This is a genomic window from Pantoea sp. Taur, assembly GCF_009830025.1.
GTDB classification, from domain to species: Bacteria; Pseudomonadota; Gammaproteobacteria; order Enterobacterales; family Enterobacteriaceae; genus Pantoea; species Pantoea communis.
Window position 1 is genome coordinate 1 of the sequence record NZ_SZZZ01000028.1, and the last position, 40,626, is coordinate 40,626.

Below are 40,626 nucleotides of genomic sequence, written 5' to 3' on the forward strand. Positions count from 1 at the left end.
ACCAGATCCAGCATGCGCCGTGCTTCGGCCTGCGCTTGTTGGTGGCTTTTGCCCTGATGTAAACGGATGGATTCGGCGATCTGCTCGCCCACGGTAAACACCGGGTTAAGCGAGGTCATCGGCTCCTGGAAAATCATCGCCATATCGGCACCGCGCACTTTGCGCATTTGACTGGCGGAGGCACGCATCACATCCAGCACCTCGCCGTTACGTCGACGCAGTTGGATCTCGCCACTGACATCGCCGCCCGCCTGCTGAATCAAACGCATCAGTGCCAGCGAGGTGACCGATTTGCCCGAACCAGATTCGCCCACCAGCGCCAGCGTTTCCCCACGATGCAAATCCAGTGACAGGTTACGCACCGCTTCGGTGATTCGCCCTTCATGCTCAAACCGTACGTTGAGGTCACGCACCGCCAAAACCTGCTCGGGTGCAAACTGCTGATGCTGCTGCGTCATGCCTGCTCCTTAGCTATCGCGGTAAATCGCTACCTCGACTTCGCCACCCACATAGGCGAATCCCCGATACATCCCTTCGCTGTTGAAGGGCAGCGCCACATTGCCATGGCTGTCGACAGCGATCAGCCCGCCGCTGCCTTCCAGCTCCTGCACTTTGTCATGAATCACGTTGGCAGTGGCTTGCTGCAGGCTTCGGCCGCCGTACTCCATCTGTGCAGAAACGTCATACGCTGCCAGAGTGCGAATAAACACTTCACCGGTGCCGGTGCAGGAAACCGCCACGGTCTCATTATTAGCGTAGCAGCCCGCGCCGACGAGCGGGGAATCGCCCACGCGGCCGACCTGCTTGTTGGTCATACCGCCGGTTGAGGTCGCAGCGGCCAGATTACCCTGAAGATCGAGCGCCACCGCACCCACGGTACCGAATTTGCGATCCGGGTCGAGCGGATCGTCGCTGTGACTTTGCGCGGCGCCGTCATGATCGAGCACCATCTGCTGGCTGCTCAACGCACGCTGTAACTGCTCCCAGCGTTCAGGCGTGGAGAAGAAATCCGGCGCAACCTGTTCCAGCCCCTGTTCAGCGGCAAAGGCTTCTGCCCCCGCACCGATAAACAGCACGTGAGGGCTATTTTCCATCACTTTACGTGCCGCCAGAATCGGGTTACGAATGTGATTCACGCCCGCCACCGCACCGACATCCAGAGTGCGGCCATCCATAATGCTGGCATCCAGTTCGTGAGTGCCTTGATGGGTGAAGACCGCGCCTTTGCCTGCGTTAAACAGTGGGCACTCTTCCAGCAGCCGCACCGCCTCGGTCACCGCATCCAGCGCACTGCCGCCTGTGGCGAGAATCTGCTGGCCTGCGGTAACGATTGCGTGCAATTGCTGACGATAGTGCTGCTCTTTTTCGGCGCTCATAGCGGCACGCGTGATTGCGCCCGCACCGCCGTGAATTGCGATAACTGCTTTAGCCATAACCGGTACCCTGTCAGGAAATCAGAACCAAAAACACTGATTTAGAATGGTTTTCATCTTTTTTAGGCAATTTTCGACTATAGAAAGGCACTCCCGGCTTGTAAAGCAGAAAGTGTATCTCCGGTCATAACCTTTTATTGTGGATTATGCTTTTTTAGTCACATGTGACTCGGCAGACAAATGTCACCATAATAGGCAGCAACTGAAATTCATCACGCAGAGACTGACATGGAACCTTTCACCGCAGGATTAATCTCCCTCGAAGACGCGCAGCAAAAAATGCTGCAACAGCTCACGCCCATTAGCGATTGCCTCAGCGTCTCGCTGTATGAGGCTGCAGGTCGCATCACCGCCAAACCGGTGACGTCTCCACTGGATGTGCCGCCGTTTGATAACTCCGCGATGGATGGTTATGCCTTACGTCTCAGCGATATCGTGCCGAACCGCGAATTCCCGGTCGCCGGCAAAGCTTTTGCCGGCGCGCCGTTCAACGGCGATTGGCCCGCTGGCAGCGTGATTCGTATTATGACCGGTGCGCCGATTCCGGCAGGCTGCGATGCCGTGGTGATGCAGGAGCAAACCGAACAGCGCGAGGGCGGTATCGTCATCACTGCCGCCGTGACACCCGGGCAAAATATCCGCCGTATTGGTGAAGACATTGAAGCTGGCAAACAGGTGCTGGAGGCGGGTGTTCGCCTCGGAGCCGCCGAGTTGCCGCTGCTGGCTTCACTGGGGATTGCCGAAGTGAGCGTGCTGCGCAAACTGCGCGTGGCGATTTTCTCTACCGGCGATGAATTGCAGGCGGTGGGCCAGCCCTTGGCTGACGGTCAAATCTACGACACGAACCGCTTCACCGTATCGCTGATGCTTAACAAACTGGGCTGCGAAGTGATCGATTTGGGCGTGATTGCGGACGATCCCGAGGCGCTGCGCAAGGCATTCAGCGAAGCCGATCGTCAGGCGGATGTCGTGATCAGCACCGGCGGCGTCTCCGTCGGCGAAGCGGATTTCACTAAAGCGATGCTGGAAGAGTTAGGCGTGATTACCTTCTGGAAGCTGGCGATGAAGCCGGGCAAACCGTTCGCCTTTGGCCGCTTAGCCAACAGCTGGTTCTGCGGGCTGCCCGGCAATCCGGTGTCTGCCGCCGTGACCTTCTATCAGCTGGTGCAGCCGTTGCTGGCCACCCTCACCGGGCAGACCACGCGCATTATGCCGCTGCGCCAACGCGCGCGCGCGACTCAGCGTTTGAAGAAATCGCCAGGACGCCTCGACTTCCAGCGCGGCATTCTCAATCGTGGTGAAGACGGCGTACTGGAAGTGCGCAGCACCGGCGCCCAGGGTTCGCACGTGTTTAGCTCTTTCGCCCTGGCCGACTGCTTTATCGTGCTGGATCGCGATCGTGCGGATGTGGAACCAGGCGAATGGGTTGAGGTTGAAGTTTTCAATAGCCTGCTGGAGGGCTAATGAGCGTCGAACTGAGCCATGAGGAGATGCTGCGTTACAACCGTCAGATTGTGTTGCGGGATTTTGATTTTGACGGTCAGGAGAAGCTCAAAGCCTCTCGCGTGTTAATCGTCGGTCTCGGCGGGCTTGGCTGTGCCGCTGCGCCCTATCTGGCTTCGGCTGGCGTGGGCCATCTTGCTCTGCTGGATTTCGACAGCGTCAGCTTAAGCAATCTGCAGCGCCAGATTCTTCACAGCGATGCCACCCTCGGCCAGCCCAAAGTGGAATCTGCGCGTCAACGGCTGGCGGCGATTAACCCGCATTGCCAGCTCGAACCGATTGATGCACAGCTGGATGATGCTCAACTCAGTGCCCTGATCGCGCGCCATGATGCGGTGCTGGACTGTACGGATAATGTCAGTGCACGTGAGCAGATCAATCGTTTGTGTTACCAGCACAAGGTGCCGCTGATTTCCGGGGCGGCTATTCGTATGGAAGGTCAACTCAGCGTGTTTACCTGGCAACAGGACGAACCCTGTTATCGCTGCATTAGCCGCTTGTTTGGCGATCAGACATTAAGCTGCGTGGAAGCCGGCGTGCTGGCGCCACTAGTGGGCGTGATTGGCGCGATGCAAGCTTTAGAGGCCATAAAAGTGCTGACCGCGTTGGGGCAACCTGCCCGTGCACGCTTGTTGATCTACGATGCGATGAGTGCGGAGTTCCGCAACATGAAAGTGATGCAGGATCGGCATTGTGAGGTGTGCGGCGAGAAATAAGTAAGGTGCGCATGGCTGCGCACCTTGTGGTTTTACTCCTGCGGGAAGATGGTGCCCTTATTCATAATCCCGTTCGGGTCAAATGCAGTTTTCAGCGCCTGCAAAATCGGCCATGCGCTGCCGTGTTCTTGCTTCGCCCACTGCACGCGATGCTTACCGATACCGTGGTGATGCACCATCGAGCCGCCCAACTTCAATGTCTCTTCCACGATCATGCCATTCAGCGGCACGTGATACTTCGCCATCTCCTCTTCAGGACGGCAATCCACCACGTTGTAGTCGTAAACAAAGTACATGTTGGTGCCGTTGATGTAGCTGTGTGATGAGTGACCGCCCAGCATGGTGATGTCTTTAGCATGTGGGAATTCAGTGCGAATACGCTTTAGCACATTTTCATAGATGGCATTGATGGTTGACCAGTCACCCGACACCTCGGTCGTAAAGCCCATATTGCCGGTGCGCTGGATAAAGTCACGCTCCGCCTGCACTTTCTCCGGGCCCCAGTTCAGGTTCTCAAACCACGTCTGGATCAGCTGGCTATCAACCTGCTGGCACTCAGAATGTTTCGCCACAATGCCTTCGATGCCTTTACCAGTGGCTTCGCTAATGCCCGCCGTGCCTTCCGCCATAAAGATCAGCACACACTTGTCTTTCGAGAATTGACTGAAGTGCTGATTGGCATCCTCTGGATCGTAAAGGCGTGCAATCGAAGGACGATAGCCGTCCACCATTACTTCACGCAGGATGGCGAACCCGGTCTTCATCGAGTCCAGCAGATAGCCGTAGAAGCGATTATTTTCCGGCTGATATTTGAAGATTTTTACCGTGACTTCCGTGATGTAACACAGTGCGCCTTCGTTGCCGATAATCACATGGCGAATATCTGGCCCCGCCGCACGGCGCGGCACGTTTTTGATGCGGGTGATGTCGCCGTTGGGGAACACCGCTTCCAGCCCCACCACCATATCTTCAATCGCACCATACAGCGTCGAAAATTGACCAATACTGCGCGTCGCCACCAGGCCGCCCATCTGCGCCAGCGGCTTCGACTGCGGTGAGTGACCGGTGGTGTAACCCTGTGCCCGCAGCTGGTTTTCCAGCACTTCCAGCGTGACACCACACTGCGCAGTGACCTGCATATTTTCGATATCGATCTTTATGACCTGATTCATGCCGGATCCATCCAGCACCACCGAGTTTGGTGCGGCGGTTTCCAGCCCACCTTCCGTTGCTGATGCACCGGTGCGCGGTACGCCATTAATATGATGGCGATTCATAAAGGCTAAGACATCCGAAACCTGTTGGGTATTTTGCAGTTTCACCACCGCAGCCGGGATCGGCAGGGTGTAAACACCGTGAATATCAGCATATTTACGAAAACGATCATGGCTGCTGCGTTTTAATTCAGCTTCGTCGGTCACTACCTGTTGTGGGCCGACGATCTCTTTTAATTGTTCAACAATGGCTTCACGTGAAAGCGTCATAATATTCTTCCTCTCAACAAATATAATTAATTAACGAACCCGATATCCACCATCGACAACCAATAAATGGCCATTGACGTAATTTGATGCGCGGCTGGCTAAATACACCATCGCACCCATTAAATCTTGTGTATCTCCCCAGCGATTCGCCGGAATATGATCCAACACGCGTTGATTGGTTTCAGGATTACTGCGCGTGGCAGTGGTGATGGCCGTCGCGTAATAGCCTGGCGCGATACCGTTAACCTGAATATTGTATTGCCCCAACTCATCACAATAGGATTTGGTTAAACCGGCCAACGCATGTTTGGTAGCGGAATAAGCCGGTGACCATTGGCCACCAAGCCAGGAAAAGAGCGAACAGATATTAATAATTTTACCGCTCTGCTGCGGCACCATGATTTTCGCTGCCTGATGACTCATCTCAAAAGCAGCGGTGAGATTCACTGAGATCATCGGATCCCAATCTTCACGACCAAAATCCAGCACCTTATTGAGCTTACAGATACCGGCATTGTTGACCAGAATATCCAGCCGGCCAAAGCGCTCCAGACACTCCGCGACAATGCGCGCCGGTTCACCGGCCTGCGTGATATCCGCTTGCATAAATTCTGCACGAACACCCTGTTTTTCAATCAGTTGCTTTGTCTCTGGATTGGCAGGCGCCAGATCAGGAATAAAGACATTGGCACCTGCTTTTGCCAGCGCGACTGCAAAGGCCTGGCCCAAACCGGTGTTGCCTCCGGTGACAATGGCGCACTGCCCTCGCAGCGAAAAGAAATCGAGTGAAAATGTATCCAGCGATTCCGTCATGATTCCATCTCCTGGTCTGAATAACGGGCAAAAAAAAGGAGAAAAGCAAGCTCCTTCGCAGTAAAGCGAAGAAGTTACTTTTCTCCAGATCTCGAGTAACTGGTTATTACGCTAGCATGGGCATTTTGAAATAAAAAGCGATCTCAATCACAAAAAAACCTGAAGACATCAAGGTGATTAATTAAGCATCAGAATAAATACGCCAGCGAAAAATATATAAGAATAAGCCGAGTCATTTTAATAACGTCATTCTGTGACTTCCTTCACAACGCCATAGCAAGTTGTCATGCTAAAAATGTTCCCCGTTACTGTCTGAGACCAAGAGAAAAGTAACTTTCTGCGATTGCGGAAAGGACGCTTTTCTCTTTTTTTTGTTTCTAATTTGGGGGCGAAGATGCAAACCAAAAACTCAATCCGCTGGTTAACATTAGCGGTTATTAGCATCAGCGGTGGCATTAGTTTTGATTTGGCGTATTTACGTTATATCTACCAAATCCCGATGGCGAAATTCATGGGATTTTCGAATACCGAAATCGGTATCATCATGAGCACCTTTGGAATTACCGCTATTTTACTTTATGCGCCCGGCGGCTTAATTTCCGACAAATTTTCCCATCGTAAAGTGATGTCCGGTGCCATGATCGCCACTGGCATTTTGGGTGCCATTATGGCCACCTACCCACCGCTGTGGGCAATGCTGCTGATTCAGGTCGCCTTTGCCATCACCACCATTCTGCTACTGTGGGCGGTGTCGATCAAAGCGGCTTCGCTGTTGGGCACGCGTGAGGAGCAAGGCAAAATCATGGGCTGGATGGAAGGTCTGCGCGGCGTCGGCGTGATGGGCCTGGCCCTGTTTACCGTCTGGGTGTTTGCCCAATTTCACCCTGACGATCCGAACAGCCTGAAAGCAGTGATCCTGATTTACAGCGGCACCTATATAGCACTCGGCATCGCCTGCTGGTTTTTGGTCAGCGATGGTTTTGCCCAACAGGACGAGGAGCAATCATCAGCCTTTAGTCTGCAACATGCGTTACGCGTGCTAAAAATGCCCACCACCTGGTACTGCAGCATGATTATCTTCGGCGTCTACACCATCTACGCCATCCTCAGTTATTCCACCAATTATTTGTCCGAAATCTATGGCATGTCACTGGTGGCCGCCAGCTACATGGGCATCATCATTAACAAAGTGTTCCGCGCCATCTGCGGTCCGCTGGGCGGCATGGTCACCAGTTACAGCCGCTGGCGCTCGCCGACGCGCGTGATCCAGTTCCTGTCAGGACTCTGCCTGTGTGTGATCGCCTTGCTGTATGTCGTCACACAATCGCCTATTAGTCTGGCACTGGCAATCGGCCTGATCTTATTGATGGGATTCACCTGTTATGCCTCACGCGGCCTCTATTTTGCCTGCATCGGTGAAGTGAATACACCTAAGCAGATCCTCGGCACCACCATTGGTATTTGCTCAGTGATTGGCTTCTTACCCGATGTCTTTGTCTATCCACTGGTGGGCTACTGGCAGGATACGCTGCCGCCTGCCCTTGCCTACCGCAACATGTGGATCATGGGCGGCTGCGCCAGCTTGCTGGTGCTGTTGTTTACCGCCTTACTGATTAGCCAGATCAAGCGGGTCTCACCTGCTGGTCACGCCGCGCCATTAAAAGGAGTCTGATATGTCTGCGCGTTATTTGATGGGAATTGATGTCGGCACACAGAGTGCCAAAGTGGTGATTTTCCGCACCGACGGCGAGGTGATGTGCAGCGCACAGCAGCCGCTGCGTGCACTTGAGATCCCTCAGCCCAATCGTGCCGAACATCCTGATGATGATCTTTGGCATTCGGTGCAGCAGGCCTGCCGTGCGGCAATGACGCGCTTTCACCAGTTGGGTGGTCAGGACCATCAGCTACTGGCCGCCGGGCTGTGCGTGATCCGCTGCTGCCGAGTGCTGATGCGCCAGGACGGCGAGCTGGCGTGGCCGGTGATCAACTGGATGGATGCACGGCTCAACCAGCCTTATCAACCCGCGCCGGAATACGGTGACGTACGCTGGATCACCACCACCTCCGGCTACATCACCCATCGCCTTACCGGTCAGACACGCGATACCAGTGCTAACTACATCGGCTGCTGGCCAATGGATGATGCCCGCCAGACGTGGGACGACAGCAAAATGGCGAGCTGTCATCTGCGTCGGGATCAGCTGTTTGATGTGGTGCGCCCTGGTGAAATGCTGGGCGAAGTCACGTCCACCGCCGCGCGGGCGAGCGGGTTACCGCTGGGTTTGCCAATTATCGCCACCGCCCATGATAAAGCCGTGGAAGCCTTAGGCGCTGGCGCACTGGCTCATGGCGAAGCGTTGATTTCACTGGGCACTTATATCGGTGCGATGGTACATGGCGACACGCAACCGCACGCCAGCGAGCACTTCTGGCCTTTCCAGGCGGCGCTGCCGGGCCATTTTCTCTATGAGTGCATGGGCGTTCGCCGGGGGATGTGGACGGTGAGTTGGTTCCGCGATCAATTTGGCGCAGCGGCACTGCAGGATGCACAAGATACCGGTGTGGATATCGAAACCCTGCTCGGCGCTGAAGCCAGTGTGGTAGCGGCCGGCAGCGACGGGCTGATCACGCTGCACGACTGGGCCGCACCGGCCGAAGCACCGTGGCGCAAAGGGGCGATCATCGGCTTTGATGGTCGTCATACCCGCGCGCACCTGTTCCGCTCTCTGCTGGAAGGCATCGTGTTCACCATGAAAAACCATCTGGATCCGATGATGCAGGCGCTGGATCGCCCGCTGACACAGTTAGTGATTTCCGGTGGCGGCGCCAACAGCGATCTGTTTATGCAACTGTTCGCGGATATCTTTGGGGTGCCTGCACGCCGCAATGTGATGCGCAGCTCCGCCGCTATCGGCTGTGCTCTCAATGCGGGGATGGCATTAGGCGTGTGGCAAAGCTATCAGGAAGGCGTGACGGCACTGGTGAAAACCGGCGAGACATTCCTGCCGAATGCTCGCCATCATGCGCTGTATCAGCAACTCAATCAGCAGGTTTACCAGCAACTTCACAGCGCGCTCGATCCTCTGCTTAAGCGCCTTAGCCCACTCGCGGAGGCTTAGCGTCGCTGCGCCAATGGCCAGACGCCAGCGTTGGTGGTCGAGACTGCCAGCGCGCCCGCCGCTAACGCCAGCTGTGCATCCTCTTCGTCGCACACCAGCCCGCCAGCAATGATCGGCTGGCTGATGCGCTCGGTGATCCAGCCCAGCACTTTCGGCATGCAGCCAGGCAGGATCTCCACAATGTCGGGCTGCGACTGCGCCACCTGTTTATCAATGTTGTTGAAGGAGATGGAGTCCAGTACGAACAGGCGATGGATTGCCCAGAAACCGTGCTGACGCGCGGCTTTCAGCATCGCCGGTTTAGTGCTGATGATGCCATCGGCCTGCGTCACGATTTTCAGGAACTGGATCACCACTTCCTGACGCGAACTGCCTTCCAACAGATCAACGTGCACAAAGGCGATTTTCCCAGCCTGTTTTATCTGCCCGACGATACGCCCGATGTTGCATATGTTGCCATACAGCACCGACACCACCTGGCAAGGTGAGTCAATCGCCTGTTGCAGGCTTTGCGCATCTTTGACGGCGGCGACCACCGGCGAGCTCTTTAACAATTCAACTAAATCCACTGCACACCCACCTATTCACTAAAGGATAACGCTGGCTGCGGGCGTGGCAGCGTTGAAACGTTGCATCTCCGCCAGCAGCCAATCCCGAAATACCGCCACGCGCGGCAACATCTGTTTGCCGTAAGGCACCTCCAGCCAGTAGCCGTTAGCGCTGGAAAGCAACTGCGGCGAGATCTGAACCAATACGCCGTTGCTGAGTTCATTACGCACCATGGCACGATCCAGCACGGCAAAACCCGCGCCGGTGACACAGGCGTTGATCACCTGATCCTGCGTGCTAAACGCCAGTCCGTTATCTTCCGGCGGCGCAGTTTCGCCGCAGGCCTGATACCAGCGCGACCAGTTATCCAGCCGGCTGTCGCCATTCAGCACATGCAACTGTGGCATCAGGCTGATATCTGGCCAGATGCCATCCAGCATCAGCAGCGGACTGCCCACCAGCACCAAAGTTTCATGGCACAGCCATTCGCCTTCCGCGCCCGCCTCTTGCGCATCCTGCTGCGAGCCAAAACGAATGGCGCAGTCGAAGTCGCTGTATTTCTGCCGCGCTTCACTGATCAGCATGATTTGCAGCTGACGATGCTGTTGACGCAATGACACCAGACGCGGCGCTAACCAGCGCGTGGCAAAGGTAGGAGCGACCTGTAAACGCAGGTGCTGGCGGGGGTTATGCTGCTGCACGCTGCGTACGCCTTCTTCCAGCAGATCCAGCGACTGGCGTACCACGGGTAGCAGCTGGATGGCTTCAGGCGTCAGCATCAATCCACTGTGGCTACGCACGAACAGGTCTTTGCCAAGGAAGGTTTCCAGCTGGCGCATTTGGCGGCTGGCGGCGCTTTGCGTCATGAACAAGGCATCGGCGGCTTTACTGAAGCTCAGCGTACGACAGGTCTCTTCGAACAGCCGTAACATACTGAGTGAAGGCAACTTTCTCATTCTGACTCCAGCAGCCAGGCGGTAAAACATCGCGCCAATCTAATCACAACCCAGACGGTAACGGAGAACGTAAACCTAAATTTTTGAGTGCAATCACAGGAAATTGCGGAATAGGGGTATGACTTTTTCGCACTGGCCTGCACCCGGCTCCAATGTCACAGTAATTTCTCATCCAGATAACAATAAAATAACAACCATCTCTCCCCGAAGGAGGAAGGAACATGACGCAAACGACTCTGATGGATGATGTACCCTTAAATCGCTTTCACCTCAAAATCACCGGGCTCACCTTCGGTGCGCACCTCACCGATGGCTACATTCTCGGTTCCGTTGGCTTCGCGCTGACACAGATGACACCGCAAATGTCACTCACGCCGTTCTGGCAAGGCATGATTGGCAGCTCGGCGTTGATTGGATTGTTCCTCGGCAGCCTGATTCTCGGCTGGATCGCCGACAGCGTCGGCCGCCAGAAGATTTTCTGCTTCAGCTTTATCCTGATTACCCTGGCATCCGGCATGCAGTTTTTTGCCCAGTCGGCGGAGCAACTGTTCCTGCTGCGCGTGCTGATTGGCTTCGGCTTAGGCGGTGACTTCTCGGTCGGCCATACCATTCTGGCGGAGTTCGCCCCGCGCAAACATCGCGGCGTGCTGTTGGGGGCCTTCAGCGTGCTCTGGACTGTCGGCTACGTCGCCGCCAGCTTTGCCGGACATCTGGCACTGCAGGCACACGTTGATGGCTGGCGCTGGCTACTCGCATCCTCTGCTCTACCAGCTTTAGCGATCTTGCTGCTGCGCATTGGTACGCCGGAATCCCCGCGCTGGTTACTGCGTCGCGGTCGACGCGAGGAAGCCATGGCTATCGTTCATCGTTTATTTGGCTCGCACGTCACCTTGCAGGAAGAGAAACAGCAGGAGCAGGATGGCAGCCTGAGCGCACTGTTCCGCCCGCGCTATCGTCGTCGCACCGCCTTTAACTGTCTGTTCTTTGTCTGCCTGGTGATCCCCTATTTCGCTATTTATACCTTCCTGCCCGCCATCCTGCGCGAGATGGGACTGGATCAAGGCTTTGCCACTGATCTGCTGTTAAGCGGTCTGCTGCTGGTGGGTGCCGTGCTCGGTATCGTGCTAACGGCGATGTGCTCACGTCGAGGCTTCCTGATCGGTTCCTTTATTTTCCTTGCGACCTGTTTGCTGCTGCTGAGCCTGCTGCACACCAGCCCCGGCATCTGGCTGATTCTGCTGTTTGCCGCCTTTACGCTGATTATGTCGGCCGTGAGCAACCTGGTGGGCGTGTTCCCGGCTGAGAGCTTCCCGACCGATGTGCGCTCTCGCGGCGTGGGTTTCGCCACCTCAATGAGCCGACTGGGCTCGGCGGTCGGCACGTTGCTACTGCCACTCGCCATCGTCAATTACGGCATCGCCGGCACTATGGGTTTGCTGGCGGCGATTCTGGTGCTCGGCGCGCTGGTGTCCATCGCCTGGGCACCCGAGACCAAAGGTCTGACGCTCACTGACGCCTCTCAGGAGACCCCGGCAGTGGATAAAGCGCCCAGCCCTAACGCTTCAACTTCAACACAACATCTGTAACTGGAGGCAATGATGGAAATGTATATCGGTGAAGGCTTTGCAGGCGACGGCGTTAACGCTTCGCATATCAATATCATGATTGGACCACGCAACGGCGTGGTGGGTCAGGCGTTCTCCACCAGCCTGGCGACGCCTTCACAAGGCCACTGCCCGTTTATGGTGGTGATTAAACCCAATGTGCCAGCCAAGCCGATGACGCTTTATGTCAACAAAGCCGCTATCAGTAGCGATTTGCACGGCAATGCCACCTGGGGCGCATCACAGGCTGCGATTGCTAAAGCTGTAACCGAGGCGCAGTTGCAAGGCACGTTGCCGCCGGAAGCCGAAGATGAGTGGTGCATTGTCACCGCTAACTGGGTGAATCCTGGCTGTACCGATCTCGATGAAGTGTTCGCTAATAACTATCGCGCCTGCAAAGTGGCGATAGAAGCGGCCATGGAGAAGTTGCCGGGCCGCCAGCAGTTAATCAATGCTCTGCCCGAGTTGGGCAATCCCTTTTATTCCCCGAAGTAGCAGGAGTTGCAGCATGGAATACATCAAACTGGGCCACAGCGGTTTGCAGGTGTCGCGTCTTTGCCTCGGCACCATGAATATGGGCAGCAAGAGCTGGAAACCATGGATTTTTGATGAGGCGCAAAGCGAGCCGATTATTCGTCACGCGCTGGAAAACGGTATCAACTTTATCGATCTGGCTGACTTCTACTCCAGCGGTGCCGGTGAAGAAGTAGTAGGCCGTGTGCTCAAACGCATCGCCCAGCGTGATGAGTTGGTGCTGACCACCAAAGTGGGCTATCCACTCGGCGGGGGACAGAACAATCAGGGCCACTCGCGTAAACACATTCTCGACAGTATCGATGGCAGCCTGCGCCGCCTCGGCACCGACTATGTTGATGTTTACATGCTGCACTATTTCGACGTGAACACGCCGATCGAAGAGACATGGGAAGCGATGAACAGCATCGTGCGCAGCGGCAAAGCACGCTATGTCGGGGTTTCCACCATGTATTGCTGGCAGCTGGCGAAGATTTTGTGGTGCTGCGAGCGCAACGGGTTTGTGAAACCGATCAATATGCAGCTGCAGCTGAACTGCGCCTACCGCGAGGAGGAACGCGAAATGATGCCGTTCTGTCGCGATCAGGGCCTGGGCGTTTCCGTGTTTAGCCCACTGGCGCGCGGGCTGTTAAGCGGTGATGCGCAATCTATCCGCAATCAAACTGATTTCTTCACCCGTGAAATGTATGCCGATGAAGCTTCGATTCAGATTGCCGAATCCGTCGGCCGTGTCGCCGCTGCACGTGGATTAACCAGTGCGCAGATTGCTCAGGCCTGGGTGCTGTCCCATCCAGGCGTGGATTCGATGCTGGTAGGTGCTGACAGCGTCGCCCAGTTGGATAGCGCCATTGCGGCACTGCATACCCCACTGGATAGCGAAGAGCGCTTCGAGCTGGAACGCAACTACACGCCGTGCGATGTGATCAACGATTACACCGCGGGAAAACGTATCGCCCGTCATAGCCGCGCTGCGCGCACGGTGTTTACGGATAACGCACTTCAATCTGCAAGGAATATCGCATGACATCTTCACTGCTGCGTACCAGCTGGTATTGCAATGGACAATGGCTGGAGAGCGATCGCACTTATGATGTGACCAATCCAGCCGACAACAGCGTGGTGGCGCAGGTCGCTAACGTTGGCGCGGCGGAAACCCACCGCGCGATTGATGCCGCCGCCGCCGCCCTGCCCGCCTGGCGTGCCTTAACCGCCAAAGCGCGCGCTGCGATCCTGCAGCGCTGGTATCAATTGATTATCGAAAATCAGGAACCGCTGGCGCAGTTGGTGGTGCAGGAACAAGGAAAAGTGCTGGCTGAAGCGCGTGGCGAAGTGCTTTACGCCGCCAGTTTTATTGAGTGGTTTGCCGAAGAAGGCAAGCGTGCTAACGGCAAAACGATCCCTTCAACTAAGGCCGGAAATCTGATCCTGACGCTGAAACAGCCGGTGGGCGTGGTCGCCGCGATAACGCCATGGAATTTCCCACTGGCGATGTTGACGCGCAAGCTGGGCCCGGCGCTGGCCGCCGGTTGTACCGCAATTGTGAAGCCGGCGAACGAGACACCGTTGTCAGCCTTTGCCCTGCTGGTGCTGGCTGAACAGGCTGGCGTTCCGGCTGGCGTACTGAATGCGGTGAGCGGGGAAACGGTGGAGATTGGCCACACGTTGACGCACCACGATACGGTGCGGAAAATTTCCTTCACCGGCTCTACGGGTGTTGGCCAGTTGCTGATGCGTGATGCCGCCAGCTCAGTGAAGAAGCTGTCACTGGAGCTGGGCGGCAATGCCCCGTTTATCGTGTTCGATGATGCCGATATTGATGCCGCAATCGAAAGCGCCATGGCGGCGAAATTCCGTAACAGCGGGCAGACCTGTATCTGCGTGAACCGCTTTTACGTGCAGGATGGCGTGTATGATCAATTCGTCACCAAACTGGCTGCAGCGGCTAACGCGTTGAAAGTCGCACCGGGCCTGACACCGGGCGCACAGCAGGGGCCACTGATTCATCAGCGAGCCATGGAGAAGGTCGAAGCACATGTGCAGGATGCCTTGCAGCACGGTGCACGTTTGGTTTGCGGCGGTGAGCGTCATGCGTTGGGTGGCAGCTTTTACCAGCCGACGGTGCTGGCCGATGCCAATGAGCAGATGCGTCTGGCACACGAAGAGACATTTGGACCGGTTGCGGCCTGCTTCCGTTTCCGTACGGAACAGGAAGTGATCGAGCGCGCCAACAACACACCGTATGGGCTGGCCGCTTATCTGTTTACGCGTGATCTGGCGCGGGCACTGCGCGTGACTCCGCAACTGGAGAGCGGCATGGTTGGCGTTAATGAAGGGATCATTTCCACGGAAGTAGCGCCGTTTGGGGGTGTGAAAGCGTCAGGATTAGGTCGCGAAGGCGCAGATGTTGGGTTGGAAGAGTATCTGGAAACCCAGTATGTGAATATTGGGCAGATTGGTTAGGTTGCGTGGTTTGGCTTTTTCGCTGAAGGTTAGGTGCTGGGTCAGATAAGGTCCGCCCGATCGCAAAGGAAACCGGCATCCATGCCGATCGGCTGGGCCATCCGTGGCCCAGACGCTTTGCTCTTCGGGCGAACCTTATCTTCCCTTTAACCTATGGTGTTGCTGTATAGACCGCATAGGCCGTGCAGACTGAATTAACCAACAGAGAGCACAAATATTGATAAAGGCAGGAATGGTGGGTCCGGAGTAAAGCGTTTGCCGCAGGGATGCGGCGGTCGAGGCTACAGGGATGTATTCACGCCGTCTTTACGGAGCGGCCCGCCATTTATGCCTGAAGGTGCAGAACTCTCAGGCGAAATGGCAAACCAGAACAAAGCGCCCGCCGCAGGAATACGGCAGTCGATGCTACAGGGATGTATTCACGCCGTCTTTACGGAGCGGCCCACCATTTATGCCTGTAGGTGCAGAACTCTCAGGCGAACTGGCTAACTGGCGAACCAAAGTAAAGCGCCCACCGCAGGAATGCGGCGGGCGAAGCTATGGGTATGTAACGATTTAAACAATACCCTGACTGCGCAGATAATCTTCGTAGTTGCCGGTGAAGTCGATAATGCGATCGCCCTTCATCTCCATCACGCGGGTTGCCAGTGAACTGACAAACTCACGGTCATGCGAAACGAAAATCAGCGTGCCTTCGTAACCTTCAAGTGCCAGGTTAAGCGACTCAATCGATTCCATATCGAGGTGGTTGGTCGGTTCATCCATGATCAAGATGTTCGGCTTCTGCATCATCAGCTTGCCAAACAGCATGCGGCCTTTCTCACCACCAGACAGCACTTTAGCAGGCTTCTTGATTTCATCATGACCAAACAGCAGACGGCCCAGAATACTGCGCACCGCTTGCTCGTCGTCACCTTCCTGCTTCCACTGACTCATCCAGTCGAAAACACTCAGGTCATCGGCGAAATCTTCTGCGTGATCCTGCGCATAATAACCAATCAGCGCATTCTCGGACCATTTCACCGTGCCGCTGTCAGGCGTTAATTCGCCGACCAATGTTTTCAGCAACGTGGTTTTACCGATACCGTTGGCACCGAGAATGGCCACTTTCTCACCAACTTCAACCATCAGATTAAGCTTGCTGAACAGCGGTCCGTTATCGAATCCTTTCGTCAGTGCCTCAACTTCCAGCGCATTACGGAACAGCTTCTTATCCTGATCAAAACGGATATAAGGGTTCTGACGACTGGAGGCTTTCACTTCATCCAGCTTAATTTTATCAATCTGCTTGGCACGCGAAGTCGCCTGACGCGATTTAGAGGCGTTGGCACTAAAACGGCTAACGAATGATTGCAGGTCTGCAATTTGCGCTTTCTTCTTCGCGTTATCAGAAATTAAACGTTCACGCGCTTGCGTCGCCGCGGTCATATATTCGTCATAATTTCCTGGATACACGCGCAGTTCGCCGTAATCCAGATCCGCCATGTGCGTACACACCATATTCAGGAAGTGACGGTCATGCGAAATGATAATCATGGTACTGTTACGTTCGTTTAGCACCTGCTCCAGCCAACGAATGGTATCAATATCCAGGTTGTTCGTCGGTTCATCGAGTAGCAAAATATCCGGGTTTGAGAATAATGCCTGCGCCAACAGCACACGCAATTTCCAACCTGGTGCGATTTCGCTCATCGGACCGTAATGCTGTTCCACCGGAATACCCACGCCCAGTAATAATTCCCCGGCACGAGATTCTGCGCTGTAACCATCCATTTCGCCGTATTCAACTTCCAGGTCGGCAACTTTATAGCCTTCCTCTTCGCTCATTTCTGGCAAAGCATAAATACGGTCGCGCTCTTCCTTCACCGCCCATAATTCGGCGTGACCCATAATCACCGTATCCAGCACGCTGAATTGCTCAAAGGCAAACTGGTCCTGACGTAACTTACCGATACGCTCGTTAGGGTCGAGTGAAACATTACCGTTGGTCGGTACCAGGTCGCCGCCCAGTATTTTCATGAAGGTCGATTTACCGCTGCCGTTCGCACCGATTAAACCGTAACGATTACCGCCGCCAAACTTAACGGAGATATTCTCAAACAGCGGCTTACTGCCGAACTGCATAGTAATATTGCTGGAAACTAACACGGCATTGACCTTTGTTACGCAGTGGAGGAAAAAACAGCGGGCATTATGCCAGAAAGCAGCACCGGGACGCCACCTCTGCGCCTACGGGCAGCGAGCGAAGGCGCTAAACGCGTTGTTGCAAATAGAGAAATAAAAAAGCCGAAGACAACGTGGTCTTCGGCTCCCGCTTACAAGGATTGTGTCGATTATTTGATCAGGAAGCTGTCCAGGCTTTTACCAGAGTCCAGCGCTTTCTTAATCGCTGCTGGGGTACGGCCCTGGCCGGTCCATGATTTCTCTTCACCGTTCTCATCGGTGTAAGAATATTTAGCCGGACGCGGTGCACGCTTCGCGCGTTTTTTACCGGTTTCCAGCGCACCCAGCAATTCGTTCGGGTCAATACCGTCAGCCAGCAGCATTTCGCGGTATTTAGACAGCTTTTCTTCTTTCTCGCGATTCTGCGCTTCTTCTGCATGAACTTCGTCGCGGCGCTCAGTCACCACCACGGTTAATTTCTCCAGAATCTCTTCCAGATCGGTCAATGGCAGTTCACGAGCCTGCGCACGTAATGTGCGAATGTTGTTCAAAACTTTAAATGCGTCACTCATCACAAGGTCCTTGCTTAAGGGGGGTTTAAATAAACTGTAGTGGCAAGATTACCCAATTCAAATAAAAAAATAAATTAATTTATGCGGACGGATAATTCCTAACTGATTAACGTATTCACAATTTGAGCGATATCCCCAGCGAGAAGCTTTAATTAACGGTGAATTAACGACAGCACTTTAGTACCACCGACTGGAACTGGTACCGATTTCAGAGGTTATTCCCGGCTGATAAACAAGCATTTAGCGGCTAATGCCTTGCCTGACTGATGTGTGTTAGCAGATTAATGAAGATTAATGTTATGGCCGAAAATCTATTTTCACAGGTGATTATTCTATTTTCACAGTTGAGACCACAATCGCATTTTTAACCTGCCTTATCGATAAAAAGCCAGTGCATGCACCGGCTTTTACCCTCATAAAAAACGTCACCTCAGGTTACAAGATTTTCTTCACAGCGTGCGTCAACTGCGTTTGCGGTTCTTCATTTGACAGCCAGTCGTGCAAATAATGCTCGATCTGTTCCAGTGAACGATTTCGTGTTTCCGGTACAAAGCGAACCACAAAAATGGCTCCCCCTATTCCGATTAGCGCAAAAATAAAGAATGCTCCCGATAAACCCACCGATGCCAACAGGATCGGGAACATCAGCGAGATAAGGAAATTAGCGATCCACATAGCAAACACGGCGCCACCCATAAATATCCCACGCAGACGCGTAGGGAAAATTTCAGACAATAGTAACCAGGTCACGGGTGAGAGTGCACCTTGCTGGAAGCTCAAAACATCAGCATTCCCAGCAACACCATATAACTGCGCAGAACATCAGGTTGACCATTTACCGTCTCCGGCATGAAATAACTGACGGCACCAATAAATACCAGACAGGCGGTACAGCCAAACTGTCCTAACATCGTCATGGTACGGCGCCCAATGCGCCCCAGCAGCCAGATACCGACGAAAGTCATTAATACTGAAATAACACCATTGGCGATGGTGGCAATTAATGCTGCGTTATCGCTCATGCCCACGGCTTTTAACATGGTCGGAGCGTAATACATGATGGTATTCACCCCGGTTAACTGCTGTATGACCGCAATACCCACGCCAATCAAAAATAATTTAAACAGCCAGGGTTGACGAAGTTCACGCAGGCGTGGGCGCGTTTCATGTTGCTCTTCAGCTAAGGTTTCTTCTATTTCCGTGAGTTCCCACTCAACATCTTGTTTAGCTCGCGTGCGTTCCAGCACCTGACGCGCTTCTGCTAACCGCCCTTTCATCGCATACCAACGCGGTGAGTCGGGCATAAACAGCATGCCAAACCACAGCAGCACGGCAGGCACCGTCGCTACCGCCAGCATCCAACGCCAGGTGGTATCACCGCCCCATACCGCGTTAAAACCGGCGTTGGAGATGTAAGCCAACATCTGCCCGGAGACGATCATCAGTTCTTGCATGGTCACTAACTGGCCACGTTTGTTGGCGGGCGCCATCTCCGCGATGTACACCGGGACTGTCGCTGACACGCCCCCCACCGCCACACCCAATACCAGGCGGAAGAAAATCATCCATTCAACGTCAGGTGCTAACGCGGTGCCGATTGCGCCAATGGCGAAAATCACCGCCAGCACCAGAATGATTTTTCTCCGCCCGGCCGCGGCGGCAAAGTGGCCTGATGCCAGGGCACCAAAAGCCGCGCCAAACAGCAGGCTGCTGGTGACCAACCCCGTGGTAAAGGGTGTCAGATGGAGATCGTTGCCCATAAATAACAGTGCGCCAGAAATCACACCGGTGTCATAGCCGAACAGCAACCCCCCTAAGGTGGCAATCATTGCTATCACCTTCACAAAGGGTTCAGTGCGCGTGCTGCTGTTCGGCCCTGATGCTTTGTTGGGGGTAAGGTAGTTTTCCCGCGGCATAATCCACTCCTTAACAGTAAGAGAAGATTTAAAAATAGTTTATTTCAACCAACAGGAATAATTATGAAATTTAAATTTTGCGCTACAGATCATAAACCCCGCATTTACATGCGGAGCAGATCACAAAAAGGGGCTTTACTGCGTGTAAATCGGTGAAGAGTGATCAGAGGGGAATTTGCATTTAGTCCAAAATGAAAACTTTCGTTTCAAAATGGGCGAATTGTGATGCCTGATGCTGGGGCAACCCGCAGACTGCCCCCTTTTACGACTAAGGCACCGTGGTGGCAGGGCCAAACACAGAATATTCCGGCAGATTAACGTTTTGATAAGGTTCCCAGCCGCCGCCCAGCGCTTTGTACAACGCGACTAAATCCAGTGCACTCTGCATTCGTGCCTGTGTCGATTGTGCTTCTGCCTGCGCTAACTGACGCTGTGCGTCCAACACATCCAGGAAGCTGGAAATCCCCTGCTTGTAGCTATCACTGGCGAGATCAAATGCTCTCTGCAATGCGCCAGTGGTTTCATCCAGAGCTGTCACCTGCTGCTGATCGGCGCGATAACTGACCAGGGCATTCTCGACATCCTGCAAGGCGGTCAGCACCGTCTGACGATATTCCAGCGCTGCATTGGCCTGCTGCGCGCGTGCCAGTTTCACGCTGGAGACCAAACGCCCGCCCTGAAAAATCGGAATGGAGAGCGAGGGCCCGATACTGTAGAAATGGCTGCTCCAGTCATCCAGATAGCTGGCATCGGTGTTGCGCACCCCGAGTTGACCCGTCAGTGACAGGCTGGGGAACAGATCCGCCACCGACACGCCAATGTTGGCAGTCTGCGCATGCAGATTGGCTTCCGCCTGGCGAATATCCGGACGTCGTCGCGCCAGCGTGGATGGAATCCCCACCGCCACCATTTTCGGCAACGCCGGTAACGCTTTACTGCTCATCAGCTCGTTATCCAGTGCGCCCGGCGTTTTGCCCAGCAATACCGCTAAACCATTCATGGCCTGACGTTCCTGCGACTGATAGCCCGGCAATTGCGCGTTCAGCGAGGCAAGTTGTGCGCGCGCATTTTCCACATCGGTGAGCGGCGCCATGCCGTTACGCTGCTGGCTTTGCGTCAGTTCCCAGGTTTGCTGCGCCACATCGATTTGCTGCTGCAGCGTATTGAGTACCGCTTGCGCGCCGCGCAATTGCAGATAGGCACGTGCCACTTCTGCTTCGAGTGACACCAGCGCATCATTGCGCTGTTCGATGGCAGCCTGCTGCTGCGCATCTGCGGCTTCCATCTGACGGCGCACTTTGCCCCACAGATCCAGCTCCCAGCTGGCGTCAAAGCTGCCTTGATAAAGGGTGACAGAATGATCGAGGCCGTTCAGTTGATTGGCGACGTCACTGTCCACCTGATCGTAAACTCCGTTGGATTTCAGTATGCCTTTTAGGCCCAACTGCTGACGTGTGACTTTAGCCGAGCCATTGAGTGACGGAAAAAGCCCGCCGCGCGCCTGCGCCAGTTGCTCACGCGCGCCAGCAATGCGCAACACCGACTGCTGCAGGGATAAGTTACCGGCAATGGCGCGTTCAATCAGGCTATCCAGTTGTGGATCATTAAAGCTTTTCCACCACAGAGGGTTGGTGGCCGCCGATTGCGGTTTTGAGACTTCCTGCGACGGCAAATCGCGATAGCTGCCCGGCGTCTGCGCATGGGGTGGCTGATAATCAGGGCCCACAGCGCAACCCGCCAGAAGCAGAGACAGCGCCAGCAAACTCAAGCGCGTAGAGGTGATCATCTTAGTGTGCTCCTGCACTGCCTTCGCTCTTGATCGGCGAAAGCAACCAACAAAATGGAATCAACAGCAAGGCCACAATACTCAGGCCCATAAATACGTCGATGTACGCCAGGATTCGCGCCTGTGCAATCATCTCTTTGTACAGCTGACCGGTCGCCAGCGTTAGGGGATCGCCCACCGCAGACGTAAAGTCGCGAATCGACTGCGCCCAATGCTGCAAAGTGAGATTGAACGGCTCGTTGAGCGGCGTCATGTTATGCACCATACTCGCCGACCGCGCCTGCATACGCTCAGTGATCCCCGCCGTTGCCAGTGAAATACCGATCGATCCCGCCACATTACGGAACATGGTAAACAATGCCGATGCATCCGCATTGAGCCGTTGCGGCACCGTAATAAAAGCAATGGTCGTCAGCGGCACAAACAGGAAACCCAGCCCTATCGATTGCGCACTGCGCATTAATACCAGGGTGGTAAAATCAACATTCGGCGTCAAGGTCGTGGAATAGAAGAAGGCGCTGGCGAGACAGGTAAAACCGAAAGCAATGATGTAGCGTGTTTGCACAATCGGCATCAGCTTCAGCACCAGCGGAATGGTCAGGACGATCAATATCGCACCGGGCGAGAGCACCAGCCCCGACCAGGTCGCGGTATAGCCCAGATCCTGCTGCGCCAGTTGTGGAAGTACCACCGAACTGCCGTACAGAATCATCGCCATGCCTGCCATCAGCAAACCGGCCACCCAGAAGTTACGATCTTTCATGACCGTGATATCTACCACGGGTTTACGCGCATACAGCAGCCAGTAGACGGCGCCGACAATGCCGATCACCGCCAGCATGCAAAACAGGCGAATAAAGTGCGAGGCGAACCAGTCTTCATCTTCACCACGGTCAAGGAACACCTGCAAACAGCCGAGTCCAAGAGTGATCAAGCTGATACCGATGTAATCGATCTTCAGCTTGCCCTTCGCCCATTTACGTTCCCACGGTGGATCTTCCAGCAGTTGATAGATAGCCAGCACCGTTAAAATTCCGACCGGGATGTTAATGAAGAACACCCAGCGCCAGCTGTAGTTATCGGTGATCCAGCCGCCGAGTGTTGGGCCGATAACTGGCGCAACGATAATCGCAATCGAGGAGAGACCAAAAGCTTTGCCACGATCTTCCGCTTTAAAGTAATCGAGGAGCACCGATTGCTGCACCGGCTGCAAACCGCCGCCGAAAAAACCCTGCAACACGCGGAACAGAATGATTTGCCATAGCTCAGTGGCGATACCGCACAGGAACGAGCAGATGGTGAACATGACAATACAGATCAGGAAGAACTGTTTACGCCCAAACAAGCGGCTAAAGAAGGCGGAAATGGGCAACACAATGCCGTTAGCCACCAGATAGGAAGTCAGCACCCAGGTGGATTCGTCGTAACTGGAAGAGAGTGAGCCGGCAATGTGCGGTAGCGCCACGTTAACGATGGTGGTGTCGAGGATCTCCATAAACACCGCCAGCGTCACCGTGATGGCGACCAGCCAGGGATTGCTGGCCGGACGCCAGCTTTCGCTCGCACTCATTCGACGGTGACCTTCGGCTCAACCGACAGGCCCAGTGGCAATGGATGATTCGGATCCAATCCTTTATCGATGACGATTTTCACCGGCACGCGCTGCACAATTTTCACGTAGTTACCGGTGGCGTTTTCAGCCGGGAAGGTGGAGAAACGCGAGCCGGACCCCATCTGCACGCTATCAACGTGCCCTTCCAGCTTCATATCTGGCCAGGCGTCGATACTGATATCCACTTTGTCGCCGGGATTCATCCGCGCCAGCTGGGACTCTTTGAAGTTGGCATTAATCCAGATATCCGGCGACACCAGTGAAAACAGTGCCGTGCCAGCCTGTACCAGCGTACCGACCTGCACGTTGCGCTTGGTGACAAAGCCATCGTACGGGGCGCGCACTTGGGTATAAGAGAGATTCAGTTCGGCGGTATTGAGCTGAGCCTGCGCCTGCTCAACCTGCTGCTGACGCGCTTCTACGTTGGTTTCCTGCTGACGAATCTGTAATTGCACCTGCGAAGCCACTTCGACCTGCGCTTTGGCGCTTTGCAGTTGTGCTTCAGCGGATCGCAGCTGCGCGGCTGCGGTATCGATGTTGCGTTGTGACGTCGCGCGCGGATCCACGCCGCGCTGACGACGATAGTCCGCCTGCGCATTCAAAAGATTCGCCTGCGCTTTGGCTTGATCGGCTAACGCCTGATCGCGCTGCGCAGGATACTGCACGCGTGACAGCGCTAACTGTGCCTGCGCCTGATGCAGTTGCGCCTGAGCCAGGCCAAGCTGGGCTTTAGCCTGATCGCGTTGGGCACTGGTATCGCGTGGGTCGATCTCCACCAGCAAATCGCCCTGCTTCACCCGCTGGTTATCTTTCACCAGCAGTTTCACCACATAACCGGCCGCTTTCGGTGCGATGGTCACGGCATCACCTTCGGTAAAGGCATCATCCGTGGTTTCAATGTTGCGCGTGGTAAACCAGAACCACAGGCCCACCAACAGCATGATCACGACCACGATGGCGAGAATGACCAGTGGCTTTTTGCCGGGGCGTTTACGTTGTGGTTCGTTATTGTCTTGACTGGAGTCTGAAGCGTGCTGCGCATCCTGCTGCTCGCGTGCGGGCGGCTGATTGTGGTTATCACTCATAGGTTATCATCGCTGGCTGTGATCCCGATCCACGGGCAAAAACGGTCAACTTAACCTTAGATCGAAAATTGACAAATGCCAGTACAACTTTACACAAGCCAACAATCAACGCATTTTCTGCCACTGAGTGCGATAACGCGCTGAATAATCAGCGCGTCAGCTCATCGGGCAGAACAAAATGGCAGGCTTAGTGTAGCCAGCGCAACAGCAACCAGCCACACAGCATCGACCACGCCAGCATGGGTAAAGAAAACAGGTGAAAGCGCCACCAGACTTTGCTGTCTTGCGCCATACGCAGCGCAATCAGGTTAGCCAATGAACCCGGCAGCAAGCCAAATCCACCAATGTTGACGGCCCAGGCGAGCGCCTCTGTAGGCGGCACTTTTTGCAGCAACAGGATGGTGGCCGGCACATTGCTGATGACCTGTGAAAGACCGATCGCCAGCAAATATACTCCCCCTTCGCTTAAATGACCTATCGCGGCGAAATAGGGTTGCAGCAGGGGAAGACGCATCAGTAAAAACACATCGATGAACATCGCGACAAATACCAGCAACAAGCTCCAGTCAATACTGATCAATACGCTGCGCGCCATGATCAGGAAGCAGCCTGCCACCAATAACAGTGCCCATCCGGTCATTTTCAGTTCTAAAGCCACAATAAACACCAGATAGAGCAGCACACTGATGATAAACAACGGTTTTTGCCATTGATGCGCTTCGCTTTGCGCATGTTTCTGGATGGTTCGTTTGGGAAAACTCCACCAGGTGAGCGCCATCAGGCTGATCATTAATACTGCAGCCAGCGGCGCCATTTGCAGGATAAATCCCGGTACGCTGAGCGTACCGTGGCTCCATAACAGAATATTTTGCGGATTGCCCACCGGGGTCAACAGCGATCCGGCATTCACCGCCAGCGCTTCAAAAATGATCAGTCGGGAAATCGGCAGACGTGAGAATTTGCGCAGCGTCAGCGTCAGCGGCACCAGAATAAAAAGTGCCACATCGTTGGTGAGAAAAGTGGAAAGCAGCGCCGCAGCACAGACCATAAACAGCGCCAGCGTGCGCTCATGTTGAAAGCGCTGGACCAGACGTGCGCCGAGCACATCAAAATAGCCGCTGTTTTCCAGCCCTTTGGTCAACATCAATAGCCCGGTGAGCGTCATGATAGTGTGCCAGTCAACGGCGGCAGGCAATTGCGACCAACGATACTCCGCCAGCGGCAATAAAATCACACCCAACAGCAACAGCAAATGCAAAATACGATCACGCATTAAGGAACGCAGCACGATGGGCATGATGGCGGAAGGCCTTGTAGGTTAGCGACTCTCGTAAAACTTCTGGAAGACGGCGAGGGTTTCATCACTGACGTGATGTTCCAGGCCTTCAGAATCCCGGCGGGCAGTTTCCGGGCTGACACCTAACGCCAGCAGGAAAGTTTCAACAATATGGTGACGTACGCGGCTCGCTTCAGCCAGCTTTTCACCTTCAGGCGTCAGAAACACACCGCGATAAGGAACCTGTTCCACCAGACCGGTGGTGCCTAAACGCTTCAACATTTTTGCCACGGTGGGCTGTGAAACGCCGAGGCGCGCGGCCATATCGACCTGGCGGGCTTCACCAAATTCACGAATCAAATCAGAGATTAACTCTACGTAGTCATCAATAAGTTCACGTCGATGCGCTTCGCGCACCTGGCGAAATCCTTCGACATGCTCCTCTATATCTTTAAGCGGCCCCTGGGGCGTATTGGTGGCGCTCTTTGCACGACGACTCATTCAGCTTCCTCTTTATTATCTGCCGCACTTTACCTGCGGTGCGGGCCTGGCTGCGCTCATTGTAAACCAGGCACAAATAAGCACAAATTTTTCCTAAATAGTGTTGGCTAAAGAGTATAGCCAGTGCTATCTTTGTTCGTAATGTAAGCGAATAGCTTATATAGGAGGCAACGATGAACGCACCCTATCTGCTGCTACTCCTTTTCCTGCTGTTTATCGCAGGTTTGTGCTTACTGTTACGTCGTTATTCATTCGGGAGGTGAACATGACCACCATGAAAAACTGCCTCGACTGTGGCAAATGCTTCCAGGTTGAGCAAAGCAAACCGGCTTTTGAGCTGAAATCGCTGCTGTGCCTGTTTAAACGCTCGCCTTTTGCCCTGCGTCTGATGCTGATTGAAAAGCTGACCGGCAAACAGCTGACCGAGCGCCCTTGCCCAAATCTGATCTGGCGCGGCTGATTCATCCATAAATTCCTTCTCAGGATCCGTTTTCTCAACGGATCCTTTGCACGATCTCACATTTTGTTACCTTTTTAGTCCCACTCTTCCTGTTGTTATTGAACAAATTCTAAACCCTTGCGCTCTCTGTGGCTGAATCGCTTCAGGCGCTGACATAACTTTACCTTCAACAACGCTTAAACGATTAGGCTGCTAACTTTTAGCTTGCAACCTATTGTGACGTCTGATTAATCTCCTCATAACAAAAAATTACATACTTATAACAAAATCAACCCAGGGTGGGTTTTTCGTAAGGAAGATTAGCAATGTCACTTAAAAAGCCTGAAGAGCAACCATCGGGCAGGAGACGATTTTTACAAAAATCGCTCTCGCTCATTCCCCTCGCCGCCGCAGCCAGTACCGGTGTGGTGTCACTCTCCTCCCCCGCTGCCGACAAGCCGCAAGGCGTGTTATCCGACTATGTTCCCGCTTACTTCAACGATAAAGAGTGGAAATTTCTGCTCGCCGCGCTGGATCGCCTGATCCCTGCCGATGCCAATGGTCCTGGCGCCGTCAGTGAAGGTGTACAGGTGTTTATCGATAAGCAGATGGAATTGCCCTACGGCTATGGTCGCTTGTGGTACATGCAAGGCCCGTTCGCCGATTCGATTCCGGAAATGGGTTACCAATCCCATCTGGTGCCACGCGATACCTATCGGTTAGGCATCGCCTTAGCTGACCAGCACTGTCAGCAGCAGTACCAAAAAGATTTTTATCAACTGGAAACGGCGCAACAGGAAGAGGTTTTGCGTGCGCTGGAAGCCGACAAACTGCATAACGATGCCATTCACGGCAAGCTGTTTTTCGAGCAACTGCTGGAGAACACCAAAGAGGGTTATCTCGCCGATCCGATTCACGGCGGCAACCAAACGCTGGCCTCGTGGAAAATGATTGGTTTTCCCGGTGCACGTGCGGATTTCGTCGATACCGTACAGCAGCCTAATAAACCCTACCCTCTTGGCCCAGTCAGCATTTCCAGTAAAAGGAGCGTGTAATGGCGGCAGTAAAAAAAGCGCCCGTCGATGTGGTCATCGTCGGGTTCGGCTGGACCGGTTCGCTCATGGCGATGGAACTGGCCAGTTCTGGTTTGAATATTGTGGCACTGGAGCGCGGCGAAAATCGCGATACCTACCCCGACTTCTCCTATCCGCGTATTGCCGATGAACTGACTTACGGCATTCGTTTAAAACTGTTCCAAAACGCCTCGAAAGAGACCGTGACGGTTCGTCACACCACGCAGGAAACCGCGCTGCCTTATCGCCGCTTCGGTTCCTTCCTGCCCGGTGATGGTGTGGGCGGCGCCGGTACCCACTGGAACGGTCAGCTGTGGCGTCCGCTGGAAGCGGACTTAAAAATGCGCAGCACAGTCATCGAAAAATACGGTGCTGACTTCATCCCTAAAGACATGACGGTGCAGGATTACCCCTTCTCTTATGCCGAGATGGAGCCCTATTTCGATAAGTTTGAGAAAATTTGCGGCGCGGCCGGTCAGGTCGGTAACCTCAACGGTGAAACCGTCGAAGGCGGTAACCCGTTCGAATCTCCTCGTAAAAATGGCTATCCCACCAAACCGTTAAAAACGCTGTATGCCGGCGAATTATTCTCTAAAGCCGCAAAGCAACTGGGCTATCACCCCTTTGAGTGCCCTGCAGCCAACACCACCGAACCCTGGACCAACCCTTACAACGTGCAACTTGGCGTGTGTAACTACTGCGGTTATTGCGAACGCTTCGGCTGTTTCAACTACTCCAAAGGCTCACCGCAAAGCTGTGTTATCCCTGCTCTGAAGCCGTTTAGTAACTTTGAGTTGCGCACGCAGGCGCACGTGATTCGTGTCAATACCGACAGCAGCGGTAAAAAAGCCACTGGCGTCACCTATATCGATGCGCAAGGTAATGAAGTCGAGCAACCGGCTGACCTGGTGATCCTTAGTGCCTTCCAGTTGCACAATGTGCGCTTACTGCTGTTGTCAAAAATCGGTAAGCCATACGATCCACAAACCGGTGACGGCGTGGTGGGCAGAAACTATGCCTACCAGATGACCGGCGGTATCAAGCTGTTCTATGACAACGACAATTGGTTCAATCCATTTGCCGCCACGGGTGCCACCTCCACCGTTATCGATGATTTCAATGCGGAAAACTTCGATCACAGCAAAGTCGGCTTTGTTGGCGGTGCCACCATTTCTGCGGCCTTCTCCGGTGGACGTCCTATCCAGCAGATGGGCATCCCTAAAGATGCGCCGCGTTGGGGTTCCGGCTGGAAACAGGCCATCAAAGATAATTATCTGCACAACATGAACGTCGGCTCGTCAGGTTCAGTGATGCCGTATAAGCAGTGCTATCTCGACCTTGATCCTACGTACCGTGATATCTACGGCCAACCGTTACTGCGTATGACCTTTGACTGGCAGCAGAATGAACTGAAGATGACCAACTTCATCAAAGATAAGGCCGAGGAGATCGTCAAGGTGATGAATCCTAAGCACTATGAAGTGGGCTTCAAAACGCTCAACAGCCATTACGATGTCCGCCCTTACCAATCAACGCACACCACCGGTGGTGCAGTGATGGGCGACGATCCGCGTACCAGCGTGGTGAATAAGTTCCTGCAAAGCTGGGATGTACCGAACGTATTCGTTACGGGCGCATGCTGCTTCCCGCAAAACCTGGCATACAACCCAACCGGGATTGTCTGTGCCACCGCATTATTCGCGGCGGATGCGATTCGCAACCGCTATCTGGCTAACCCTGGTCCGCTGGTTCAGGCCTGATAAGGAGCGTTATAGTGAAATTATCCGCACTCTTTTTCGCTCTCGGCGGCGCACTGATCAGCCACGCCGCATCGGCCGCGACCGATGCCTCGGTTAAGCAAGGCGAGTATCTGGCCAAAGCGGGCGATTGTGCCGCATGCCATACCGCAGCAGGCGGGCAACCTTTCGCCGGTGGGCTCAAAATGAGCACGCCGATTGGTGCCATATACTCCACCAACATCACGCCAGATAAAACGCACGGCATTGGCGACTACAGCTACGACGACTTCGTCAAAGCGGTACGTGGCGGTGTGGCGAAAGACGGCAGCTCGCTCTACCCCGCCATGCCGTTCCCGTCGTATGCCAAAATCAGCGACAGCGATATGCACGCGTTGTATGACTACTTTATGCAGGGTGTGAAACCGGTGAGTCAGGAGAATCGCAAAAGTGATATCCCCTGGCCGCTCAGCATGCGTTGGCCGCTGGCGTTTTGGCGCTGGACCTTTGCCGATGACAGCACTTACGCTCCTGTAGCCGGTCAATCGGCACAGTGGCAACGCGGTGCTTATCTGGTGCAGGGGCTTGGCCACTGTGGCTCATGCCATACGCCTCGTGGCATCGGCTTCCAGGAGAAAGCCATGGATCAGAACAGCAAAGGCTATCTGACCGGCGGCACACTGGAAGGCTGGCATGCGCCAGATCTGACCGCCAGCCCGGCAGCGGGTTTGGGCAGTTGGTCTGAGCAAGATATCGCCACCTTCCTGAAAACCGGCGCGAATAAGCAAGGCGCTGCCTTTGGTTCGATGACGGATGTGATCGCGCACAGTACCCAGTATCTCAGTGATGAAGATCTGAATGCGATTGCCGTTTATCTGAAGTCTTTACCGGCTGCGGATAACACCGCTGCACCACAGGCCAGCGATGCGACGTCGCAAGCGCTGTTCAAAGGGGATGTCAGCCAGCCAGGCGCGCAGGTGTACGTGGATAACTGCGCTGCCTGCCATCGTACGGACGGTAAAGGCTATGCCAGTACCTTCCCGGCGCTGGCACACAATCCGGCCTTGTTGAGTGAAGACCCGTCATCAGTGATCAGTGTGATTCTGAAAGGCGGCCAGCGTGCGATTACGCAACAGGCACCGACCGGTTTCACCATGCCAGATTTCGCCTGGCGCCTGGATGATCAGCAGGTCGCTGATGTCGCTAACTTTATTCGCAATGGATGGGGTAACAAAGCGGCACCGGTAACGGCCGATCAGGTGAAGAAGATCCGCGCCACGCTTCCTCCCGCCCCGCAAAAGTAAGCATAAAAAAACGGCCCGAAAAGGGCCGTTTCTTGTGCAACTCTGGTCTAAGCAAAAACTTAGAAGCTGTAGCCTACGCCAGCAATCCAGGTGCCTACGTCTACGCTACGGATACGGCTCTGCTCGTAACCCACGTCAACAGCAACGTTCTGGATTGGGTTGAACTGCATGCCTGCGCCGTAGGAGAAACCGTAATCGCTGGTGTCAGATTTAGACTGTGCAGCAGCGTCATTCGCCTGGTATTTACCGTAACCGATACCGACCACGCCGTAGATGCTTGCCCAGTCGTTCAGACGGTAAGCAGGACCACCGGTGATGCCGTAATACTGGCCTTTGTTGTAAACGCCAGCGTCAGTGCGGTCTTTTTCGGTGTAGGTGAAAGAACCGATCCAACCCAGTGGGTTAGTACCATCTTCGTAACGGTATTTCAGGTTGAAGCCGTTTGCTTTGTTAGCAACGCCCTGATAATCGCTCTGCGCGTAACCAGCAGAAACGGTGCTCTGCGCCATGGCTGAACCTGCTGAAACTGCCAGTACACAAGCCAGTGCTGAAAGACATGCAATTTTTTTCATAAACCACCTCAAATGTGAATATACTTCTCTCCTGACAACGCTGAAAATATAACAAAAATTAGCAAGAAACTCTGCCCGCTATTTGTTGTCTAACAGATTGTTTGGTGTAACAGAAAGTTAATGAAGTTTCCTATGTCATTCATTTTACTTATAAAAAGTGTCATCTTCCTGCAAGAATATTTCGGGCTGCAAATAATGCCTTTAAGGATATTCCTAAACTAACCTGACATTTCTTTACTTAAATGGTCCGGAAAACGGTTATTTCCCAGGCTGTCACCGCATTTATTTTCCCTCTTACACACCTCCTTATTTCCTGTAGATTCCTTTACACTGGCGTTTTGTTGCTGTGTTGTTAATCACTACAGGATTGAATTACAGGATGTCTACGCCTCAGACAAACGCCAAAATGGCCCCGGTTTTGTTGCCGGTTGCCGTGCTACTGATTGCCATGCTCTCGCTTCAGGGCGGTGCTTCCCTGGCAAAATCACTGTTTCCTACCGTAGGGGCTCCGGGCATCACCGCATTGCGTCTCGGACTGGGCACCCTGATTCTGTGCATCATCTTTAAGCCGTGGCGCCTTCGTTTCACTCCTGCACAGCGCAAACCGCTCTTGATGTACGGTCTGGCGCTCGGTTGTATGAACTATCTCTTCTATTTATCCATTCGCACCGTGCCGCTGGGCGTTGCCGTTGGCCTGGAGTTTCTTGGCCCCTTAACCCTGGCATTGGCCGGTGCGCGACGTCCGCTCGATTTCCTCTGGGTGCTTCTGGCGGTCACCGGTTTGTGGTTTCTGCTGCCGATTGGTGATGGCATCAGCCATATTGATCCGCTGGGTGCGCTGTTAGCGGTGGGAGCCGGTGCCTGTTGGGCGGTCTATATCCTGGCGGGGCAACGTGCCGGTGCGGAGCATGGTCCAGCAACCGTTGCCATGGGATCGTTGATTGCTTCGGTGATCTTTGTTCCGCTTGGATTAACCTTTGCGGCACCCGGCATCTGGCACTGGGAAATTCTGCCCCTGGCGCTGATTATCGCCCTGCTCTCCAGTGCGATTCCTTATTCACTGGAGATGATGGCCCTGACCCGTCTGCCCGCTCGCATTTTTGGCACGCTGATGAGCCTGGAACCCGCGATGGCAGCGCTTTCTGGGATGTTGTTCCTCGGGGAATTACTGACGCTGAAGCAGTGGGTTGCGCTGCTGGCCATTATTGCCGCTTCGGCGGGTTCGACACTCACCATGAAACAGAAGAGTGCCAAAATAAGCGAAGTGGATATTAATAACCCGCAATAAATAATGCCAAATTCAGCATGTTAAGCTGCAGGCTGAATATATAAGCATTCTCATTCCCTTTTTTTCATCGCAGGCTTCCTCTTTGTTATTATTTTGCAACATCATTGAAAAATAATTAACACTAAGCATAACCACCTGTTATAAAAGACAAATAAATTAAACGCTCAAATCCCGCACAACATTAAGGTTTATCTATTCCTGTCATCGGTTTAAACAATCCGGCACAGCAGAAAACTGCTGCTATACTTATTTCCGTGCTTGATTAGGACAACCATCAATTAGAGGACATTAATGATGAGTACCGCAAAACTGGTTAAAACTAAATCGTCTGATCTCATTTACACCCGTAATGATGTTGCTGATAGCGATAAGAAAGCGACCATCGAGGTGCTCAACCGTCTGGTAGTGGAATACATTGACCTGTCACTGATCACCAAACAGGCGCACTGGAACATGCGCGGCGCCAACTTTATTGCAGTACACGAAATGCTGGATGGCTTCCGTACTGCCATTACCGATCATCAGGACACCATTGCAGAGCGTGTTGTACAGCTCGGCGGCGTGGCGCTGGGTACTACCCAGATCGTCAACGATAAGACGCCATTGAAAAGCTATCCGCTTAACATCCATACCGTTCAGGATCACCTGAAGGCGCTGGCCGATCGTTACGCGATTGTCGCGAACGATACGCGTAAGGCCATCAGTGAAGTCAGTGATGAAGACACTGCAGACATTTTCACGGCGGCATCGCGTGATTTGGATAAATTCCTGTGGTTTATCGAATCCAACATTGAATAATGCACGTTACAGCGAAGGCGGGTTATCCCGCCTTTTTTTATATCTGTAACATTTTGGTGCTTTTTTTGACGTCGTTAACAAAATCTTAATCCTGCCTTTCCCTTGCTCAGCCCTTGGTGCACACTGTGCCTGCACCACAACAGCACGATGCACTATTTTGGTGATCCATATTAGTGCAGACTTTTCGACTACAGCAAAATCGCTTCAGCCAGGCCCTGCATCCTGCTGATTTCGAGCAAAATGAAAAGTTGGCATAATTTTTTCATATGAATAGCCGTACATCAGGCCATCAGGTCTGAAGGGTAATAAGGAAAATAATGATGAAGTCTTTGATTAAAGTCTCCGTGGCCGCGCTGGCGCTGGCCTTCTCGCTTTCTTCCACTGCAGCAGATAAGAAACTGGTTGTTGCAACCGACACCGCATTCGTTCCTTTTGAATTCAAACAGGGCAACGATTACGTTGGTTTCGATATCGACCTGTGGGCCGCTATCGCCAAAGAACTGAAGCTGGACTACACCCTGAAGCCAATGGATTTCAGCGGCATTATCCCAGCACTGCAAACCAAAAACGTTGACGTGGCTCTGGCCGGCATCACCATTACCGACGAGCGCAAAAAAGCCATCGACTTCTCTGACGGCTACTACAAAAGTGGTCTGTTGGTGATGGTGCGTGAGAACGAAAACAACATCAAAGGCATCGACGATCTGAACGGCAAAGTGGTTGCGGTGAAGAGCGGTACCGGTTCTGTTGATTACGCAAAAGCGCACATCAAGTCTAAAGATCTGCGTCAGTTCCCGAACATCGACAACGCCTACATGGAGTTGGGCACCAACCGTGCTGACGCCGTGCTGCACGACACGCCAAACATCCTGTACTTCATCCACACCGCCGGTAAAGGTCGCTTCAAAGCGGTTGGCGAGTCTATCGAAGCTCAGCAGTATGGTATCGCCCTGCCAAAAGGCAGCGATGACCTGCGTAACCAGATTAATGGCGCGCTGAAAACCCTGCGCGACAACGGCACGTACAACACAATTTATAAAAAATGGTTCGGCAGCGAGCCAAAATAATTCCGGCCTAAGCCGATTTTTCCAGCAGGGAGCTTAGTCTCCCTGCTTTTTACATTTCCATTGCAACAGATTTTGGAGTTACACCATGGAGTTTGACTGGAGCGTCATTTGGCCAGCCCTGCCGATTTTGATCGAAGGCGCCAAAATGACCCTGATAATTTCCGTACTCGGCTTAATTGGCGGGTTAATCATTGGTTTAGTCGCCGGTTTCGCGCGCGCGTACGGCGGATGGATCGCCAATAATATCGCGCTGGTGTTTATCGAGCTGATCCGCGGTACACCAATCGTGGTGCAGGTGATGTTTATTTACTTCGCCTTACCGATGGCCTTCCCGGACCTGCGTATCGATCCGTTTACCGCCGCCGTGGTCACCATCATGATTAACTCCGGTGCCTATATCGCGGAAATCACGCGTGGTGCCGTGCTGTCGATCAACAAAGGCTTCCGTGAAGCAGGTCTGGCGCTGGGTCTTTCCCGCCGTGAAACCTTGCGTTACGTCATCATGCCGTTGGCACTGCGTCGTATGCTGCCACCGCTCGGTAACCAGTGGATCGTGAGTATCAAAGATACCTCGCTGTTTATCGTGATCGGCGTGGCGGAACTGACCCGTCAGGGCCAGGAAATCATCGCCGGAAACTTCCGCGCGCTGGAGATCTGGAGTGCCGTTGCGATTATCTATTTGGTTATTACGTTGGTGTTGAGCTTTGTACTGCGCCGTATTGAGAAGAAGGTGAAAATCCTGTGATTGAATTTAAAAACGTCTCTAAAAACTTCGGCCAGACCAAAGTCCTGCATGACATCAACCTGAAGATCAATCAGGGCGAAGTGGTGGTGATTATCGGGCCATCTGGCTCAGGTAAATCGACCCTGCTGCGCTGCATCAACAAGCTGGAAGAGATCACTACCGGTGACCTGATCGTTGATGGCATGAAAGTTAACGATCCTAAAGTCGATGAGCGTCTGATTCGTCAGGAAGCGGGCATGGTATTCCAGCAGTTCCATCTGTTCCCGCAGATGAGTGCGCTGGATAACGTGGCTTTCGGCCCGATTCGCGTGCGCGGTGCGAAGAAGGACGACGCACAGAAACTGGCACGTGAACTGTTGGGTAAAGTCGGCCTCGCCGAGCGTGCGCACCACTTCCCTGCCGAACTGTCCGGTGGTCAGCAGCAGCGTGTTGCCATCGCTCGTGCGCTGGCGGTGAAACCGAAGATGATGCTGTTTGATGAGCCAACCTCTGCACTCGATCCAGAACTGCGCCATGAAGTGCTCAAGGTGATGCAGGATCTGGCCGAAGAAGGCATGACGATGGTCATCGTAACGCACGAAGTGGGCTTTGCTCAGAAAGTGGCTTCGCGCCTGATCTTCATTGATAAAGGCACCATCGCGGAAGATGGCAACCCGGATGAGTTGATCACCAACCCACCGAGCGATCGTCTGCGCGAGTTCCTGCAGCACGTGTCATAAATGACGAGGCGGCTGTAAAGCCGCCTCTTCTTCCGTAAAGAAATTTCCTTTCAGAATCTTCACCTTCCATCACTGACTATACTTTTTCTCTTGTGCCGTTGTGCGTTGCTCAAGGAGAAGGTCATGTCGTTTGCCCGCCCATCATGGTGCCTGACCATATGGATGCTGATCTGTCTGTTACTCGTTCCCAACGCAAACGCGGTCAATCTACCGCAGGCCGCCGTCGCCGCTCAGCAAACGTCAACGCCCGCTGCCAGCACCACCGCTGCAGGTGAACCTACACTGGAAGATAAAAAAGCCGCTTATGCCGCGCTGGCCAATATTCTGGAGAATAACGATTCGCGTCAGGAACTGATCGATCAACTTCGTCAGGCCGCCACCAGCAAAGCCAATAATGAACAGCCGGTATTGGCTCCACCGCAGGCCGATCAGGAAGATCCCACGGTACTGGAGAGCGTCACCAACGTTACACGCGAATACGGAGGCGCCGTTGCCTCGCAATTTGTTCGTTTGCACGACAACATCGTTAACGCGCCGCACAAATCCTTTAATCAGCAAACCTTCTTCAATGCACTGAAGTATTTCGCCGGGCTCGCCGCTGCCGTTTTTGCTTTCTACTGGTTCACGCGGCTGTTGATGTATCCCGTGTGGCAGCGCATGGGTCGCTGGGGGCGCAATCATAATCTGGATCGCACCAAGTGGCTGCATCTGCCTGCCACCATTATCGTGGCCTTTCTTCTCGACTTAGTGCTTCTGGCGCTGACGCTGTTTGTTGGTCAGATCATCAGTGACAACTACCACAACAACAACCGCACCATTGCCTATCAGCAGGGGCTATTCCTCAATGCCTTCGCGTTGATTGAGTTTTTCAAAGCGGTGTTGCGATTGATATTCTGCCCACGCTTCCCCACCCTGCGCTTCTTTCATCTTTCCGATGTGCGTGCCGCTTACTGGAACACGCGTCTTAGCTGGCTCAGCGGCATTATCGGTTATGGCTTACTGGTGGTGGTACCGATCGTCGGCAATCAGGTCAATATGCAAATCGCTGCGTTGGTGAATGTGTTGATCATGTGCATTATGACCGGCTGGGCGCTATGGCTGATTTTCCGCAACCGACGCAACATCCACGACGAGTTGTCGCGTTTGGCCGATCGCAGTATGAGCTTCTTTGCCTTATTTATCCGCGCCTTCGGTATGGTATGGCATTGGCTGGCGAGCGCCTACTTTATCGCGCTGTTCTTGTTCTCTATCTTCAATCCGGGTGACAGTCTGAAGTTTATGATGTCGGCCACGGTGCGCAGCATGGCGATTATTGTTATCGCCGCGCTGATTTCCGGCATGCTAACGCGCTGGATTGGCAAAACGCTGACGCTGTCGCCGGATCTGCGCCGTAACTATCCGGAACTGCAAAAACGCGTCAATGATTGGGTCAAAGCGCTGCTAAAACTGGCGCGTGTGATCACCGTGTTCGCCACGCTATTGCTGCTGCTCAACGCCTGGAATCTGTTTGATCTCTGGCACTGGCTCACGATGGGAGCCGGGCAGAAAATGGTGGATGTGCTGATTCGTATCGTGATGATTTTGCTGCTCTCCGCCATCGGCTGGACGCTGCTGGCCAGCCTGATCGAAAGCCGTCTGGCTTCGGATTCACACGGAAGGCCGATGCCCAGCGCACGTACGCGCACCTTACTGACGCTATTCCGTAATGCGCTGGCGGTGGTGATCAGCACCATCACCATTATGATTCTGCTGTCAGAAGTGGGTGTTAACATCGCGCCGCTGCTGGCGGGTGCCGGGGCGCTCGGTCTGGCGGTGTCTTTCGGTTCGCAAACACTGGTGAAGGATATTATCACCGGTATCTTTATTCAGTTTGAGAACGGCATGAACACCGGCGATTTGGTGACCATTGGCCCGATCACTGGCACGGTGGAGCGCATGTCAATTCGCTCCGTCGGCGTGCGTCAGGATACCGGCGCATATCACATCATTCCGTGGTCTTCGATCACCACTTTCGCCAACTTTGTACGCGGTATTGGCTCGTTTGTCGCCAACTATGATGTAGACCGCAGTGAAGACACCGAGCGTGTGAATGCGACCTTACAGGCAGCGGTGAAAGAGTTGCTTGAGAATCCGGATATTCGCGGCATGGTGATTGGCGAACCGAGTTTTTCCGGACTAGTGGGCCTGACCAACCAGTCCTTTACCGTGCGCGTGTCGTTCACCACCCAACCGCTGAAGCAGTGGACAGTGCGTTTTGCGCTGGATGACAAGGTGAAGAAGCATTTTGATGCTGCAGGGATTAAAGCGCCGCATCAGACGGTGGAAGTGATGCAGACCGGCAACGATGTGGGTTCCGCGGCCACGCTGGCAGCGCTGCCGCCGCCCAATCCATCATAAAAACACGTTGGTTGAAACCTTAGGACACCGGATTAAACGCTTACATTCGCGGGCTAAGACTCGCCCCTGCATCCGAACACATGCAGGCTGCAGCCTTTAACCGTCAGTCTCAACGCGAGAACTCAAGTGGGATATTTCCAGTGCTCGCCTCAATGTTCAACCGATGTGGACTAGGGTCTTGAGTCCGTACGATTCAGCACAAGTATTTAAATGAGCGATCCCGAATTCGCACCCACTAACGACACAATGTGGAATGTGGCCTCAGGATTCGCTGGTTCAGCGCGCGAAGCGTTTAGTGCGCGCGGCTGGCGGCAGGAATGTCCAGGCGATAAAGCGGCTCTGTTTCTGCCCCTGTGCCATCTCGATGATGCGCACTTCCTCAACCTCGAGGTCGCGCAACTGATCGCGCAACGCAGGCAGGTTCTCTTTGCGCGAAACCAGTGAGGTAAACCAGACAATGCGATCGGCATAGGCCACGCTTTCATCGATCATCTTACCCACGAACTGGCGCTCGCCGCCCTCGCACCACAGCTCCTTGTGTTGACCGCCAAAGTTGAGCGGTGCATTTTTACCTAAGCCCAGATTGCGCGTTTTACGCTGACCGACCATTGCCGCTTCCTGCGCCGAACCATGGAACGGTGGATTGCAGAGCACCGCATGATAGCGTTCATTTTTGTGCACCACACCGGCGAAAATGGCGGACTCGTCTTTCTGACGACGCAGACGCACGCCGCGCTGCAAGCCGGGATTGCTCGCGACAATCTGGTTTGCCGCCGTGATGGCTTCCGCCGTAATATCGGTGCCGGTAAAGCGCCAGCCGTACTCCGCATGCCCGATCAATGGATAAATAAGATTTGCCCCGCAACCGATATCCATCACATCGACATCGCGTGGCACTTTGCCGCCGTTGTCACTGGCCAGCAAATCTGCGAGCGCATGCACATAGTCAGCACGGCCCGGTACGGGTGGCGTCAGGTAGCCTTCCGGTAGCTGCCAGTTCAGGTTATAAAACAGCTTAATCAGTGCCTGATTGAGTAGCATTACCGCTTCAGGATCGGCAAAATCCACCGACAGCTCGCCGTAGCCATTAGGACGTACTTTCACCGCCAGCGGCGGATGAGCCGCGGTCAGAGCAGCAAAATCATAACGGCCCTGATGGCGATTACGGGGATGGAATGGCGAGGTGGCGGTTGGCTTGTTCATAGATTCTCCGGATAGTAGCGCGGGCGTAAGATACGCTGGATGGCGGCATCGCACAATCCGCTTACACGATTATCTGTATTGCATTTAAACCTAATATCCCAAAATTGATTCCAAAATAATTCGTGCTACAGCAAGGCTGTCGTGATGGTCATCCGCTAGCGTTTCCTGATGATTGCGACAGGAATGCCATGACAGCGTTGCGGTGCGAAGTTTAACAGACGAGCCAGGAGCGCTAATGCGACAACGTCATACTTATCAGCCAAGGAGCGGGCATGGTTTGCCACACGATCCGCTGAACGCCATTGTTGGTCCTCGCCCGATTGGCTGGGTGAGTTCGCAGAGCGCCAGTGGCCAGCGCAACCTGGCCCCGTACAGTTTCTTTAACTGCTTTAACTATCATCCGCCGATTATTGGTTTTGCCAGTAGCGGCTGGAAAGACAGTGTACGCAATATCAGTGAAAGCAAAGAATTCGTCTGGAATCTGGCTACTCGCCCGCTCGCCGAAGCGATGAATGAAAGCTCGGCTTCTGTGCCGCCTGAACAAGATGAGTTCGCACTCGCGGGATTGACACCCATCGCTGCCTCGCACGTAAACGTCAGTATGGTGGCAGAGAGCCCGGTGAATTTTGAGTGCCGCCTGACCCAGCTAATTCGCCTGCAGGATGTGCAAGGCACTGAACTGGAGAGTTGGCTGGTGTTGGGAGAAGTGGTGGCAATTCATATTGATGAGACGCTGCTGGAAGATGGCATTTATCAGACCGCCAAGGCACAGCCTATTCTGCGAGCCGGCGGCCCATCGGCGTATTACGGCATCAGTGAGGATTTGCGGTTTGATTTGGTACGCCCGGATGCGCGCCGCGGTTAAATTGTGAGGGTTGGCGGTTGCGGTTGGACTGCGGGTGTTTGGATTGCGGGCTGAAATGCGGGTTGGCTTAAAACCGAGTTAATGCTGGCAGGGGGCGCAGGGGGGCTGGCGTCCTCGCGCCGCTGACGCGGTACCCTTACTTCGTTCTTCTGCCCCACGGAACGGCGGGGGATGGCACATCCCTGTGCCGCCCCGCCTTCCGCCCGCGTCCTTGTATCTTGAATCCTGCAGTAGGTGATGGTTAGCTACCTTCACCTGAAACAGGGTGAATCTGACGCGTCCATTAAGGTAAGACCTTGTCCCGCAGCTTAGCTCCCCTGTTTCACCTTTCACGCCAG

Annotated in this window: 34 protein-coding genes and 1 pseudogene; 19 read left to right on the forward strand and 16 right to left on the reverse strand. The window is 54.0% G+C overall.

From position 1 onward, the window contains the following. Together FD744_RS23345 and FD744_RS23350 are read right to left on the reverse strand one after the other, a co-directional pair. A partial coding sequence (locus tag FD744_RS23345; protein WP_160869686.1) for an ATP-binding cassette domain-containing protein occupies nt 1-458 on the reverse strand: 458 nt, incomplete at its 3' end. Nucleotides 459-467: 9 nt separating this feature from the next. Then, nucleotides 468-1,433: an isoaspartyl peptidase/L-asparaginase family protein gene (locus tag FD744_RS23350; protein WP_160869688.1), complete on the reverse strand. Its 966-nt coding sequence runs from the start codon at nt 1,431-1,433 to the stop codon at nt 468-470. A gap of 228 nt (nt 1,434-1,661) precedes the next feature. Here FD744_RS23350 and moeA point away from each other — a divergent pair, with 228 nt between their 5' ends. Both moeA and moeB read left to right on the forward strand, forming a co-directional pair. Further along, nucleotides 1,662-2,897, forward strand: a complete 1,236-nt coding sequence (gene moeA, locus FD744_RS23355) for a molybdopterin molybdotransferase MoeA (RefSeq protein WP_160869690.1) — start codon at nt 1,662-1,664, stop codon at nt 2,895-2,897. Beyond that, on the forward strand, nt 2,897-3,652 hold the full coding sequence (moeB, locus tag FD744_RS23360; RefSeq protein WP_160869692.1) for a molybdopterin-synthase adenylyltransferase MoeB: 756 nt from the start codon (nt 2,897-2,899) through the stop codon (nt 3,650-3,652). Before moeA ends, moeB begins: the two co-directional genes overlap by 1 nt. A 32-nt stretch (nt 3,653-3,684) precedes the next feature. Here the strand turns inward: moeB and FD744_RS23365 are convergent, their stop codons facing one another. Together FD744_RS23365 and FD744_RS23370 are read right to left on the reverse strand one after the other, a co-directional pair. After that, nucleotides 3,685-5,136 carry an FAD-binding oxidoreductase gene (locus FD744_RS23365; protein ID WP_160869694.1) on the reverse strand — a complete coding sequence of 484 codons (1,452 nt, stop codon included), beginning with the start codon at nt 5,134-5,136 and terminating at the stop codon, nt 3,685-3,687. Nucleotides 5,137-5,166: 30 nt separating this feature from the next. Further along, on the reverse strand, nt 5,167-5,952 hold the full coding sequence (locus tag FD744_RS23370; protein ID WP_155287943.1) for an SDR family oxidoreductase: 786 nt from the start codon (nt 5,950-5,952) through the stop codon (nt 5,167-5,169). A gap of 391 nt (nt 5,953-6,343) precedes the next feature. On the opposite strand from FD744_RS23370, the gene FD744_RS23375 reads away from it, so the two are divergent. Together FD744_RS23375 and FD744_RS23380 are read left to right on the forward strand one after the other, a co-directional pair. After that, nucleotides 6,344-7,621, forward strand: coding sequence for a nitrate/nitrite transporter (locus FD744_RS23375; protein ID WP_160869696.1), 1,278 nt, complete (start codon nt 6,344-6,346; stop codon nt 7,619-7,621). Between the two features lies 1 nt (nt 7,622). Further along, nucleotides 7,623-9,068, forward strand: a complete 1,446-nt coding sequence (locus tag FD744_RS23380) for an FGGY-family carbohydrate kinase (RefSeq protein WP_160869698.1) — start codon at nt 7,623-7,625, stop codon at nt 9,066-9,068. Here FD744_RS23380 and FD744_RS23385 read toward each other — a convergent pair. Together FD744_RS23385 and FD744_RS23390 are read right to left on the reverse strand one after the other, a co-directional pair. After that, on the reverse strand, nt 9,065-9,637 hold the full coding sequence (locus tag FD744_RS23385; RefSeq protein ID WP_160869700.1) for a glycerol-3-phosphate responsive antiterminator: 573 nt from the start codon (nt 9,635-9,637) through the stop codon (nt 9,065-9,067). The genes FD744_RS23380 and FD744_RS23385 overlap by 4 nt on opposite strands. 18 nt (nt 9,638-9,655) lie before the next feature. Further along, nucleotides 9,656-10,573 carry a LysR substrate-binding domain-containing protein gene (locus FD744_RS23390; RefSeq protein ID WP_034820825.1) on the reverse strand — a complete coding sequence of 306 codons (918 nt, stop codon included), beginning with the start codon at nt 10,571-10,573 and terminating at the stop codon, nt 9,656-9,658. A 221-nt stretch (nt 10,574-10,794) separates the two neighbouring features. Between FD744_RS23390 and FD744_RS23395 the strand changes: the two genes are divergently transcribed. From FD744_RS23395 to FD744_RS23410, 4 genes are read left to right on the forward strand one after another with little or no spacing between them, the layout of a single operon-like run. Further along, nucleotides 10,795-12,159, forward strand: coding sequence for an MFS transporter (locus FD744_RS23395; protein ID WP_160869702.1), 1,365 nt, complete (start codon nt 10,795-10,797; stop codon nt 12,157-12,159). 12 nt (nt 12,160-12,171) lie between these two features. Continuing rightward, nucleotides 12,172-12,672, forward strand: coding sequence for a formaldehyde-activating enzyme (gene fae, locus FD744_RS23400; RefSeq protein WP_034820831.1), 501 nt, complete (start codon nt 12,172-12,174; stop codon nt 12,670-12,672). A gap of 13 nt (nt 12,673-12,685) precedes the next feature. Continuing rightward, nucleotides 12,686-13,735 (forward strand): aldo/keto reductase, encoded by a 1,050-nt coding sequence (locus FD744_RS23405; protein WP_034820847.1) that lies wholly within the window; start codon nt 12,686-12,688, stop codon nt 13,733-13,735. Beyond that, nucleotides 13,732-15,171 (forward strand): NAD-dependent succinate-semialdehyde dehydrogenase, encoded by a 1,440-nt coding sequence (locus FD744_RS23410; RefSeq protein ID WP_160869704.1) that lies wholly within the window; start codon nt 13,732-13,734, stop codon nt 15,169-15,171. Before FD744_RS23405 ends, FD744_RS23410 begins: the two co-directional genes overlap by 4 nt. Before the next feature lie 555 nt (nt 15,172-15,726). On the opposite strand, the gene FD744_RS23415 is transcribed toward FD744_RS23410, so the two are convergent. The 8 genes and pseudogenes from FD744_RS23415 to mntR form a co-directional block, all read right to left on the reverse strand. Continuing rightward, nucleotides 15,727-17,319 carry an ABC-F family ATPase gene (locus FD744_RS23415; protein WP_097119365.1) on the reverse strand — a complete coding sequence of 531 codons (1,593 nt, stop codon included), beginning with the start codon at nt 17,317-17,319 and terminating at the stop codon, nt 15,727-15,729. Nucleotides 17,320-17,504: 185 nt separating this feature from the next. Next, nucleotides 17,505-17,906, reverse strand: a complete 402-nt coding sequence (locus FD744_RS23420) for an H-NS family nucleoid-associated regulatory protein (RefSeq protein WP_034820857.1) — start codon at nt 17,904-17,906, stop codon at nt 17,505-17,507. A gap of 435 nt (nt 17,907-18,341) precedes the next feature. Next, nucleotides 18,342-19,822: pseudogene (locus FD744_RS23425) on the reverse strand (sugar porter family MFS transporter). Nucleotides 19,823-20,090: 268 nt separating this feature from the next. Continuing rightward, entirely contained in the window at nt 20,091-21,608 is a 1,518-nt protein-coding gene (locus FD744_RS23430) for an efflux transporter outer membrane subunit (protein WP_160869706.1), read from the reverse strand. A 1-nt stretch (nt 21,609) separates the two neighbouring features. Further along, complete coding sequence (locus FD744_RS23435) at nt 21,610-23,178, reverse strand: DHA2 family efflux MFS transporter permease subunit (protein ID WP_034820876.1); 1,569 nt, start codon at nt 23,176-23,178, stop codon at nt 21,610-21,612. Next, nucleotides 23,175-24,305: an HlyD family secretion protein gene (locus FD744_RS23440; protein WP_160869708.1), complete on the reverse strand. Its 1,131-nt coding sequence runs from the start codon at nt 24,303-24,305 to the stop codon at nt 23,175-23,177. The genes FD744_RS23435 and FD744_RS23440 overlap by 4 nt, the downstream gene beginning before the upstream one ends. A 187-nt stretch (nt 24,306-24,492) precedes the next feature. Further along, on the reverse strand, nt 24,493-25,602 hold the full coding sequence (locus FD744_RS23445; protein ID WP_160869710.1) for an SLC13 family permease: 1,110 nt from the start codon (nt 25,600-25,602) through the stop codon (nt 24,493-24,495). Between the two features lie 21 nt (nt 25,603-25,623). After that, nucleotides 25,624-26,082 (reverse strand): manganese-binding transcriptional regulator MntR, encoded by a 459-nt coding sequence (mntR, locus tag FD744_RS23450; protein ID WP_034820884.1) that lies wholly within the window; start codon nt 26,080-26,082, stop codon nt 25,624-25,626. A 265-nt stretch (nt 26,083-26,347) separates the two neighbouring features. Here mntR and FD744_RS23455 point away from each other — a divergent pair, with 265 nt between their 5' ends. From FD744_RS23455 to FD744_RS23470, 4 genes are all read left to right on the forward strand, one after another. Next, on the forward strand, nt 26,348-26,542 hold the full coding sequence (locus FD744_RS23455) for a hypothetical protein (RefSeq protein ID WP_045814029.1): 195 nt from the start codon (nt 26,348-26,350) through the stop codon (nt 26,540-26,542). A 305-nt stretch (nt 26,543-26,847) separates the two neighbouring features. Continuing rightward, nucleotides 26,848-27,576, forward strand: a complete 729-nt coding sequence (locus tag FD744_RS23460; protein ID WP_160869712.1) for a gluconate 2-dehydrogenase subunit 3 family protein — start codon at nt 26,848-26,850, stop codon at nt 27,574-27,576. Further along, the gene (locus FD744_RS23465) at nt 27,576-29,354 is read left to right on the forward strand and encodes a GMC family oxidoreductase (RefSeq protein ID WP_097119369.1); all 1,779 of its coding nucleotides are present in this window, start codon (nt 27,576-27,578) and stop codon (nt 29,352-29,354) included. Before FD744_RS23460 ends, FD744_RS23465 begins: the two co-directional genes overlap by 1 nt. Continuing rightward, complete coding sequence (locus tag FD744_RS23470; protein ID WP_373424451.1) at nt 29,354-30,634, forward strand: cytochrome c; 1,281 nt, start codon at nt 29,354-29,356, stop codon at nt 30,632-30,634. Before FD744_RS23465 ends, FD744_RS23470 begins: the two co-directional genes overlap by 1 nt. Before the next feature lie 59 nt (nt 30,635-30,693). Here the strand turns inward: FD744_RS23470 and ompX are convergent, their stop codons facing one another. Continuing rightward, nucleotides 30,694-31,206 (reverse strand): outer membrane protein OmpX, encoded by a 513-nt coding sequence (ompX, locus tag FD744_RS23475; protein WP_034820897.1) that lies wholly within the window; start codon nt 31,204-31,206, stop codon nt 30,694-30,696. A 379-nt stretch (nt 31,207-31,585) separates the two neighbouring features. On the opposite strand from ompX, the gene rhtA reads away from it, so the two are divergent. The 6 genes from rhtA to ybiO all read left to right on the forward strand — a co-directional run bounded on the left by rhtA (nt 31,586) and on the right by ybiO (nt 38,220). Beyond that, nucleotides 31,586-32,494, forward strand: a complete 909-nt coding sequence (rhtA, locus tag FD744_RS23480; RefSeq protein ID WP_160869716.1) for a threonine/homoserine exporter RhtA — start codon at nt 31,586-31,588, stop codon at nt 32,492-32,494. A gap of 294 nt (nt 32,495-32,788) precedes the next feature. Continuing rightward, nucleotides 32,789-33,292: a DNA starvation/stationary phase protection protein Dps gene (gene dps, locus FD744_RS23485; protein ID WP_034820903.1), complete on the forward strand. Its 504-nt coding sequence runs from the start codon at nt 32,789-32,791 to the stop codon at nt 33,290-33,292. A 320-nt stretch (nt 33,293-33,612) separates the two neighbouring features. Further along, the gene (glnH, locus tag FD744_RS23490; RefSeq protein ID WP_058961948.1) at nt 33,613-34,359 is read left to right on the forward strand and encodes a glutamine ABC transporter substrate-binding protein GlnH; all 747 of its coding nucleotides are present in this window, start codon (nt 33,613-33,615) and stop codon (nt 34,357-34,359) included. Nucleotides 34,360-34,444: 85 nt separating this feature from the next. Then, nucleotides 34,445-35,104, forward strand: coding sequence for a glutamine ABC transporter permease GlnP (glnP, locus tag FD744_RS23495; protein ID WP_038647949.1), 660 nt, complete (start codon nt 34,445-34,447; stop codon nt 35,102-35,104). Continuing rightward, nucleotides 35,101-35,823: a glutamine ABC transporter ATP-binding protein GlnQ gene (glnQ, locus tag FD744_RS23500; RefSeq protein ID WP_038647952.1), complete on the forward strand. Its 723-nt coding sequence runs from the start codon at nt 35,101-35,103 to the stop codon at nt 35,821-35,823. The genes glnP and glnQ overlap by 4 nt, the downstream gene beginning before the upstream one ends. Nucleotides 35,824-35,985: 162 nt before the next feature. After that, on the forward strand, nt 35,986-38,220 hold the full coding sequence (gene ybiO, locus FD744_RS23505) for a mechanosensitive channel protein (protein WP_237449455.1): 2,235 nt from the start codon (nt 35,986-35,988) through the stop codon (nt 38,218-38,220). Between the two features lie 276 nt (nt 38,221-38,496). Here ybiO and rlmF read toward each other — a convergent pair whose 3' ends face one another. Then, nucleotides 38,497-39,423 carry a 23S rRNA (adenine(1618)-N(6))-methyltransferase RlmF gene (gene rlmF, locus FD744_RS23510; RefSeq protein ID WP_160869720.1) on the reverse strand — a complete coding sequence of 309 codons (927 nt, stop codon included), beginning with the start codon at nt 39,421-39,423 and terminating at the stop codon, nt 38,497-38,499. Between the two features lie 235 nt (nt 39,424-39,658). Between rlmF and FD744_RS23515 the strand changes: the two genes are divergently transcribed. Then, nucleotides 39,659-40,288, forward strand: coding sequence for a flavin reductase family protein (locus tag FD744_RS23515; RefSeq protein ID WP_160869722.1), 630 nt, complete (start codon nt 39,659-39,661; stop codon nt 40,286-40,288). Nucleotides 40,289-40,626 lie beyond the last annotated feature (338 nt).

Coding starts and splice junctions, on each gene's coding strand:
- FD744_RS23350 (WP_160869688.1), bottom strand. CDS start 1,433: ATGGCTAAAGCAGTTATCGCAATTCACGGCGGTGCGGGCGCAATCACG.
- moeA (WP_160869690.1), top strand. CDS start 1,662: ATGGAACCTTTCACCGCAGGATTAATCTCCCTCGAAGACGCGCAGCAA.
- moeB (WP_160869692.1), top strand. CDS start 2,897: ATGAGCGTCGAACTGAGCCATGAGGAGATGCTGCGTTACAACCGTCAG.
- FD744_RS23365 (WP_160869694.1), bottom strand. CDS start 5,136: ATGACGCTTTCACGTGAAGCCATTGTTGAACAATTAAAAGAGATCGTC.
- FD744_RS23375 (WP_160869696.1), top strand. CDS start 6,344: ATGCAAACCAAAAACTCAATCCGCTGGTTAACATTAGCGGTTATTAGC.
- FD744_RS23380 (WP_160869698.1), top strand. CDS start 7,623: ATGTCTGCGCGTTATTTGATGGGAATTGATGTCGGCACACAGAGTGCC.
- FD744_RS23390 (WP_034820825.1), bottom strand. CDS start 10,573: ATGAGAAAGTTGCCTTCACTCAGTATGTTACGGCTGTTCGAAGAGACC.
- FD744_RS23395 (WP_160869702.1), top strand. CDS start 10,795: ATGACGCAAACGACTCTGATGGATGATGTACCCTTAAATCGCTTTCAC.
- fae (WP_034820831.1), top strand. CDS start 12,172: ATGGAAATGTATATCGGTGAAGGCTTTGCAGGCGACGGCGTTAACGCT.
- FD744_RS23405 (WP_034820847.1), top strand. CDS start 12,686: ATGGAATACATCAAACTGGGCCACAGCGGTTTGCAGGTGTCGCGTCTT.
- FD744_RS23410 (WP_160869704.1), top strand. CDS start 13,732: ATGACATCTTCACTGCTGCGTACCAGCTGGTATTGCAATGGACAATGG.
- FD744_RS23420 (WP_034820857.1), bottom strand. CDS start 17,906: ATGAGTGACGCATTTAAAGTTTTGAACAACATTCGCACATTACGTGCG.
- FD744_RS23430 (WP_160869706.1), bottom strand. CDS start 21,608: ATGATCACCTCTACGCGCTTGAGTTTGCTGGCGCTGTCTCTGCTTCTG.
- FD744_RS23435 (WP_034820876.1), bottom strand. CDS start 23,178: ATGAGTGCGAGCGAAAGCTGGCGTCCGGCCAGCAATCCCTGGCTGGTC.
- FD744_RS23440 (WP_160869708.1), bottom strand. CDS start 24,305: ATGAGTGATAACCACAATCAGCCGCCCGCACGCGAGCAGCAGGATGCG.
- FD744_RS23445 (WP_160869710.1), bottom strand. CDS start 25,602: ATGCCCATCGTGCTGCGTTCCTTAATGCGTGATCGTATTTTGCATTTG.
- mntR (WP_034820884.1), bottom strand. CDS start 26,082: ATGAGTCGTCGTGCAAAGAGCGCCACCAATACGCCCCAGGGGCCGCTT.
- FD744_RS23455 (WP_045814029.1), top strand. CDS start 26,348: ATGACCACCATGAAAAACTGCCTCGACTGTGGCAAATGCTTCCAGGTT.
- FD744_RS23460 (WP_160869712.1), top strand. CDS start 26,848: ATGTCACTTAAAAAGCCTGAAGAGCAACCATCGGGCAGGAGACGATTT.
- FD744_RS23465 (WP_097119369.1), top strand. CDS start 27,576: ATGGCGGCAGTAAAAAAAGCGCCCGTCGATGTGGTCATCGTCGGGTTC.
- ompX (WP_034820897.1), bottom strand. CDS start 31,206: ATGAAAAAAATTGCATGTCTTTCAGCACTGGCTTGTGTACTGGCAGTT.
- rhtA (WP_160869716.1), top strand. CDS start 31,586: ATGTCTACGCCTCAGACAAACGCCAAAATGGCCCCGGTTTTGTTGCCG.
- dps (WP_034820903.1), top strand. CDS start 32,789: ATGAGTACCGCAAAACTGGTTAAAACTAAATCGTCTGATCTCATTTAC.
- glnH (WP_058961948.1), top strand. CDS start 33,613: ATGAAGTCTTTGATTAAAGTCTCCGTGGCCGCGCTGGCGCTGGCCTTC.
- glnP (WP_038647949.1), top strand. CDS start 34,445: ATGGAGTTTGACTGGAGCGTCATTTGGCCAGCCCTGCCGATTTTGATC.
- ybiO (WP_237449455.1), top strand. CDS start 35,986: ATGCTGATCTGTCTGTTACTCGTTCCCAACGCAAACGCGGTCAATCTA.
- rlmF (WP_160869720.1), bottom strand. CDS start 39,423: ATGAACAAGCCAACCGCCACCTCGCCATTCCATCCCCGTAATCGCCAT.
- FD744_RS23515 (WP_160869722.1), top strand. CDS start 39,659: ATGCGACAACGTCATACTTATCAGCCAAGGAGCGGGCATGGTTTGCCA.